46 protein-coding genes are annotated in these 48579 nt (G+C 60.7%); 9 read left to right on the top strand and 37 right to left on the bottom strand.

Annotated features, from left to right (window positions below; genetic code table 11):
• Window positions 1–101 precede the first annotated feature (101 nt).
• The 5 genes from dapB to QMB98_RS09320 all read right to left on the bottom strand — a co-directional run bounded on the left by dapB (window position 102) and on the right by QMB98_RS09320 (window position 6373).
• A complete protein-coding gene (gene dapB, locus QMB98_RS09300) occupies window positions 102–848 on the bottom strand; it encodes a 4-hydroxy-tetrahydrodipicolinate reductase (protein ID WP_371685463.1) in 747 nt (248 codons plus the stop codon).
• Entirely contained in the window at window positions 848–2140 is a 1293-nt protein-coding gene (locus QMB98_RS09305; RefSeq protein WP_371685464.1) for a M16 family metallopeptidase, read from the bottom strand. Before QMB98_RS09305 ends, dapB begins: the two co-directional genes overlap by 1 nt.
• 218 nt (window positions 2141–2358) lie before the next feature.
• Window positions 2359–4677 (bottom strand): polyribonucleotide nucleotidyltransferase, encoded by a 2319-nt coding sequence (locus tag QMB98_RS09310; RefSeq protein ID WP_371685465.1) that lies wholly within the window; start codon window positions 4675–4677, stop codon window positions 2359–2361.
• Window positions 4678–4856: 179 nt separating this feature from the next.
• The gene (gene rpsO / locus QMB98_RS09315; protein ID WP_126702986.1) at window positions 4857–5126 is read right to left on the bottom strand and encodes a 30S ribosomal protein S15; all 270 of its coding nucleotides are present in this window, start codon (window positions 5124–5126) and stop codon (window positions 4857–4859) included.
• Window positions 5127–5350: 224 nt separating this feature from the next.
• On the bottom strand, window positions 5351–6373 hold the full coding sequence (locus tag QMB98_RS09320) for a bifunctional riboflavin kinase/FAD synthetase (RefSeq protein WP_371685466.1): 1023 nt from the start codon (window positions 6371–6373) through the stop codon (window positions 5351–5353).
• A gap of 537 nt (window positions 6374–6910) precedes the next feature.
• Between QMB98_RS09320 and QMB98_RS09325 the strand changes: the two genes are divergently transcribed.
• Window positions 6911–7492: a DUF421 domain-containing protein gene (locus tag QMB98_RS09325; protein ID WP_371685467.1), complete on the top strand. Its 582-nt coding sequence runs from the start codon at window positions 6911–6913 to the stop codon at window positions 7490–7492.
• Window positions 7493–7588: 96 nt separating this feature from the next.
• Here the strand turns inward: QMB98_RS09325 and QMB98_RS09330 are convergent, their stop codons facing one another.
• Window positions 7589–8749: a glycerate kinase gene (locus QMB98_RS09330; RefSeq protein WP_371685468.1), complete on the bottom strand. Its 1161-nt coding sequence runs from the start codon at window positions 8747–8749 to the stop codon at window positions 7589–7591.
• A 109-nt stretch (window positions 8750–8858) separates the two neighbouring features.
• Window positions 8859–10259 carry a GntP family permease gene (locus tag QMB98_RS09335; RefSeq protein WP_371685469.1) on the bottom strand — a complete coding sequence of 467 codons (1401 nt, stop codon included), beginning with the start codon at window positions 10257–10259 and terminating at the stop codon, window positions 8859–8861.
• Window positions 10260–10488: 229 nt separating this feature from the next.
• Here QMB98_RS09335 and QMB98_RS09340 point away from each other — a divergent pair, with 229 nt between their 5' ends.
• Window positions 10489–11715, top strand: a complete 1227-nt coding sequence (locus tag QMB98_RS09340; RefSeq protein WP_371685470.1) for a CdaR family transcriptional regulator — start codon at window positions 10489–10491, stop codon at window positions 11713–11715.
• 107 nt (window positions 11716–11822) lie between these two features.
• Here QMB98_RS09340 and truB read toward each other — a convergent pair whose 3' ends face one another.
• From truB to rimP, 6 genes are all read right to left on the bottom strand, one after another.
• Window positions 11823–12731 (bottom strand): tRNA pseudouridine(55) synthase TruB, encoded by a 909-nt coding sequence (gene truB, locus QMB98_RS09345; protein ID WP_371685471.1) that lies wholly within the window; start codon window positions 12729–12731, stop codon window positions 11823–11825.
• Window positions 12728–13165, bottom strand: coding sequence for a 30S ribosome-binding factor RbfA (gene rbfA / locus QMB98_RS09350; protein WP_371685472.1), 438 nt, complete (start codon window positions 13163–13165; stop codon window positions 12728–12730). The genes truB and rbfA overlap by 4 nt, the downstream gene beginning before the upstream one ends.
• 63 nt (window positions 13166–13228) lie before the next feature.
• Window positions 13229–16093, bottom strand: coding sequence for a translation initiation factor IF-2 (gene infB, locus QMB98_RS09355; RefSeq protein WP_371685473.1), 2865 nt, complete (start codon window positions 16091–16093; stop codon window positions 13229–13231).
• 71 nt (window positions 16094–16164) lie between these two features.
• Entirely contained in the window at window positions 16165–16449 is a 285-nt protein-coding gene (locus QMB98_RS09360; RefSeq protein ID WP_371685474.1) for a YlxR family protein, read from the bottom strand.
• Window positions 16450–16598: 149 nt separating this feature from the next.
• A complete protein-coding gene (gene nusA, locus QMB98_RS09365) occupies window positions 16599–17720 on the bottom strand; it encodes a transcription termination factor NusA (RefSeq protein WP_371685476.1) in 1122 nt (373 codons plus the stop codon).
• Window positions 17721–17728: 8 nt separating this feature from the next.
• Complete coding sequence (rimP, locus tag QMB98_RS09370; RefSeq protein WP_371685477.1) at window positions 17729–18178, bottom strand: ribosome maturation factor RimP; 450 nt, start codon at window positions 18176–18178, stop codon at window positions 17729–17731.
• A 95-nt stretch (window positions 18179–18273) separates the two neighbouring features.
• On the opposite strand from rimP, the gene QMB98_RS09375 reads away from it, so the two are divergent.
• Both QMB98_RS09375 and QMB98_RS09380 read left to right on the top strand, forming a co-directional pair.
• Entirely contained in the window at window positions 18274–19434 is a 1161-nt protein-coding gene (locus QMB98_RS09375) for a hypothetical protein (RefSeq protein ID WP_371685479.1), read from the top strand.
• Window positions 19435–19546: 112 nt separating this feature from the next.
• A complete protein-coding gene (locus tag QMB98_RS09380) occupies window positions 19547–20476 on the top strand; it encodes a nucleoside hydrolase (protein WP_371685480.1) in 930 nt (309 codons plus the stop codon).
• 122 nt (window positions 20477–20598) lie between these two features.
• Here QMB98_RS09380 and QMB98_RS09385 read toward each other — a convergent pair whose 3' ends face one another.
• The 4 genes from QMB98_RS09385 to ispG form a co-directional block, all read right to left on the bottom strand.
• The gene (locus QMB98_RS09385; RefSeq protein ID WP_371685481.1) at window positions 20599–21390 is read right to left on the bottom strand and encodes a carbon-nitrogen hydrolase family protein; all 792 of its coding nucleotides are present in this window, start codon (window positions 21388–21390) and stop codon (window positions 20599–20601) included.
• A 204-nt stretch (window positions 21391–21594) separates the two neighbouring features.
• Window positions 21595–23394, bottom strand: coding sequence for a proline--tRNA ligase (locus QMB98_RS09390; protein WP_371685482.1), 1800 nt, complete (start codon window positions 23392–23394; stop codon window positions 21595–21597).
• Between the two features lie 96 nt (window positions 23395–23490).
• Window positions 23491–24336, bottom strand: a complete 846-nt coding sequence (locus QMB98_RS09395; RefSeq protein WP_371685483.1) for a GNAT family N-acetyltransferase — start codon at window positions 24334–24336, stop codon at window positions 23491–23493.
• Window positions 24336–25472, bottom strand: a complete 1137-nt coding sequence (gene ispG / locus QMB98_RS09400; protein ID WP_371685516.1) for a flavodoxin-dependent (E)-4-hydroxy-3-methylbut-2-enyl-diphosphate synthase — start codon at window positions 25470–25472, stop codon at window positions 24336–24338. Before ispG ends, QMB98_RS09395 begins: the two co-directional genes overlap by 1 nt.
• 288 nt (window positions 25473–25760) lie before the next feature.
• Here ispG and QMB98_RS09405 point away from each other — a divergent pair, with 288 nt between their 5' ends.
• Window positions 25761–26288: an SIS domain-containing protein gene (locus QMB98_RS09405; RefSeq protein WP_371685485.1), complete on the top strand. Its 528-nt coding sequence runs from the start codon at window positions 25761–25763 to the stop codon at window positions 26286–26288.
• A 41-nt stretch (window positions 26289–26329) separates the two neighbouring features.
• Here QMB98_RS09405 and QMB98_RS09410 read toward each other — a convergent pair whose 3' ends face one another.
• From QMB98_RS09410 to pyrH, 14 genes are all read right to left on the bottom strand, one after another.
• Window positions 26330–26497 carry a hypothetical protein gene (locus QMB98_RS09410; protein ID WP_371685486.1) on the bottom strand — a complete coding sequence of 56 codons (168 nt, stop codon included), beginning with the start codon at window positions 26495–26497 and terminating at the stop codon, window positions 26330–26332.
• Window positions 26498–26570: 73 nt separating this feature from the next.
• The gene (locus QMB98_RS09415) at window positions 26571–26846 is read right to left on the bottom strand and encodes a metal-sensitive transcriptional regulator (protein ID WP_371685487.1); all 276 of its coding nucleotides are present in this window, start codon (window positions 26844–26846) and stop codon (window positions 26571–26573) included.
• Between the two features lie 36 nt (window positions 26847–26882).
• Entirely contained in the window at window positions 26883–27098 is a 216-nt protein-coding gene (locus tag QMB98_RS09420) for a hypothetical protein (RefSeq protein ID WP_371685488.1), read from the bottom strand.
• A 160-nt stretch (window positions 27099–27258) separates the two neighbouring features.
• Window positions 27259–28950 (bottom strand): FAD-dependent oxidoreductase, encoded by a 1692-nt coding sequence (locus QMB98_RS09425; protein WP_371685489.1) that lies wholly within the window; start codon window positions 28948–28950, stop codon window positions 27259–27261.
• Between the two features lie 223 nt (window positions 28951–29173).
• The gene (locus QMB98_RS09430) at window positions 29174–30085 is read right to left on the bottom strand and encodes a molybdopterin dinucleotide binding domain-containing protein (RefSeq protein WP_371685490.1); all 912 of its coding nucleotides are present in this window, start codon (window positions 30083–30085) and stop codon (window positions 29174–29176) included.
• A gap of 60 nt (window positions 30086–30145) precedes the next feature.
• Window positions 30146–31276, bottom strand: a complete 1131-nt coding sequence (locus QMB98_RS09435) for a molybdopterin-dependent oxidoreductase (protein ID WP_371685491.1) — start codon at window positions 31274–31276, stop codon at window positions 30146–30148.
• Window positions 31255–31491: a hypothetical protein gene (locus QMB98_RS09440; RefSeq protein ID WP_371685492.1), complete on the bottom strand. Its 237-nt coding sequence runs from the start codon at window positions 31489–31491 to the stop codon at window positions 31255–31257. Before QMB98_RS09440 ends, QMB98_RS09435 begins: the two co-directional genes overlap by 22 nt.
• Before the next feature lie 404 nt (window positions 31492–31895).
• Window positions 31896–33224: an RIP metalloprotease gene (locus tag QMB98_RS09445; RefSeq protein WP_371685493.1), complete on the bottom strand. Its 1329-nt coding sequence runs from the start codon at window positions 33222–33224 to the stop codon at window positions 31896–31898.
• Window positions 33188–34375 carry a 1-deoxy-D-xylulose-5-phosphate reductoisomerase gene (dxr, locus tag QMB98_RS09450; RefSeq protein WP_371685494.1) on the bottom strand — a complete coding sequence of 396 codons (1188 nt, stop codon included), beginning with the start codon at window positions 34373–34375 and terminating at the stop codon, window positions 33188–33190. The genes QMB98_RS09445 and dxr overlap by 37 nt, the downstream gene beginning before the upstream one ends.
• On the bottom strand, window positions 34372–34920 hold the full coding sequence (locus tag QMB98_RS09455; RefSeq protein WP_371685495.1) for a DivIVA domain-containing protein: 549 nt from the start codon (window positions 34918–34920) through the stop codon (window positions 34372–34374). Before QMB98_RS09455 ends, dxr begins: the two co-directional genes overlap by 4 nt.
• Window positions 34921–36090, bottom strand: coding sequence for a 23S rRNA (adenine(2503)-C(2))-methyltransferase RlmN (rlmN, locus tag QMB98_RS09460; protein WP_371685497.1), 1170 nt, complete (start codon window positions 36088–36090; stop codon window positions 34921–34923).
• 97 nt (window positions 36091–36187) lie between these two features.
• Complete coding sequence (locus tag QMB98_RS09465; protein ID WP_371685498.1) at window positions 36188–36970, bottom strand: phosphatidate cytidylyltransferase; 783 nt, start codon at window positions 36968–36970, stop codon at window positions 36188–36190.
• Window positions 36971–37079: 109 nt separating this feature from the next.
• Window positions 37080–37637 (bottom strand): ribosome recycling factor, encoded by a 558-nt coding sequence (gene frr / locus QMB98_RS09470; RefSeq protein WP_371685499.1) that lies wholly within the window; start codon window positions 37635–37637, stop codon window positions 37080–37082.
• Between the two features lie 10 nt (window positions 37638–37647).
• Window positions 37648–38415, bottom strand: coding sequence for a UMP kinase (gene pyrH / locus QMB98_RS09475; RefSeq protein WP_371685501.1), 768 nt, complete (start codon window positions 38413–38415; stop codon window positions 37648–37650).
• A 350-nt stretch (window positions 38416–38765) separates the two neighbouring features.
• On the opposite strand from pyrH, the gene QMB98_RS09480 reads away from it, so the two are divergent.
• The gene (locus QMB98_RS09480) at window positions 38766–39197 is read left to right on the top strand and encodes a GNAT family N-acetyltransferase (protein WP_371685502.1); all 432 of its coding nucleotides are present in this window, start codon (window positions 38766–38768) and stop codon (window positions 39195–39197) included.
• 216 nt (window positions 39198–39413) lie between these two features.
• On the opposite strand, the gene QMB98_RS09485 is transcribed toward QMB98_RS09480, so the two are convergent.
• From QMB98_RS09485 to QMB98_RS09495, 3 genes are all read right to left on the bottom strand, one after another.
• Entirely contained in the window at window positions 39414–39896 is a 483-nt protein-coding gene (locus QMB98_RS09485; protein WP_371685503.1) for a DUF456 domain-containing protein, read from the bottom strand.
• A 426-nt stretch (window positions 39897–40322) separates the two neighbouring features.
• Window positions 40323–41720 (bottom strand): class II fumarate hydratase, encoded by a 1398-nt coding sequence (locus QMB98_RS09490; RefSeq protein WP_371685506.1) that lies wholly within the window; start codon window positions 41718–41720, stop codon window positions 40323–40325.
• A gap of 76 nt (window positions 41721–41796) precedes the next feature.
• Window positions 41797–42912, bottom strand: a complete 1116-nt coding sequence (locus tag QMB98_RS09495) for a GuaB3 family IMP dehydrogenase-related protein (RefSeq protein WP_371685507.1) — start codon at window positions 42910–42912, stop codon at window positions 41797–41799.
• Window positions 42913–42970: 58 nt separating this feature from the next.
• Between QMB98_RS09495 and QMB98_RS09500 the strand changes: the two genes are divergently transcribed.
• The gene (locus QMB98_RS09500) at window positions 42971–43690 is read left to right on the top strand and encodes an exonuclease domain-containing protein (protein ID WP_371685508.1); all 720 of its coding nucleotides are present in this window, start codon (window positions 42971–42973) and stop codon (window positions 43688–43690) included.
• Window positions 43691–43905: 215 nt separating this feature from the next.
• Here QMB98_RS09500 and guaB read toward each other — a convergent pair whose 3' ends face one another.
• Window positions 43906–45414, bottom strand: a complete 1509-nt coding sequence (gene guaB / locus QMB98_RS09505; RefSeq protein WP_371685509.1) for an IMP dehydrogenase — start codon at window positions 45412–45414, stop codon at window positions 43906–43908.
• A gap of 255 nt (window positions 45415–45669) precedes the next feature.
• Here guaB and QMB98_RS09510 point away from each other — a divergent pair, with 255 nt between their 5' ends.
• Window positions 45670–45963 carry a WhiB family transcriptional regulator gene (locus QMB98_RS09510; protein WP_371685510.1) on the top strand — a complete coding sequence of 98 codons (294 nt, stop codon included), beginning with the start codon at window positions 45670–45672 and terminating at the stop codon, window positions 45961–45963.
• Window positions 45964–46251: 288 nt separating this feature from the next.
• Here QMB98_RS09510 and groES read toward each other — a convergent pair whose 3' ends face one another.
• Both groES and QMB98_RS09520 read right to left on the bottom strand, forming a co-directional pair.
• On the bottom strand, window positions 46252–46548 hold the full coding sequence (groES, locus tag QMB98_RS09515; RefSeq protein ID WP_371685511.1) for a co-chaperone GroES: 297 nt from the start codon (window positions 46546–46548) through the stop codon (window positions 46252–46254).
• 216 nt (window positions 46549–46764) lie between these two features.
• Complete coding sequence (locus QMB98_RS09520; RefSeq protein ID WP_371685513.1) at window positions 46765–47307, bottom strand: DinB family protein; 543 nt, start codon at window positions 47305–47307, stop codon at window positions 46765–46767.
• A 151-nt stretch (window positions 47308–47458) separates the two neighbouring features.
• Here QMB98_RS09520 and QMB98_RS09525 point away from each other — a divergent pair.
• A partial coding sequence (locus QMB98_RS09525; protein ID WP_371685514.1) for a class I SAM-dependent methyltransferase occupies window positions 47459–48579 on the top strand: 1121 nt, incomplete at its 3' end.

The following is a 48579-nucleotide window of genomic DNA, read 5'->3' on the forward strand; positions in this document are numbered from 1 at the left end:
GTTTCATGCCACGACGCGCAAAACGCCCGCTACACACTCAATTATGAAGAGCCATCAATCTCGTTATGGCCTCGGAGCCTGTGACGTCAGCACTGGTGAATCTAGAGATCCATGAGCTTGTCGAGTCCGAAGGTGAGTCCGGGGTGGTTCTTGACCTCGCGGACTGCGAGGAGAACACCGGGCCAGAATGACTCACGGTCGAAGGAGTCGGTGCGGATGGTGAGCTGCTCACCAGCATTACCGAACACGATCTCTTCGTGCGCGGTCAAGCCCTTGAGTCGTACCGCGTGCACGTGGACACCATCGATGTTGGCTCCGCGAGCGCCATCGGGATCCGTTTCGGTTGCGTCCGGCATGGCGCCCAGGCCTGCCTCGCGGCGTGCTTCGGCAATGTGCTTGGCGGTGGTGAGTGCCGTGCCCGAGGGAGCATCCACCTTGTTCGGGTGGTGGAGTTCGATAACCTCTGCGGAGTCGAAGTAGCGTGCCGCCTTCTGCGCGAAGGTCATGGCGAGTACTGCGGAGAGCGCATAGTTCGGGGCGATGACTGCTCCGAGCTCTGGCTTGGTCGCAAGCTCTTCCTCGACCTGGGCGAGTGCCTCGTCCGTCCATCCCGTCGTGCCCACGACCGGGTTCACTCCAGCATCGATGATCGCGAGAACGTTCGCAAGGCTCGCGTATGGCTTCGTGAACTCGATGGCAACCTCAGCCCCGTTTAAGGTCTCGGCCGTGATGTCGTCACCAACATCCAGCTGGGCGACGAGCTCAAGGTCGTCGGTTGCCGTCACTCCAGCCGCCATGGCTTGTCCCATGCGGCCCTTTGCTCCAATGATTGCTACCTTCATACCCATCACTGTACCGGTCCAACCGTGACCCGGGCTCTGTCGTTTCGCGTCAGGCGTTCGAGTACCTCTTCGATGTCGGATCTGGAGACCGCCCGCTGCTTGCGGAGTGCCTCATCGAGGGAGACGAGCTTGCCGGTCGAGAGCTCGGCCAGTCCGAGGCGTAGCATGCGCTGCTGAGCGGCTTCAGCATCGAACACGGCACCCGCACGTAGTCTCCGGTAGGCGGATTCAACCTCCGCTTCCTTCACGGTCCCCACCATCCCATCGAGAGTCTCATTCATGAGTGCCGCAACCGTGTCGGTGTTCTTCGGTGCCGTCGGTGCCGCCATGGCAACCAGCCCACCGGTCTCGTAGGAGGAGGCGAACGAGTAGGCGGAATATGCGAGGCCGCGCTTCTCGCGGACCTCCTGGAAAAGCCTGGAAGAAGACCCGGTGCCGAGGATCGTCAGTGCCGCAAGGAGGGCTGGTCTCGCGGGATCGGAGTTGACCATGCCCGGCATGCCGATCACGACAACGGACTGCTCGGAGCGTTGCGCAATGACCTGATCGCTCAGGTTGTACGTCAGGGGTGTCTCGATCCTGCGGGGAACGAACTCACCATCTCCTAGGTCCCAGCCGTACTTCCGTAGTGCCGCAAGAACTGTCTCAACGAATTCGTAGTGATCGACGGCTCCGGCCGCGGTCACAACGAGCTCACCGGGACGGTAGTGGTCACGGTAGTGTTCCAGCAGTGCCCCGTGCTCGAGAGCGTTGACGGACAGTGGTGTGCCACCGACCGGACGGGACAGCGGGTGCTGACCGAACACCGATGCCGGAAGGGCTTCGTGGGCGACCTCGCTCGGATCGTCCGCATACATGGCGAGTTCATCGAGAATGACGTCTCGCTCCGTCACCATGTCCTTTTCGTCGAGGCGTGCAGATGTGACCATGTCTGCGAGCAGGTCGACCGCACGCGACAGATCATCCTGGAACACGCGTCCGTGGTAGCAGGTGAACTGCTTCGCCGTCATGCCATTGAAGTCGCCACCGAGGTAGTCCTGTTCCTCCGCGATGTCGATGGCGGAACGCGTGCGGGTGCCCTTGAACAGAAGGTGCTCAAGGAAGTGGGTCGATCCCTCGTGCCCGGGTGCCTCGTCCCGCGATCCCGCACCGATCCACATGCCAAGAGCAACCGATCGCTGGGTCGGGATGTTCTCCGTCATGAAGCGGATGCCATGACGGATGGTCCGCCGGAGCTTTGCTCCGTGATCCTCAACGTCCAGTTCCTGGGAGTTGAGTTGAATTTCTGTGTATGTCATCTTCGCTAACGTGTTGAAGCTTGTATGGGTGTTTGAAGCTTGTATGGGTGTCGACGTCCATGGGTCAACAGCGCCACCCTTGACTGCCTGTCCGGGGCCGTAACCGTACTGCATCCGGGTAGCAGTGTGGGCCGGCCACGAATGGCCGGCCCAGTACTACTCGTTAAGAGTTCCCAGCGTGAACCGAATCAGCGTGAGAATTCTTGAGATGTCGAGAATTAGTCCTCGTCGTTCTTGCGAGTGCGGCGACGCTGACGGTTGCGGGGCTTGCGCTCCGCCTGCTCCTCAGAGCCCTCGTTCGCATCGTTCTCGCTGCCGTTCGACTCAGCATCGTCGACGTTCTCGTCCTGGTTTTCTTCGCCCTCGACGACAGCGTGGAGCGACAGCTTGCCGCGCTGATCGATCTCTGCGAGCTCAACCTGAACCTTGTCACCCACGTTGAGGACGTCTTCGACGTTCTCAACGCGCTTGCCGCCAACCATGCGACGGATCTGGGTGATGTGGAGGAGGCCGTCCTTGCCGGGGGTGAGGGAAACGAAGGCGCCGAAGGAGGTGGTCTTGACGACCGTACCTACGAAGCGTTCGCCCACCTCGGGCATGGTCGGGTTGGCGATCGCGTTGATGGCCTGGCGGGCCGCCTCAGCGGCTGAGCCGGTGGTTGCACCAACGAAGACCGAACCGTCGTCCTCGATCGAGATGTCAGCGCCAGTATCCTCCTGGATCTGGTTGATCATCTTGCCCTTGGGACCGATGACCTCGCCGATCTTGTCAACGGGGATCTTGATGGTGATGATGCGGGGAGCGGTCTCGTTCATCTCGTCCGGAACCGAAATGGCATCGTCCAGGATGTCGAGGATGGCGAGGCGAGCATCGCGTGCCTGACCGAGGGCCGCTGCGAGCACCTGAGCCGGGATGCCGTCAAGCTTCGTGTCGAGCTGGATGGCGGTCACGAACTCGCGGGTACCTGCGACCTTGAAGTCCATGTCGCCCAGGGCGTCCTCAGCACCGAGGATGTCGGTGAGAGCAACGTAGCGCTGCTGACCGTCGATCTCTTCGGACATGAGGCCCATGGCGATGCCGGCAACGGATGCACGCAGGGGCACACCGGCGTTCAGCAGGGACAGGGTCGATGCGCAGACGGAGCCCATCGAGGTGGAACCGTTGGAGCCGAGAGCCTCGGACACCTGACGGATCGCGTACGGGAACTCCTCGCGCGAGGGCAGAACCGGAACGAGGGCGCGCTCGGCGAGCATGCCGTGGCCGATCTCGCGACGCTTCGGGGAGCCAACGCGGCCGGTCTCACCGGTCGAGTAGGGCGGGAAGTTGTAGTGGTGCATGTAGCGCTTGGCATTCTCCGGGGAGAGGTTGTCGAGCTGCTGCTCCATCTTCAGCATGTTGAGGGTCGTGACACCAAGGATCTGGGTCTCGCCACGCTGGAACAGTGCGGAGCCGTGCACGCGGGGCAGAACGTTCGTCTCCGCGGTGATCGAACGGATCTCGGCGGGCTGACGGCCGTCCATGCGTACGCCGTCGGTGAGGACGCGGTGACGCATCTGCTTCTTGAAGACCGAGTTCACGGCGGCAGCAAGCTCACCCTCGCCCTCCGGGTAGTCCTTCGACAGCTCAGCAACCACGTGGGTGGTGAGCTCGTTCAGAGCATCGTCGCGCTCTGCCTTGCCAACGATCTCGAGGATCGGGCTCAGGCGATCACCGATCTGCTTCTCAACACGCTCGAACTGCTCGTCCGAGTAGGGCAGGAACAGCGGGTAGTCCTGGGTTTCCTTACCGGCCTCGTCAACGAGCTCCTGCTGCGCCTCGCAGAGAACGCGGATGAAGGTCTTGGCGGCCTCGAGGCCCTCGGCAACGGTTTCCTCGCTCGGAGCCTGAGCACCATCGGCAATCAGATCCCATGCGTACTCGCCGGCCTCGGCCTCAACCATCATGACGGCAACATCGTCACCGACGATGCGACCGGCAACCACCATGGTGAAGGTGGCGCGGGGCAGGTCGGAGAAGCGCGGGAATGCAACCCACTGGCCGTCGATCAGGGCGATGCGCACTCCTCCGATCGGGCCCGAAAAGGGCAGACCGGACAGGGTGGTGGACATGGAGGCTGCGTTGATGGCGAGAACGTCGTACGCATCGTCGGGGTGCACGGCCATGACAGTCGCAACAACCTGGACCTCGTTACGCAGGCCCTTGACGAATGCGGGGCGGAGCGGGCGGTCAATCAGGCGGCATGCCAAGATGGCGTCGGTGCCGGGGCGTCCTTCGCGGCGGAAGAACGATCCGGGGATGCGGCCAGCGGCGTAGGAGCGCTCCTCAACGTCAACGGTCAGCGGGAAGAAATCGAAGTGATCCTTCGGTGCCTTCGAGACGGCGGTGGCGGACAGGATGGCGGTCTCACCATCGAGGTAGGCCATGGCAGAGCCTGCGGCCTGGCGGGCAAGAAGCCCGGTTTCGAAACGAATCGTGCGGGTGCCGAACGCACCATTGTCAATAATTGCTTCTGAGTATTTAACGTCGGGACCTTCCATGGTTCCTCTTTCTTCATGGGGCCGGTAACGGTCATCGATTGTCAGCCACGGACCTGAGTTCCGTAGTCCACAACCGAAGACCAGTCGCCTGATTCCCCGGTATTTCTTCTTTTTTCTTCTTTGAGTGTGCTGTGCCTAGACAGCGGTTGGCCCGGACCAGTTGGTCCGGGCCGGTAAACTTATCGACGCAAGCCGAGACGAGCGATCAGAGCGCGGTAGCGCTCAATATCTTCGTCAGCCAGGTACTTGAGGAGGCGCTTGCGCTGACCGATCAGCAGCATGAGACCACGACGTGAGTGGTGATCGTGCTTGTGCGAACGGAAGTGCTCCGTCAGGTCGTTGATGCGTTGCGAGAGAAGCGCAACCTGCACCTCGGGCGAACCAGTGTCACCCTCGTGGGTGGCATATTCCTTGATGATCTGCTGCTTCTTTTCAGCTGAGAGAGCCATTGATTCTCCATCTTTCTTATCCGTTGCACAGAGCTCCGGGGCCTATTCTCCCGGGCATGACGCGTCCGTGGCCGATCTAACGGCTTAGCTAGCTTAGCACGTTGCCACATCGGGCTCCCTGCGGGATTCGGTGACCTTCACTACGAAGCCACTCCCCCACGACCCCGCCAATCAGGACAAATGCCGTCTGGGATTGTGTCCTGGCGGACTTCGGCATGTCCGCTCTAGTCGATATCAGCGGATTCGAGTTCGTCGGAGCCCGCCGTGACCTCGCTGGGATCGACGCGGCCGCTGACGGGCACTCCGAGAGCGAGAGCGGTCTGACGCAAATCCTCGTCCATGCGTTCCAACAGTTCCTCAACGGAATTGAACGAGACCATGGGACGCAGGTACGAGACAAGATCGATCGCAACCTTCTCACCGTACAGGTCCAGATCCGCCCTCCCCAGGACGTGTGCTTCCACGGTACGCCCCTCGCCGTTGAACTGTGGATTCGTGCCAATCGAAATCGCGGCGGGCAGGTTCTCGACCGCCTTCGTTCCCGGGACGGTACGTACCAGCCACCCGGCATACACCCCATCCTTCGGCACAACACCGGCGGAGGATGCTTGGAGGTTAGCTGTTGGGAAGCCGAGTTCGCGGCCGCGCTTGTGCCCGTGTACCACTTCCCCACGCAATCGGTGCAGGCGTCCCAAAACCTTCGTTGCGGCCCTAACGTCTCCGCGGTCGAGAATTTCCCTGAGCCAGGTTGACGACCAGCGGCGTCCCGAATCATCCCTCAGATCCCGCACCACGGTCGCGACGAAGCCCAGTTCGTCAGCCAGATCGGAGAGCGTTTCGACATCACCCTCGTTACCCCAGCCGAAGCGAGCATCCTCCCCCACAACCACTGCGCGGGCCTTCAATTGCCCAAGGAGCTGGTCGACCACAAACTCCCGTGCCGTCGCGGTGGAGTAGTCCAGGGTGTAGTGCTGAAGGTAGGTGACATCCACATCGAGGGCCTCGAGTCTTCTCAACCTGTCATCGACAGAAATAACAAGTGGGACCGTCAACCCCGGATTGTGAACGGTGGCCGGGTGGGGATTGAAGGTGAGAACAATGCAGGGCAGTTCCCTCTCGCGGGCTTGCCGGACCGCTTCGGTGATGACGGCACGATGTCCCTTGTGGACTCCATCAAACACGCCAATAGTGACAACGGAACCCGAAAGGTCAGCGGGAATATCGCTGGGCTGTCGCCAAATCTGCATTATCGGCCAGACCGTAGGCCAAGCTGCTGGCGGCCCTCGGACCGGTCCACAATGTTCGGGTCAACGGTTCGTCTGTGATCGCCGCATCCGCAACCGCCACCCTGGTGGGAATGACCGTGGCCGCCACCGTGGGCGTGACCGTGACCTCCACAGCCACATCCGCTGGATGCTACCGATACTTCGCGCTTTCCACATGCACAGGTTTGACTCATGGCCACAGTCTACGTCGATCCACCCACCGAGGCGGAACCGTATGCGCTTGGAGAAACAGGGACGTAGGTGACGCACGGCAAAATTCTGCAACACTGTCAACATCGGCCCGCAGTACTAGCATTCCACTGGCCGTTCGACTGGCCATCCGGTAATCCGGTCCCTCGTACGTCATCCGGTCCGTGCTTCCGCAGGACTTGCGGGCCCTTGTTTTGCTTCTTCCAACGACCGCCATCTCTCCCTATACGATATCCAACGAAAACACCTGCCTGTGTCTGTTTTCTCCTTTTCTCGGTTGATCAGCTTGGGATTTGGCAAGCTTGTTCTATGGATACCGAGATTCTGTTGGAATGGCTGTTTATTACCCCGGAAGGTGCGCTGGCGACAATTATCGCCACGACCGTCATGTACCTTCTTGTCATTCTCATGTCACGAATACTTGGTGCTCGAGTGCTCACGGGCTTAACGAGCTTCGACATGCTGGCGGGAATCATCTTCGGCGCCATTATCGGACGTGCCACCCTGGGTCCGGGCCCCACCCTCACAACCGGCATCATCGCTTTCCTGACACTTGTTGCTCTACAGGGAACGATCGGACAGATCGCCCACACGAAGCGTGGCGAGTACTGGGTAAACAACCAGCCGATTTTGCTGTATGCCGGATCGAAGCCCCTCGAGGATGTGCTTCGGAAGACCCGAATCAGTCGTGACGAACTCCAGTCAAAGCTCCGCCTGGCGGGCATCCAATCCAACGATCAGATCTCGGCGATCATCCTCGAACCGACCGGCGCAATCTCAATCCTGACCTCGGACCGGCTCATCGATCACGGCCTTGTCGACGACGTGATCGGCAAGGAAAAGATCCCGCGCGACCTGATCCGCTGGACCAAAGAAGCTAACGCCATCTAGTGACAGACGTTAGTTGGGCGCTAGAGGTCACGACCAAATACTTCGCCGGAATAACCGCTCCACCGAGAACTCACTTGTCGCCGAAGATAACCGATCCTACGTGAGGAAAGCCGTTAGCCGGGCAACATCCTTCGCGGTGGCGGTGAGGTTTTCGGCAGTGTGCGCTATCGCTTCCGAAAGGGAACCGGGGCGCCGAGCTATGGGGAACACGGCGGTAACACCCTCGGCGTAGACGTCGTCGATCCCCTCGCCAATGGATCCTGCAAGGACCACGACGGGGAGGACGGGTCCGCGATGCTTGACTGCCCAGCGGGATACTCCTACCGGCACCTTTCCCGACAGGGACTGGCCGTCGATCTGGCCTTCGCCCGTGATGATGAGGTCCGCGTCCTTGATGATGTCGGTAAAGCATACGGCTTCGAGGAGGGTATCAATTCCGGGCCGGAGCTCGGCGCCGGTGAAAGCAAGAAGGCCTCCACCAAGTCCCCCGGCGGCACCCGCTCCGGGGACCTGGGCGATATCGATATCGAGATCGCGTTTGATGATATCGGCCACGTGGATAAGCCCGGAATCCAGCTCTTTCACCGTGTCGGGATCGGCTCCCTTTTGGGGACCGAAGACATAGGCGGCACCGTTGGGGCCGGCAAGAGGATTGTCGATGTCGCACATGACGGTGACGGAGATACCGGAGAGAATCTCTTCCGCGCCGGTGGCATCGATACGGGCCACGTCTGTGAGCGTGGCGCCGACGGGAACAAACTCCTCATCCGACCCGTTATAGAACCGGACGCCGAGAGCGGCAGCCGCCCCGCATCCCAAATCTGTGGTGGCGCTCCCACCGGCTCCGACAATGACGTTCTTGGAGCCACCTTTGATTGCGTGAGCAATGAGTTCACCCACTCCGTAGGTCGTTGTCGTGCCAGCGCTCTTTCTACCTTCGGCAAGCGGAAGGCCGGCGCACGCCGCCATCTCCACCACCGCGGTTGCAGTATCATCAGCCGAATCGAGGATTCCGTAGGTGGCATTGATCGATTCCCCGGGAAAGACACCGCACACTTGCGCGGTGATGCTGCGGCCGGTGCCGGCTGCCAGCATGGCATCAACGGTGCCCTCTCCCCCATCGGCTACCGGGATTTGCGTGATAACAGCATCGGGGAGGACCTGGCGGAGGCCTTCGGTGATCGCCGCACAGGCTTCCGAGGAGGTCACGGCTCCTTTGAACGAGTCGGGAATGACGACGATGTTCTTCACGAGCATGTTCTTTCTCGATGTGCAGGTAGGCGGGGCCGGGTGTCAGCTTGTGGCTGTCGATGGCCCCGCCCACCCGCAGTAACTCTTTTTTGGGCTACTAGTTTGGCATCGGTCACTAGATGATGAACAGTCCCAGGATCCAGATGAAGATAATCGACGTCACACCCATGAGACCCGTCACCATAGTCTGGGTGCGGTAACCCTGCTGGGGCGTCATACCACCGAACTGGATGACCACCCAGAAGTAGGAGTCGTTCGCATGCGACACCGTCATCGCACCCGCCGCGATCGCCATAACCGCCAGCGTGATCTGGAGCGGAGTTTCCAATCCCAGGGTGGGCAGGAGCGGAGCAACAATACCCGCGGTGGTCACGAGTGCAACCGTGGAGGAACCTTGCGCGGTCTTGAGAATAGCGGAGATGAGGAACGGGAAGAAAAGGCCAACCGAGGCAAAGCTCGTCGCATTGTCCTCGATGTAGACAACGACGTCGGTGGAGGAAATGACCTTGCCGAGCACACCACCGGCGGCGGTGATGAAGAGAATCGGGCCGACCGTGCGGAGCGTTTCATCCGTGATGACGTACATCTGGTTGCCCTTACCGACAGTCGCGATAGTGATGGCAGCGAAGATCACGCCGACCGCGAGTGCGATGACGGGGGTGCCGAAGAATCCGACAATGTCACCTAGGAATCCGTCCCACTTGAGAACCGAGCCGATCGAGCCGAGTGCGAGGAGAAGAATTGGGACAACGATTGGGGCAAAGGATGCACCGATTGAGGGGAGTTTGCCGTAGGTGGTTCGGAGCTCCTCGTACGCGACCTCGAGAATGGCCTCGTCCTCGATGATCTCGTCTTCCGTCGACCTGATGTGCTTACCGATGTAGAGGGCGAAGAAGTAGGACACGATGAGAGCCGGGATCGAGACAAGAAGGCCGATACCCATGACCAGCAGCAGGTTGTTGCCAACGCCCAAGTTGTTCGCGGCAGCGATCGGGCCCGGGGTGGGAGGAATGAACACATGAGCCGTGTACAGACCCGCCGAGAGTGCCACGGTCATGGCCACCGATGAAGTTGCGGTCCTGCGTGCGAGTGCCCGCCTTATCGGGTTGAGGATCACGAATCCGGAATCACAGAAGACGGGAATGGAGACGACCCAGCCCATGAGCTGCGTGGCAAGGACGGGGCGTTTCTTTCCGATCACGCGCACGATCGCGTCAGCGATCTGGAAGGCGGCACCGGTCTTCTCCAGAACGAGGCCGATAAGGGCACCGAGGATGATGACGATGCCGATCGAGGTAAACGTTCCCGAGAAGCCTTGCCCGATGACGGTGGCGATGCCCTGCTCCACCACTTCCCCATCGACCTTCCGGTCAACGAGGGGAATGCCGCCGATGAGCCCGAATGTGAGGGCGACAAGCATGATGGAAATGAAGGGGTGAACCTTCCAGATGGAGATCATGGCGATCATGATGATGATCTCCGCAACAAGAACGAGGATCAAAGGTATTCCGGTCATGTCAGCTCCTTTGCTTGAGACCTTCAGGGAATATACAGACAAACCATAGGAGCATCCCGTTCATATTGTCGACGTTCCCCAGACCTGAATTTCTTAATTACTATGTGCTCCAGACCATAAGCGGCTATGGTTATTGGTCAGTGGGCTTGAGTATCTTCCACAACGGGGCGTAGAACGGGTTGTGCAGGGCCGAATAGTCATAACAGGGCGCTACTGGGGATGGGACATTATGCAGATTTCATTGGAGAACGCGCAGCGGATCGTCACCGAGATCAGCGACGTGTTGGGTGAGGACGTCAACCTCATGGATCAGTCCGCGATCATCATTGCGAGCACCGACCCCAATCGCGTTGGCAATCATCACCTCGGCGCAGAGCGCATTGTTGTCGAGGAGCTCGACCGGCTCATTATCCGCCCCACTGACAAGATCCCAGGCGTGCGTCCGGGACTGAACTTACCGATCTGGGTGGAGGGAAGAATCGCGGGAGTACTCGGAATTACGGGAAACCCAGCAACATTCACGACTCCCGCCCATGTGTTGCAGAAGATGACGGAGATTCTTCTACGCGAGACGCTGTCAAGAGAAAGGGCGCAGCGCCACGGCCGTTCCTATACGCGGTTCCTCCAAGCGTGGCTCCGAGACGCACGGGAGGTGACAAGGGAGCTGGTCACCGAAGGCGGTGACTTCGATATTGACGTCCGATCGCACTACATCGTTGCCACCGCTCAGGTTCTCCACCGCTCCCCCATGGGTGCCCACACGATGATCGCCACCCGGCAGGCGGAGGTTGATCGGATCAGCGAACTGGCCACGGAGAGGGCACGCCGCCTTGGTGCCACCACCGCCCTCCTCGATTCCCGCATCGTCATGCTCTTCCCCTGCACAGATGACACTACGAATCAACAATCCGGCTCGACGCACGAGCACGAAACCAATGAAAGTTTTGATTCCGACGGGTTCCTCACTGCGATCGTTGAGGGTCTCGAGAACACGGCGGAACATGTGCGGAGCACATCACCGATGCGCCTTGTTGTCGGTATCTCGAGCGGCGACGCTCCGGCTCCCGAAGCCATGTCCCAGGCCGAGCGAGCATTAAGTTACGGCACAAGGTCCGCTGTGGATGTGCACCGTTACGATCAGCTCACCCTCGAGATTCTCCTTGCTTCAATCCCAGAACGCGAACGCCTGTCTTTTATTTCCCGTGTCTTTGGCGGAATTCCAGCGGAGTCACGCGACGATACTCTCCGTTCCTTGCAAGCCTATTTCGATACGAACGGCGCTCTCTCTCACGCGGCACAACTCCTATTCATTCACAAGAACACGCTCACCGGCAGGCTCAACAAGCTAACCGAGCTGACGGGCCTTGATCCGCGCCGGACCTCCGATGCATCGATTCTGTGGCTCGCCCTCCACTTGACTCAGGATTCCACCGGTGAGCCACAACCGCTGGCCTAGTGCAGTGGATTCGCGACTGGGCTCAGCTTTCCTCCAAGAACGAGACAGTCCACCGAGTATTCCAGTCACCATCAAACTCAGACGGACCTCAGTAGGTTCGGTTTGGTTCAGACTTGAAAAACGGTTGCGGGACCGACCTGGTCGCCGCGCCGGGTTCCGATGGCAACGAGACGATCATCGCGGATCAACGCAAGCGGGAACGAGTCGGCTTCGACCGTGATGAACTGCCCGTATCTCGCCGCTTGCTCCTGTTCCGCGGAGATTTCGACATGGGGCATGGAGCGCTTCGCGGCCTCCGCCATCCCCACCACCTCAATCGCGCCCTGTTCGGCTTGAGCACTGAGTTCTTTGATCGTGGATGCTTCCTGGAGGGTGAAGCCACCAACTCTCGTACGACGAAGTTGAGTGATGTGGCCTTCGCTGCCGAGTAGCTGGCCAGTTTGCCGGGCGAGGGCACGGACGTAAGTACCGGTCGAGCAGGTGACTTCGATATCGAAGTCAGCGAGGTTATCGTGTCGGCTAACCGGGCCCGTCCGCTCGAGCCGGTCGATGGTGACGGGGACCGCCTTGAGCTCAACCATTTCTCCCGCCCGAGCGAGGTTGTAGGCGCGCTTCCCGTCGATTTTCTTGGCGGAGTACGCGGACGGCACCTGGTGGATTGTGCCGTTGAGAGCCCGCAGTGCGGCATCGATTTCTTCATCGGTCGCGGCAATACCGGGCGTGGAGAGAATTTGGCCGTCAGCATCCTCCGTGTCAGTTTCCTGACCGAGACGGAATCTGGACTCGTAGTCCTTATCGGCTCCCGACAGGTATGTGAGGAGCTTCGTGCCGGCACCAATGCCAAGAACAAGAACACCCGTTGCGGCAGGGTCGAGGGTGCCGGCGTGGCCGACCTTGCGGGTGGCAGCGAGACGGCGAACCGCCGCCACCACATCGTGAGAGGTGGCAGCGGCGGGCTTATTGACGACGAGGATGCCGGACGGGGCCGGCTGAGCTCCCCGAGGAACGTCAATCATTCGCTGTCTTCAGCGTCGTTCGGCTTCTTGTACGGGTCGGCGTCACCGGCGGGGGCGGCGCCTTCGCGCTGCCGTGCCAGCTCAGCATCCCGCACACGAGCGGCAATGAGAGCATCCTCGATGCTTTGTGCCGTCACGGGAAGTGCGTCAGCAACGAATTCGATTGTTGGGGTGAGACGCAGGCTCAGCTGCTTGCCCACCTCGGAACGGATCATGCCCTTGGCGGACTCAAGAGCCGAACCTGACGAACGCAGGTCCGCCTCGTTACCGAGGACGGTGTAGAAGATAGTCGCGTTCTGCAGATCTCCGGTTACGCGCACATCAGTCACGGTCACCATGCCCAGGCGCGGGTCCTTGAGCTTGCGATCGATCATGACGGCCACGATCTCGTGGATCCGGTCGGCTACCTTGCGGGCGCGAGGGTTCTCAGCCATGGTTTTCCTGATTCCCAGGGGTGGGCCCCGAGGGGCCCACCTGCCTGTGCAATAGTCGCGAGATTAGTCGCGGGGCTTTTCCTGCATCTCGAACGTCTCGATGATGTCGCCAACCGCGATGTCCTTGTGGCCGAGGGTGATACCACACTCGAAGCCTTCACGGACCTCGGTGACGTCATCCTTCTCGCGACGGAGAGAGACGATCTCGAGATTCGGGGTGATGACAACACCATCGCGGACCAGGCGGGCGTTGGTGCCGCGCTTGATCGTGCCGGAGGTAACCATGGAGCCGGCGATGTTGCCAAACTTGCCGGAACGGAAGATCTGACGGATCTCCGCGGTACCGAGCTGGACCTCTTCGTAGATGGGCTTGAGCATACCCTTGAGGGCAGATTCGACATCGTCGATGGCGTCGTAGATGACGGAGTAGAACTTCATCTCCACACCCTCGGAATCCGCGTAGTCTGCCACGCGTTCCGCGGGGCGCACGTTGAATCCGATGATGACGGCCGAGTCGACCGTTGCGAGGTTGACGTCGTTCTGGGTGATCGCACCAACACCACGGTGAATGATGTTGAGCGCCACTTCATCCGACACTTCCAGTTCGAGCAGCGAGGACTCGAGAGCCTCGACAGTACCGGAGGAGTCACCCTTGATGATGAGGTTGAGGGTCTCGACCTGGCCGGCCTTGAGTGCCTCGTTGAAGTCCTCAAGCGAGATGCGCTTGCGGCGCTTCGCGAGAGTTGCTGCACGCTTGGCTGCCTCACGCTTGTCGGCGATCTGGCGAGCCTGACGCGAATCGTCAGCAACGAGGAAGCCGTCGCCTGCGCTCGGAACTGACGTAAGGCCAAGAACCTGGACGGGAGCCGACGGGCCTGCCTCATCCACGTTGTTGCCCTTGTCGTCGAACATGGCTCGGACGGTACCGTGTGCGGAACCTGCAACGAGGGCGTCGCCGACGCGCAGGGTACCGGACTGGACGAGGGCCGTGATGACGGAACCGCGACCGGTGTCGAGCTTCGCCTCGATGGCGACGCCGCGAGCGGGCTTATTCGGGTTGGCGGTGAGCTCGAGGGCGGCGTCCGCGGTCAGCAGGACAGCCTCGAGTAGTTCCTCAATGTGCAGCCCCTGCTTAGCAGAGACGTCAACGAACATGGTATCGCCGCCGTACTCTTCGGCAACGAGACCGTACTCGGTGAGCTGTCCACGAACCTTGTCCGGGGAAGCACCCTCGACGTCGATCTTGTTCACGGCGACCACGATCGGCACGCCAGCAGCCTGTGCGTGGTTGAGTGCCTCAATGGTCTGCGGCATGACGCCGTCGTTAGCGGCGACAACGAGGATCGCGATGTCGGTGACCTCGGCACCACGGGCACGCATCTGCGTGAACGCCTCGTGGCCCGGGGTATCGATGAACGTGATAGCGCGCTCTTCACCGTCGTGCTCAACGGACACCTGGTAGGCACCGATGCGCTGGGTGATGCCGCCGGCCTCGCCGGCCGCGACCTCTTCCTGACGGATGGCGTCAAGAAGGCGGGTCTTACCGTGGTCGACGTGACCCATGACGGTGACAACCGGGGGACGCGGGAGCAGATCAGCATCGTCCTCGTCGGCCTCTTCGGCCTCAAGATCAATGTTGAAGGACTCGAGAATCTCACGATCCTCGTCCTCTGCAGACAGGATCTGGATGTCGTAACCCAGTTCGGCACCCAGCAGCTTGAACGTCTCTTCGTCCAGCGACTGGTTGGCCGTGACCATCTCACCCATGGTGATCATGACTGTCACGAGTGCTGCGGGATCGACCTGAATCTTCTCGGCAAAGTCCGCAAGGGACGCGCCGGAACGGACACGGATGACGGTGGAGCCATCGCCGCGGGGGACGCGGACACCACCCACCATCGGCGAATGCTGCTGCTCGTACTCTTGACGCTTCGCACGCTTCGACTTCCGCCCCTTACCGGGACGACCGCCACCGCGACCGAATGCGCCAGCGGTACCGCCGCGCTGAGGACGACCGCCCTTGTTAGGACCGCCTGCACCGGGAGCACCCGCGGGTGCGCCACCGGGGGCTCCGCCACGGTTAGGACCGGGACGACCGCCGCGACCACCGCGACCGCCACCCTTGGTGTTGTTCGCGAGTGCGGACTGGCCGGGCATCATGGCCGGCGAGGGGCGCGGGCCGCCACGGCCAGCGTTGCCACCACCGGGACGGGGTGCGCCGCCCTGAGTCTTGTTGCCAGATCCGCCACCGGGGCGAGGCATGCCCTGGTTGGAAGCAAACGGGTTGTTGCCGGGGCGGGGACCGCCCTTGCCACCACCGGGGCGAGGCATGCCCTGGTTCGATGCAAACGGGTTGTTGCCGGGGCGGGGACCGCCCTTGCCACCACCGGTATTGCCGCCGCGCTGACCGCGCTGAGCGTTCGCCTTCGGTCCCGGCTTCGGGGCCGCGGGGCGGGGTCCGGGCTTGGCCGAAGCGGCCGGTGCCGGGGTAGCAGCAGGAGCCTGCGGAGCGGATGCCTGCTGGGCTGGCTTCGCGGGCCCGGGCTTAGCTGCGCGGGCCTTGGGAGCCTCGGCGGTAGCGGGCTTCGCTACGGGAGCGTCCTGCTGAGACGTTTCTTGCTTGGGTGCAGCCGGCTTCGGCGTTGCCTTCGGGCCGGGCTTGGGTGCCTGCGTGTCGGCAGGCTTCGCGTCGGTTTGTGCCGGCTTGGGACCAGGCTTCGGAGCCTGGGTGGACTGCTTCGGAGCAGCCGGGGCGGAAGTCGTGTCCGACTTCTTGCCATAGTGATTGCGAGCCTTCATCTCAACGGGAGGCTCAAGCGTCGATGACGCAGATTTTACAAACTCACCGGCATCGGCCAGGTACGAGAGCAGTTCCTTGCTCTGGATACCAAGCTCTTTGGCGAGTTGGTAGACGCGGACTTTTGCCACATTTCTCCTTCGTGTGGGGTCCGCGCATGTTGCGACAGACCCGTTATTGCTGGCAGCTCATCGCTGGGTACTCATCGGGCGCCCATCGGCTCTCTACCCGCTTTCTTCGTCGCTTCGTGTTCTTCGGCTCCGGTTGAGCCATGATCAAACCAGTCTGTCACCGCGGTCGTGTCGGTCGCCTGTAGGCGAGCGTACGACCGTGTCTTCAGCATCTTGTTTAGGCAGTCGCGGCGACGATGTAGCCACGCACCTCGTCCCGGGAGATTCTTCTCGACGTCAACAACAAGCTTGTCTTGCTGCGCCACGAGTCGGATGAGGACGGATCGTGGTTCGCGTTGCCGGCATGCAATGCACATGCGTTGAGGAATATGTGTCAACACTCGTCCATCCAGTTAGCGACGCAAACCGTCTAACATTCTATCAATTCCAGCCCACAAACCAACCAGTTTGCGTGCATGGTGTGTGAGATCTCAGTTATCGGAAACGGTTTTCACCGACGTCAGGGTTAGTTTTCACCGTTATCGGAGTCGGTTTCCACCGGAGAATCGTCGATATCCCCGTCGTAATCTTCGTCGTCCTCGGCATCTTCAAGAGCGGCCTCCTCGGCTGCCCTGCGGGCCGCCGCGGCTTCAGCCTCGGCGCGAGCAGCGAGGATCTCGGACTCCTTGCGGATGTCGATGGACCATCCGGTCAGCTTCGCAGCGAGGCGCACGTTCTGTGCTTCCTTGCCGATCGCGAGCGATGCCTGATCGTCGGGAACGACGGCGCGAGCCTGACGGTTGTCCATGGACAGGATGTCGACGTGGCTGACCTTCGCGGGCGACAGGGAGGCCGCAATAAAGCGTGCGGGATCGTCGTCGTAGTCGACGATGTCGATCTTCTCGCCGTTCAGCTCCTCCATGACGGCCCGGACGCGCTGTCCGTTGTGGCCGATGCAGGCGCCCTTCGCGTTGAGGGACTCATCCGCGCTCCACACGGCAAGCTTGGTGCGGTGGCCGGCCTCGCGAGCAAGGGCAACGATCTCAACGTCGCCACCCTCGATCTCGGGAACCTCAGCCTCAAAGAGGCGTCGCACGAGTTCCGGGTGCGAACGGGAAAGGCGCACGGTAGCGCCGCGGTGGCCAACGGACACGTCAACGACGTAGGCGCGGAGGCGGTCGCCGTGACGGAAGCGTTCGGTGTGGACCTGCTCGTCCTTTCGGAGGATGGCCTCGTGCTCACCAACGTTGACGTAGATGTCATCGGGGTTGGAGCGGGGCGGTGCCGCCTGGACAACGCCGGACACGACGGAGCCCTGCTTGCCCTTGAAGGAACCGAGAACGCGATCTGCTTCGGCGTCGCGCAGGCGCTGAGCGATGATCGAACGCGCCGTGGAGGTCGCGATGCGACCAAAGTCGTTGGGGGTGTCGTCGAACTCGCCGACCTGGTTGCCATCGTCGTCCAACTCGACAGCCCACACGGTAGCCTTGCCGGAGTTGCGGTCCAGCTCGACACGAGCCTGATCAATTGCTCCCGGTACACGATGGTAAGCGTGCAGGAGCGCGTCTTCGATTGCACCGACGAGAACGTCAACGCTGATTCCGAGCTCTGCTTCGACGATTCGCAGTTCGCTCATCTGAATATCCACGGATGCTCCTAGAGTTCGACTTCCATGCGGGCATTGGTAACGTCCGAGATTGCAATCTCGGACGTGTGTCCACCACTACTGATGGTCAGTGTATCGCCTTCGACAGATTCCACATGGCCCGTAACTTCGCCTGCGGCCGTGTTCAACACAACTTTTCTGCCCTCAGCGCGGCGGAAGTGGCGCGGGGTGGTCAGCTTCCGGGTAGCACCGGGGGTCGAGACCTCAAGAACGTACTGCCCCTTCGGCGCCTCGGGTGATTCGTCAAGGAAGGCCGAGACTTCCCGGGTGACGTCAACCAACTGATCGGAGTCGACCCCGCCGGGACCGTCTGGGAGATCCACTGTGACCCGTAGGAGCGTGCGCTTACCCGCGGGCTTGAGTTCTACTTCTTCCAGGTACAGGCCAACCTGCTCCACCACGGGAGCAAGCACCTCATGGAGGTCTTTGACGTCATTCATATCTTACAGGTTACCTGGCACACCTCACGAGAGCACACCCTGGCACACACATATTCGACACAATCCGCTTCGGCTCACTGTGGCAAGATTGAGCCATGACCAATCGAGAAGGGCTCAGCAAACCAGCATTCGCGCTAGCCGTAGCCATTGGCATCGCCATCTTTGTTCTCGCCATGGTCGTATTCGGCACGAGACTGGATTCCGGTCCCGAGGAGCCACCGGCCGCGAGCGCGGACGAGGTGGCACGCCAAGACGCTGCGATCGCCTACGAGCACGTGGCGGAGGTGGCAGGCTCTCAGGGTAACGAGGAGCTCGCCACGATGGCGTCCGAGCACCTGGAGGCCGTTGGTGGCATCTGGCTTCCCTGGCCCGACGGCGCCCCCGAGGGAGCAACCAATCCCCCGATCCCTGCGGTCTCGAGCGCGGACCTGACCGACCTTCTCGCCACCTCCATTGAGGCAACGCGCGTTGCTCTCGAGGAGGGCGATCCGGCGGACGCAGCTCTCTACGCCTCCATCCTCATCCGCCAGCAGGTTGCCTACGAGGCCCTCGTTGCGCAGGCAACAGGGACGGACCCGGCAGCGGGAGAGGACCAGAGCACGGAAGGTGACTCGGCCTCGGAGGACGTTGCGAGCAACGAGGACGTGGCCGACCCAGAGGGTGAGGCTGAAACGACCGAGGAACAGGCCGCGGATGGTGATGCGGACACGGCAGCGCCGAACGAGGGACTGACCGTTGAGCCCCTGACCTCCAAGCAGGTCGCCGATCTCGCGTCCAGTTCGACTCTCGTGGAGCTGGATCGCGCCCGCCAGTGGCTGGAGACCGCCGCCCCTCATCTCGACTCCCCCGAGCGTATCACGACCCGCATCGCCCTACTCAACGACTACACGAGCGAGATCCTGGATTCCGGTATGGCCGACACGAGGGAGCCCTTCGCTGCGCTTCCCGAGTGGTTCCTTGCAGATCCCAGCCCGGAGACTGCGACGAGGCTCGAGTCCGAGGCGTACAACCTCGTGGCGTTGGAACTCTTTACCTACATTCCCACCTCGACCATGGCGGTGAACCCCCAGGTGGTTGCCACCATCCTCGAGTTCCTCACCGAGGGCCAGCGGGCCGAGATCGAGGATTTCCCCTACCTCACGGTGACGCCTCCGGTCTCTGATTCCGACTCCACGGAGTCCGGATCACCCGAACCCACCACGCCCTCATCTGGCGCTCCGGAGTCGGAGCCGAACGACGGCTCTAGTGGCGGCTAAACTCCACTCATTTTCTTACCCTGGCCCCACCAGGAACGCGATTGCAACCGATAGGGTTGAGATGGGTCCGAGTTTGCTGAGTATCGGATGTCGTCGACGAGGGAGCAGTGACGTGGTCAAGAGTGTCATTTTGGATTGCGATCCGGGACATGACGATGCGATGGCGATTCTGCTCGCCGCCGGGCATCCGGACGTTCACGTCAGGGCCATCACCACAGTTGGCGGGAATCAGACCCTCGAGAAGGTCACTCGCAACGCCCTGGGTCTAGCCACTCTCGCTGGCCTCAATGTTCCCATTGCTGCCGGTCACGAAGCACCACTTGATCGTCCCCTCGTGACCTCTCCCGAGATCCACGGCGAATCCGGTCTTGATGGTGTCACTCTTCCGAAACCCACCATGGATCTTGACCCGAGACACGGCGTCAATCTCATCATCGACACGATCATGGAGTCCGAGCCGGGCACTATCTCGCTCGTGCCGCTGGGGCCACTGACGAACATTGGGGCCGCCGTACAGAAGGAACCCGAGATCGTGTCCCGGGTAGCGGAAGTGAGTCTCATGGGTGGCGGCATGAGTGTCGGAAATGCGACCGCGGCCGCAGAGTTCAACATCCTGACCGATCCCGAGGCCACCAGCATCGTGTTCTCGGCCCCGTGGAAGGTCACGATGGTGGGGCTCGATGTCACCCACTATGCTCAGGCGACACCGGAGGTCCTCGATCGCATCCGAGCCATCAACTCCCCCATCTCCCACTTCGTTAATGACCTCATGGCGTTCTTCATTCAGTCGAATTTGGCAGAGCAGAACTTTGCCGCTCCCCCGATCCACGACCCCGTGGCCCTCGCCAACATCATCGATCCCACGATCTTGAAAACAGAACGTCTCCCCATCGTGGTCGAGACGCAGGGCGAGTACACCACCGGCATGACTCTCGTTGATCGCAGGCCTTGGATCACCTCCCTCACAACCACCCACGTTGCCACCGAGATCGATGTCGAAAGGTTCTGGGATCTCGTCATTGGTGCGATTGCGAATCTCTAGAAGCGGCAAGCAAGCCACCCCAAGGCACATCGAGACGCTCGAGGCTGAGTTTTCTCTGCGCGTAACTCTCTACGCACTGTGCATGCCCATGCATCAGTCGCCCACAGCAACACCACGTTGCTCTAGGACTTGGCCCTAACGGCATATCGACGGTGGCTGAGCGACGGGTTTGTCTTGCGGACCTCGTCGAGCCTTTCTCGACTGATGGTCGCGAAACCGGTTCCGGAGGCATCACCAAGCTGGGCCAGTGCAATACCCATAGGATCAATGATCGCGCTATGATCAGCGCCGTTTGGTCCAGCCTGATCGGCGGCAAGCACGTAACAGGTATTTTCAATCGCTCGCGCTCTGATCAGGGTATCCCAGTGGAGTTCCTTGAGAGGGCCCGGAACCCACTGGGCCGGCATGGCAATCACATCCGCACCACCATCCATCAGCACCCGCGAAGCTTCTGGGAACCGTAGGTCGTAACAGGTTTGCAGTCCGACTCTGAAACCATCAACATTGAAGACCCTCCCACTATTGGGTTCCCCGGGAATGATCCAATCAGATTCCTTGTGGCCGAAGGCATCGTAAAGATGTACTTTTCGATAGGTTTCCTTCACGACTCCCCCATCGATCCCCACGAGCGTGTTGTAGATGCGAGTATCGGTTGCGACCTTGTTGATGCCGGCAATCAGCGCGATGCCAAGCTCTCCAGAAAGCCTCATCAAGAGGGATACAGCGGGCCCGTCAATTCTTTCAGCATTCTCAATGGATCGTTCATCCAGACTGGGCAACGTGAAGATTGAGTACTCCGGGAGTACCGCAAGGCGCGCCCCATCAGCAGCTACCGCTCGAACGGCACTCTCGATGAACTCGAGATTCTCAGCCTTGTTGTCCGATGGGCTGTACTGAATGACAGCTACTTTCATTGTCATCTCCCCATCCAATCCACTTTGCCTACGAAACTACTATCCTGCGAGAAGATTCATGTACTGAAAGCCAAGATTGCATTCGCGACAGAAAGCTGTCGGCAGAAGAAACGGGGCCACTCTGGAGACGTGTTCTCCTTCGCGGCCCCGTCTAAATCTGCACCGCCTGCTTCAATCTGAAATCACAGCAGGCGGGATGACAATCTACTCACCGTGCTTGGCGAGATCCTCCTTGAGGATCTCTCTGAGCTGTGCCACTGCCTCATCAACTGAGACCTCGGTGGATTCACCGGTTGCACGGTTGCGGATCTCGACCTTGCCATCGGCTAGTCCGCGACCAATGACCAGGCCGTAGGGAATGCCGAGGAGCTCGTAGTCCTTGAACTTCACGCCTGCGGATACCTTCGGACGATCGTCGTAGACGACCTCGAAGCCAGCATCAGACAGCTGGGAAGCGAGCTCCTCTGCCTTGCCGAAGATGTCTTCGCCCTTGCCGGTGGCGAGCACGTGCACGTGGGCGGGTGCCAGGTTGATCGGCCACACGAGACCGAGATCGTCGTGGTTCTTCTCCGCTATGGATGCGAGAACGCGGGTGACACCGATGCCGTAGGAACCCATGGTGACAACCTGGGCCTTGCCGTTCTCGTCCAACACCTTGAGATCAAGGGCTTCCGCGTACTTACGACCAAGCTGGAAGATGTGGCCGATTTCGATGCCGCGGGCGAGTTCGAGCGGGCCGGAGCCGTCGGGAGCGGGATCTCCTTCGCGGATCTCCACTGCCTCGATCGTTCCGTCCGCTTCAAAGTCACGGCCGTACACGACATTGAACTGGTGCTTATCGACTTCGTTGGCACCCGTGATCCATGCTGAGCCGCGAGCGATCCTCGGGTCGAGCAGGTAACGAACCGAACCGGAGGTGTTGCCGTCCTCGTCCGTGGTGCGGGAGGGAGAGTTCGGGCCAATGACATCGGGGCCGATGTAGCCCGCAACGAGTTCCGGATGCTTCTTCAGATCCTCGGGACCAGCAACCTCAACCTCAGCGGGAGACACGGATGCCTCGATGCGCTTGAGATCAACTTCCCTGTCACCGGGAACACCCACAACGATGATCTCGCGTTCGCCATCGGGATGGCTGAGAGCGAGAACAACGTTCTTCAGCGTATCGGCTGCCTCCCACGGGGTGTCCTTCGGGTAGCTTTCGTTCGCAAGATCCACGAGCGCGGTGATCGTGGTGGCATCGGGAGTATCGTGGACTTCCTTCGCGGGCACGTTCGAAAAGTCGAGATCCTCGGCGGGCGGGGTCGTGACGGCCTCAGCATTGGCCGCGTAGCCACCCGGGGAGCGTACGAACGTGTCCTCACCGATTGCGGTGGGGTGCAGGAACTCTTCGGACTTAGAGCCGCCCATGGCACCGGACATGGCGGAGCAGATGACGTAGTCGAGGCCGAGGCGATCAAAGATCCTCTGGTACGTGTCCCTCATGTTCTGGTACGCAACGTCCAAGCCTGCGTCCGTGACGTCGAAGGAGTACGCGTCCTTCATGATGAACTCGCGGCCACGGATAAGGCCCGCGCGGGGACGTGCCTCGTCACGGTACTTCGTCTGAATCTGGTACAAGAGGGTCGGCAGGTCCTTGTACGAGGAGTACATGTCCTTCACAAGAAGGGTGAACATTTCCTCGTGGGTGGGTGCCAGCAGGTAGTCGTTCTCGCGGCGGTCCTTGAGACGGAACAGGTTGGGTCCGTACTCGGTCCACCTTTTGCTTGCCTCGTAGGGTTCGCGGGGCAGCAGAGCCGGGAAGTGCACTTCCTGAGCGCCCGAGCGGTCCATCTCAGCCCGGACAATGTCCTCAACCTTGCGGAGCACCTTGATGCCCAGCGGGAGCCAGGAGTAAATGCCGGGTGCGGCACGGCGAATGTAGCCGGCGCGTACGAGAAGCTGGTGCGAGGCCACCTCCGCGTCAGCCGGGTTTTCACGCAGGGTTCGGACAAAGAGATTCGACATTTTCAGCACCCGCTCAGCTTACCGAAAGTTTGCCACCCCGGTCATCTCACCCCACTGCGGTGAACTGGTGAGTTAGGGCAATGTCGTACAGGCGAGTCAGAGCAGGACTGTCGCGAACTCCCCCACCTGAGTGAATCCCACGCGATCGTACACTTTGAGTGCCGCATGGTTATAGGAATTGACGTAGAGAGAAACGGTGGGAGCAATGTTCTTTCGCACGTGTTCAACGACTGCCGCCATCGCACCTGTCGCGATCCCGCTCCCCCGCAGATCCGGCGCGGTCCACACGCCCTGAATCTGAGCGACCCCGTTGTAACAGGCACCAACATCGGCCTTGAACTCAACCCGCTCGGTGCCGTCGGGCCCGATTCCGGTGCGGATGAAGCTGTGCCCCAATCGGCACAGCTCGTAGACACGGGAAATATATCCGGGACCGTATGCGGTGGGATCGTAGCCCACCTCTTCCGTGAACATCGCGACCGCGGCCGGAGCCACCATCGGAGCATCGTCGATCGTGGCCGGCCGCACCGTCGGATCCGGATCGACCGCAATGTCGCCCGCTACGAGGGATGGCTGGCTGGCGCGCACCTCAACGGGACCAAACCAGGACATGCGGAGCATCTCCCACAGATCCAACACTTCATCAGAGTTGCCGACGATCGAAGAGCTTTCCCTCGGTCGTCCGAGAACATAGTCCGCGTAGAGCAGGCGGTCGGCATGGTTGGTTCCTACAGGAACCATGTTGGCTCCGTACCAGACGGTGTTCTGAAGTTCGCCGCTCTCGACGACGCCGAGCATGCGAGAAGAACCCAGTCCGAGAGTGTCAATGTGCACGGCCGCAAGGACCGATGCGACCGGATCTTTCGACAGATGCTCAAGAACCGCGTTCTTGTAGCGCCCCGACAGCCGCGTCACCTTGCGGCCGGACGAACCCCAGAACATCAGACGATAACGTCCGGGCTAACACCTTCGGCAGATTCCAGGCCCAATTCCTCCGCGACAGCGCGAGCGCGGGTGACGAGAGCGTCAACAATCTGCTCCTCGGGAACGGTCTCGACGACCTTGCCTTTAACCAAGATCTGACCCTTGCCATTGCCGGAGGCAACACCAAGATCGGCCTCACGTGCCTCACCCGGGCCGTTCACAACGCAACCCATGACGGCAACGCGAAGCGGGAACGTCACGTCCTTGAGTCCCTCCGTCACCTTCTCGGCAAGGGTGTAGACATCAACCTGGGCACGGCCGCACGACGGGCACGACACGATCTCGAGCTGCTTGGGGCGCAGACCGAGGGAACGCAGGATCTGCTCACCCACCTTGATCTCCTCAACGGGAGGAGCGGAGAGCGACACGCGAATGGTGTCACCAATACCCTCAGCGAGGAGAGCACCGAAGGCGACGGCGGACTTGATGGTGCCCTGGAAGGCGGGACCCGCCTCAGTCACTCCTAAGTGGAGGGGCCAGTCCCCCGCCTCGGACAGAAGCTGATAGGCGCGCACCATCGTCACGGGGTCGTGGTGCTTGACTGAGATCGCGAAGTCGTGGAAGCCAGCATCCTCGAAGAGCTTCGCCTCGTTGACTGCGGACTCGACCATGGCCTCGGGCGTTGCCTTGCCGTACTTTTTCAGCAGGCGGGGATCGAGAGAACCAGCGTTGACGCCGATGCGCATGGCGGTGCCGTTGAGGTTAGCGGCCTTTGCAATCTCGGGAATCTGATCATCGAACTTCTTGATGTTGCCCGGGTTGACCCTCACGCCCATGCCAGCATCGATGGCGGCAAAGACGTAGCGGGGCTGGAAGTGAATATCGGCAACGACCGGAATGGTGGACTGCTGCGCAATGATCTTGAGCGCGTCAGCATCCTTGTCGGTCGGGCAGGCGACGCGCACAATGTCGCAACCGGCAGCGGTCAACTCGGCAATCTGCTGCAGGGTCGCACCAATGTCATGCGTCTTGGTGGTCGTCATCGACTGCACCGAAATGGGAGCATCACCCCCTACGTACACATCACCCACCTTGATCTTGCGGGTCTTCTTACGCGGGGCCAGCACGGCCGGCTCCTCATGGATACCGGGCATTCCAAGTGAAATCGGTTCAGTCACCTCACCATTATGGCACTGCAAGGCACACTGTGTACTGCATCTCTCGATCCGCTAACTCCTCAGCCGAACTAGCTGGATGGCATGCGCGAAGGCATCCTTGGAGCAAGAGAACAGAAGAACCAGCGACAACCGCTAACGATTCCAGGGGCGGATACTTGTTGGCGGAGCCATCACTGGAGAAACACTGCGCGAAGTGGCACCTTCTGAAAAGGGCAGCTCCTCATGATTTCAGGTAAAGTGCCTGACACGTCACGGAAGTAGATCATGAGTAAGTCAGTCGAAACGATTCTGCGGGAGCTCAATGCCGCACTTGGCACACTTGATTCTGTTTCCTTCAATACCATTCGCGACGCCCTAGCAACGCCACGTGGACGCTGGTTCTTCACCGGTCAAGGCAGGTCGGGGCTCGTCGCTCAGATGAGTGTCATGAGAACGATGCACCTAGGCATCGAGTCTCACGTGGTCGGTGGAGCAACGACACCGGCAATCAAGGAAGGCGACTCGCTCGTGGTTTTCTCTTCCTCAGGGGAAACCGCAGTCGCGGCTCACTTTGCCAAGACCGCACAGCGCCACGACGCAACCGTCTACGTCATCACCTCGAGCGCAACGTCAAGCCTCGCGAGAATTGCAGATGAGATGATCGTGATCGATCTGCCAGGGTCGGTTCAGTTCGGAGGTTCTCTGTTCGAGCAATCCGCACTCATCCTGTGGGACAGCCTCATTCTCTCCATCATCCAAGGCGATGACAGCAAGTACGAAGACATGGCGAACCGCCACGCCAACCTTCAATAGGAGTTAGTCCCGCATCGACGAACTGCGCAGGTAGCGAACTGTTAGTTCCCGAAGAATCGGGAGAAGATGCCGGGGCGACCAACATCCGGGCCGTCGTGACCTTCGCACCACTGGGTCGCGGGCACCTGAGCCTTGACCTGGTCGATGTGCTCACCGCATCCTGCCCAGGTGGTCTTTCCGCATGTCTTGCACGCAACTGGTCGACACATAATTGTTCTCCTTCAGATTTCTGATTTCTACTTTTTGGAAGTGTTTTCTTTTTGGCGCCCGCGGAGGCACCGATTACGCGAGTGCGAGGAAGAGCTTCTCCAGCTCCTGGGTTGTGACTCCGTCGTTTTCTTCTGCCGCTTCGGGATCTTCGATGCAGTTCTCCATGGCGTTGGAGATGACAAGGAAACCTGCACGGTTGAGCGCGTGGGTGACGGCCGCCAGCTGCGTGATGACGTCACGGCACGACCCTCCCTCGTCGACTGCGTTGATGACGGCATCGAGCTGACCCCGTGCCCTCTTCAACCGATTGAGGATCTTCTTCTGAGCCTCAGCGTCGTTCATGTCCATGACCATTCCTTCCCTGGCTCAGTGATCCGAGCATTGTCATTCATTCTTCTCATCCTTAGCACCGAAGGTGAACGCGGCTCCGGGTGCCACGCACACCCCACAACTTGAGCATCGTCCCGTTGCTGCGAGCCGTACGGCCATGACCGCGCTCATCCCCGCAACCAGAGCCAGGATCACGCTGTCTCCTAGGAACTCGATTGCAGTAACGATGAGGATGATGGCGATGAGGCCGGCCGCCACGCGCTGTCCCACCGAGATCTTTCCAAAGGAACTACGGGATCTCAGGTGCTTCCCAATCCCTATCGAGGTCCCATCCGCCTCGGGCGAAGCGAAGTGACTGATGGTTCGCAGGCTGGAGTCGGGGGGTGACACTGATGCCTTGGGAATTGCTTCGTCGAAAGCCATGGGACTACTAACTACCCGTTGCCGTCGCACCATTCACGAGCAGCGCCTCCGCCCTGTCCCCCAAAACTGCGCGAAGCGTGATCATGCCTCCCGAGAGGGATGCTGAGTCGATGCCGGCCTGATCAAGAATGCGATGGGCGATTGCGGATCGGACGCCAGATGCGCACATAACTCGCACCGGCCGGTCACCCGCCGCCTCCCGCACCTCGTCCATGCGTTCGCGCAGTTGCGTGTGGGGAATGTGGAGCGCTCCGGGAACCATTCCGGTTGCCACTTCCGCATCGCCCCTCGTGTCGAGGATGAGGGAGGAGTCTCGCACGCTGTCGAGATCCTCCGCGTACCAAAGCTTGAGGGTGCCATCGAGAACGTTGCTTCCGACCATCCCCGCAAGGTTGATGGCGTCCTTTGCCTGACCGTAGGGCGGCGAGTAGCTGAGATCCAGGTCGATGAGCTCGTCAATGACCATGCCGGTACGGACTGCGGTCGCAAGAACATCGATCCTCTTGTCAACGCCACTAGCACCGACGGCCTGAGCGCCAAGGATCAAGCCATCGCCTTCTCGCACGTGAACAACGAGGTGGATCTGCGAGGCCCCAGGGAAGTATCCGGCATGATCAAGAGGATGAAGATGGAGCGTGTGGAAGCCAATCCCGGCAGTAGTGAGAGATTCCCGGTTTGCTCCGGTCATGGCCACAGTCAGCTCACCAACACGCACGATCGCAGTACCGAGTGGCTCGGGAATCGGATGCCCCTCACCCCTCATCAGCACATCGGCAACGAGCCTCCCCGCCCTGTTAGCGGGTCCCGCGAGCGCCACTGGTCTGCGCACACCCGTGACTGGGTCGGTGCTGACCGTGGCGTCACCAACCGCGTATATGTTGGGGACCGATGTTCGCCCGTACTCGTCAACAACGATGGCGCCACGTTCGAGCTCCACGCCGCTGCCATCAAGGAACGCCGTATTTGGCCTGACCCCAACAGACAGCACGATGACATCTGCCTCGATCTTGGCGCCGTCGGAGAGGACCACCGTTTCCGCACTGACGCCGGGAAGAATCTCCGTGGCGGCAACTCCCGTTCTCACGTCCAATCCGAGACGCACAAGCTCCTGTTCAACGAAGTGGGCCTGTTCGTAGTCAAGGGTTGGGAGAACGTGGGGTGCCAGCTCAACAATTGTCGTTTCCAGGCCCTCCCGCGCTAACACCTCTGCGGTCTCCAGGCCAATGAAGCCAGCGCCAAGGACAACGGCACGCCTGACACCCGTCTCGACAATGTCTCTGATCGTCAGAGCATCATCGACGCTACGAAGAGTGTGGAGGCGAGTGGATTCCTCAAGACCCGGAATGTCTGGTCGAACGGCTTTGGCTCCGGGGGAAAGAACGAGATAGTCGTACGCGAGCGTCTCCTCTCCCGCTTCCGTCCACAGGGTCACCTCCTTGGCCGATGCATCGACGCTGGTGACCTCGTGCCCGGTCCTCACATCAAGATTCAAGGAAGCGGCAAGGGACTCGGGGGTCTGCACAAGAAGCTTGCTCCTATCGGTGATCTCGCCACCGACATAGTACGGCAGACCGCAGTTCGCGTACGACACATAGGGGCCACGCTCGAGCACGATAATCTCGGCCGATTCATTCAACCTGCGGGCACGGGCCGCAAAGCTCATGCCACCAGCAACTCCACCGACAACGACAACTCTCATGGAACCTCTCCGTTCACGTGACTGGGAACCGTATACCCCACGGGGTATATGTTCACTGAAATGAGAATATACCCTCGGGGGTATACGTGTCAATGGGTGCGATGAAAACGATGGGAGGGGTGACAGAATATCTGTCACCCCTCCCCTGCTGGACTTGCCGCAGCGTGTGTTTCGTCCAGCGCCTAGCCGGTCGCAACCAGTTTCAAACACCGACCATGTGGTCTTACCTCACCTTCTCAACCTGTACGAGGTTGGTGTGCTGAGGATTGCCCTTCGACAGCGGTGAAGCCTTGATGCGCGTGAGAGTGTTGACACAGCCGCCCTTATCGACATCACCATCGGGCTTGTACCAGGCACCCTGGGGCACGGAGAGCACGCCGGGCATGATTCTCGGCGTCACGAAGGCGGGTAGCTCGATGCGACCGCGGTCGTTGAACACGTGAACCATGTCCTCGCTCTTGATGCCGCGTTCCTCCGCATCCTTCTGGCTGATCCACACCTTCTGCGGGTGTGCTTCCACAGTCCAGTCCACAGATGCGTAGCTGGAGTGGGTCCTACCCTTGTAGTGGTGACCAATGAGCTGGAGCGGATACTTCTCGTTGGTGCGTGCCTCCTCGGCGGATTCCCACGTCTTGACGTACTCGGGAAGCGGAATCAGGAGGTCGCCCGGTTCCGCATCGGGGAACTCCCATTCCTTCGCCATGTCCGCCAACTGTTGCGAGTAGATCTCGATCTTGCCCGAGGGCGTCTCGAGAGGGTTGGCTTCGGGATCCTCACGGAACGCCTTCTGTGCGACGTCGGTGCCGTTCGGGTTCGATACACGGAAGACGCCACGTTCGTGGAACTCCTCCTCGGTCCACAGGTCCGGAACCTCCTTGCGTGTTTCGTCGATGAGGAACGAACGCCACTCGCTCTGCGTGCGGCCCTCCGCGAACTCATCCTTGATTCCGTACTTCTCAGCAATCAGAGTGCACATGTCGTAGTGAGACTTTGCCTCGTAGAGAGGATCGATAGCCTGGTCAACCATGATCGCGTAGGTCGTGTCACCCGCGTACTCAGAGGCAATGAAGTCATCCTCTTCGGCGTTGGTCGTGCCGGGCAGGACCAGGTCCGAGTGCAGGGCTGATGCCGTCATGTGGTTGTCGACGGTCACGATGAACTCGCACTTGGATTCATCCCTCAGAATGTCTCGGGTCTAGTTGAGATCCGAGTGCTGATTGAGCGAGATGTTGCCGGCGACATTGACCAACATCTTGAAGTTCGATTCGAGGCTCTCCCTCCCCTGCACACCGTCCTTCACGTCCGTCAGTTCCGTGCCGTGGTCGATGGCCTCGGTCCACTTGAAGGACGGGATCATTGTTGTCACAGGGTTCTCGAACGGGAGCCTCGCAAGCGGGAACCACAGGGTGCCTTCGCGAGAACCATTGGAGCCACCGTGGATGCCGACGTTCCCGGTCATGAGAGGCAGCACCATGACCGCACGGCAGCCGTACTCGCCATTCGCCTGCCGTTGGATGCCCCAGCCCTGGAAGATCGCGCACGGCTTTGCCGTACCGATCTCGCGGGCGAGCTGACGGATCTTCTGAACGGGGATGCCGGTGATGTCGGAGGCCCACTCGGGGGTCTTCGGAGTACCGTCAGGACCATCGCCCTCAACATAGGCTCGGTAGGAGGCGTTCTTTGGCGCCCCCTCCGGCATGTGGTCCTCGTCGAAGCCAATGCAGTACTTGCCGAGGAACTCCTGGTCGTGCAGGTCCTCCTCGATAAGAACGTAGGCGATCGCGGCAACGAGAGCGGCGTCGGTGCCGGGGCGGATCGGGATCCACTCATCGGCCGTGTTGACCGCGGTCTCTGAGTAGCGAGGATCGATGACGATCGTGCGGACACCGTGGTCCTTGCGTGTCTTGAGAGCGCTCCACATGTCGTTGCCGCCCGACATGCGGGTCTCAACCGGGTTGTCACCCCAGTACACGACGAGCTTCGAATGCTCGGTGTCGGCAATGGTGTTCGACTCGAAACGGGCACCGTACATGAACGGCATGGAGCGCGTGATCTGTGAGGTCGAGTACGAGCCGTACCAACCAACGTAACCACCCATCAGGGAAAGGAGCCTGCCCCAGGCGCGGTTCGTGATGTTGCCACCCGTCACGCCGGAGGCGTACTGGTTGTAGATGGCTTCCTGGCCGTAGGTGTCGACGATGCGGCGGTGTTCCGACACGAACAGTTCAGCAGCCTCGTCCCACGAGATCTCTTCCCACTCACCATCGCCGCGGCGGGTCCCTTCCTTGCGCTTGAGTGGCTTCTTCAGGCGGTCCGGGTTGTACACGCGACGCCTGAGCGGCCGCGCACGCACGGGCGCAACTGAGGTTCGGTCAGTTCATTGGAGCCGATGTTGTCGGGGAGCTCGCGGACGATCGTGCCGTCCTTGACCTGGAACCGTAGCGCACATCGCGAACCGCAGTTTACGAGGCACGAGCTCCACACCGTCTTATCTACGCCTTCCATGCCGTCGACATCGACTGCCGATGCAGTCGTTGGCATGCCGAGGTGCTGCGTCGTTGCGAGCAGGCCAACTGCGCCCGCGGAGACACCCGACCACTGAAGGAAGCGCCTGCGCGAGAGGCCGAAGGTCGGCTTCTCCCGGGTCTCCTATTCTCCTGCATCGTCTGAGTCATCTTCGCGCCTTTCGTAACATGCGGGCCGTCTACACCGGACCGGTCTACGAGTGCACCATATGACCGAAAGAAACCAAGTTCCTTAGTACCAAGGTCCCTTTCAGCGGACTATCAATGAATACTCAGGATCCCAGAAAAGCCACACAGTTATAACTCTATAAGCGTTCCTTATGACTCAAAGTACGAATGCCCAATTGCTTGCGTGGCCTGTCGATCGAGTGGCAAATAAGTCGTGAGGCTAGTAGATCAAGTGGCTAATTGATCGAATGGCTAATAGATCGTGACCGGGTTCGCGATGTCGACGACGACGAGGATGACGGTCATGACGACAAACGCGAGGGCAACGCCGTAGCTCAGCGGCATGAGCCGTGCCGTGTCTGCGGGGCCAGGATGCGGCTTGCCGCGGAGCTTTGCCCACTGCCTGCGCACGCCCTCGTAGATCGCGCCAGCGATGTGCCCACCATCCAACGGGAGGAGCGGGAGCATGTTGAAGGCGAAGAGCGAGATGTTGAGGGCAACAAGTAGGTTGAGGAGGTCGGCGGACTTCTCAAGGCCCGAGTAACCGTCGATGTCGGATCCGGTGATCTGGCCCGCCACCTGGGCGACGCCGATGATGCCGACGATGCCGGTTTGGTCGCGCTCCTGACCGGTGACGAAATCTGAGGTCAGGTTCCACAGTTGTTGCGGCAGGCGCACGATGATGCCGGCCGTCTGCCACAGCATGTTGCCGATGTACCCGGGCACCTCGGCAATCGGCTGGCGCTCGAGACCGATCGATGGTGAGATCCCCACGAACGGGACCGTGTGCATGACCGGTTCGCCGTTCTCGAGAACGGCGTTACCGTTCTCATTCACCATCGGCCTCTCCTGCATCACCGGCGTCACGGTCACGGTCTGGGTTTGACCGTCGCATTCGATGACGACCTCGGTGGGGCTGGCCTGCCCGCCGGCGATGGTCTGCTGGACGTCGTTCCAGTCCTCAGTCTCGACCCCACCCCAGGAGATGATCGTGTCGCCCGGTTGTAGCCCTGCCGAGTAGGCGGGTCCTGCCAGGTCCTCGTCCGTGCACTCGGTTGAGCTGACGCACTCCGCGACCGTTCCGACCTGGGCGAGCATGGTAGGTGCGCCGATGCCGACAAGCAGAACAGTGGCAAGAACAAGGGCGATGATGAGGTTGACGAAGGGGCCGCCGAACATGACGATGAGCTTCTTGGGGGCTGAGAGCCGATAGAAGGCGTGCTCCTCCTCCCCCGGCTCGATCTGTTCGGCTGAGACCTGGCGTGCCTCCTCAGCAAGGGTGAGCTGCCCCTTGCGGTTGTAGATCGTGCGGCCTTCCCTGCCCGGGGCGTACATGCCGGACAGGGTGACGAAGCCGCCCAGGGGAATGGCCTTGACCCCGTACTCGGTTCCACGAATCGTCTTGGAGAACAGGGTCGGGCCGAATCCGATGAAGTACTTCGGTACCTTCACCCCGAAGAGTTTGGCCGGTATCAGGTGACCAAGCTCGTGAAGTGCGATGGCAACGATGATTCCAATGAAGAGAACGAGGAACCCGGTGATGCTCAAGCGGCGATCTCCCCTGCCCTGCGGCGTGCCCACTCTTCCGTGTCGGCAACCGTGTCGATGGTGATGGTGGATGGTGAATCAAACTCGTCAAGGACCCGGGACACGAGATCCGTGATCGAGAGGTACTCGATCTGCCCCTTGAGGAAGGCGTCGACTGCGACCTCGTTGGCGGCGTTGAGGACTGCGGGATGGAGCGGGCCCGCCGCGAGCGCACCCTGCGCCATGCGCAGCGCCGGAAAGGTCTCGTGGTCGACCGGCTCAAAGGTCCACTGCACGGGCGAATCCCACGCGCAGGGCGTGGCGATACCATCGAGCCGTTCCGGCCACGTGAGCCCGAGTGCGATCGGGAGCCTCATGTCGGGCGGTGAGGCCTGAGCAAGGGTGGAGCCGTCGATGAACTCGACCATGGAGTGGATGACGGACTGGGGATGCACGACCGGGACGATGTCGCCGGGCGCGATGTCGAAGAGCAGGGAGGCCTCGATGAGCTCGAGTCCCTTGTTCATGAGGGTGGAGGAGTTGATGGTAACGACGGGCCCCATGGCCCACGTCGGGTGCTTGAGAGCGGCCTCCGCGGTCACGTCCTTCAGTTGGTCGCGTGTCTTGCCGCGGAAGGGACCGCCCGAGGCGGTGAGGATCAGTCTCTTGACCTCGCTGTGTCCGGTCAGGACCGGTGAGGTGAGGCCCTTTTCGTGCCGGCCACCAAGAAGCGCCTGAGCGATCGCGGAGTGTTCGGAGTCGACGGGCACGATCTGCCCGGGGCGCACCATTGCGTCCTTGACGAGGCTACCGCCCGCGACCATCGATTCCTTGTTCGCGAGCGCAAGGGTCGCGCCCGACTTCAGTGCCGCGAGAGTGGGTTTGAGGCCAATGGAACCGGTGATCCCGTTGAGCACGGTGCCGTCCGGGACGAGGGAGGCAAGTTCCGTGGACGCGTCCGGGCCGGACACGATCTCGGCACTGGAGCCAGCATCCTTCAGTGCGCGTGCAAGCTCATCGGTTCGTGCGGAGTCGGCGATCGCGACTGTCAGGACATTGAACTGAGCCGCCTGATGTGCGAGCAGGTCGAGGTTGCCGCCACCTGCCGAGAGCCCGCGCACGGTGAACCGCTCGTGCCTGCGGACGACGTCGAGGGCTTGTGTGCCGATGGATCCCGTGGATCCCAGGATGACGACGCTGCTCATTCGACTGCCTGGAGGACTGAGCTGGCGCGATCGAGGTAAACATCGACGACCGACATGTCGTAGCTGCTGCCCTTGCCCTTGAGGGTGAAGGTGGCGGATGCGACATCAGTCGCGGTCAGTTCTGCCTGACCGTCGAAGTACTTGGCGAGCCTATCGAGGAGGTCGTCCACCTCGGATCGCTGGTAGCCCTTGCCCTTCTCGGGGGCGCGGAAGCGTTCGCCCCGGGGCCTGTTCAGTCGCGGGTAGAGGGATGCGGCGGAGTCGTAGGCTTTGGAGAGCCACTCCTTGGTTCCTAACGTTGCGACGACCTGGGCGCGCTGGCGCTGCCAGCACGCCTGCTCGAGTCGTTCCAATGCCTGATCGACATCGTCAGTACGATATCCGGAGAACACTAGGGGGAAGGTGACGGTGCGGATGCGCTCAACCTCAAGTTCCTCCGGAAGCTCGTCCTGCTGATAGAGCTCACGAGCCTCCGAGAAGAATGTGTCGACCGCGTCCTTGTCGTATCCCCTACGTAACGTTCCGGACGTCGTAAAGGTTGCCACTTATGCCTGACCCTTCTGGGCAACCAACTCCGCAGCCAACTGCCCACACGCACCATCGATATCCGAGCCACGAGTGTCTCGAATGGTTGTCTGAATCCCATTATCGCGCAGTGTCTGCACAAAGGTGTCCTGCGAGCGTCGTGTCGAGGAAGTCCAGATCGATCCGGGAGTGGGGTTGAGCGGGATGGGGTTCACGTGAGCCCATCCCTTACCGCGCTTGTTCAGCTCATCGGCAAGGGCCTGTGCGCGCCACTGGTGGTCGTTCATGTCCTTGATGAGGGCGTACTCGATGGAGACTCGCCGACCGGTCTTGACGAAGTACTCACGGGCGGCGTCGAGGAGTTCCTTGACCTTGAAGCGGGAGTTGATCGGGATGAGGTCGTCGCGCAGATCATCGTCCGGTGCGTGCAGGGAGACCGCGAGGGTCACGGGCAGTCCGAGGTCACCGAGCTTGTTGATGCCGGGAACGAGACCCACGGTGGAAACCGTGACGCCACGTGCCGACATGCCGAACCCAGAGGGTGCCGGATCGCAGATGCGGTGAAGGGAGTTGAAGACGGCCTTGAAGTTGACCATCGGTTCGCCCATGCCCATGAACACGATGTTTGTGAGCTTGACCTTCTCGCCAAGGTCGCCGCGCTCGCACGCGATGTGCGCCTGGCGGATCTGCTCCATGATCTCCGCCGTGGAGAGGTTGCGGGTGAAACCCTGTTGGCCCGTGGCGCAGAACGGACACGCCATGCCGCAACCTGCCTGCGAGGACACGCAGAGGGTGGCGCGGTCCGGGTACTTCATGAGCACCGACTCAACCATGGCACCGTCGTACATCTTCCACAGCGACTTGATGGTGGAACCGCCGTCGGCCTCGAGGTCACGTACCTTCTCCAGGAGCGGCGGGAACAGCACCTCGCCGAGGCGCTCACGGTCCGCCGCGGGCAGGTCCGTCATGGTCGACGTGTCGGCGTTGCGATGCACGTAGTACTGGCGGGCAATCTGGTCCATGCGGAAACCGGGGATCTCCAGTTCCTCTGCAAGTTCCTTGCGTTCGTCGACGGAAAGGTCGGCGAAGTGGCGGGGCGGCTTGCCTCGACGCTGCGCGGTAAACGTCAGAACGGGGCGGGGTCCGGACTCGACTGCAGGCCTGACCTGGCGGGGCTTTGAGTTATTCACCGCCCTAGTCTCTCAAATGAGGCTGGAAGTTAACACCCAAAGAAGCGAAAGCTACCTCACGCTCTCAACAGAAAGCAGGGAAAAAGAACCGGGCCGGTTACGCCGCGAAGCCGCCCGTGGCGGCTAGCAGCAGGATGTAGACAACCGGGGCGCACACGAGAATGGAGTCGACGCGGTCGAGAACACCGCCGTGGCCTGGGAAGATCGAACCCATGTCTTTCACGCCAAGGTCACGCTTGAGGAGCGATTCCGAGAGGTCACCGGCCGTGGCCGCAACGGTGCAGGCGACGCCGAGAATGATGCCCCACCACCAGGCAATGCCGAGAGCGAAATGGGCACAGAGGATTCCAATAACGACTGCGAGCAGGATTGATCCCGCGAAACCCTCCCAGGATTTCTTTGGTGAAATGGTGGGTGCCATCGGGTGCTTGCCGAACAGAACGCCCGCGAAGTAGCCACCCGTGTCGTTCGCAACGGGAAGGATGACGAACGTGATGACAGCCCACGCGCCGTTGTCCATGCCGGCCAGTATCACGGCGAAACCACCGAGGAGCCCGATCCAGGAGAGTGCGAACACTCCCGCGGCGCAGTCCCTGGCGGCCCACTTGCCGCCGGCTCTGAACCGCCACGCGACAATAAGGAAGGCGCCGGTCAGAAAGGATATGAGCAGACCAAGGTCGTGAAAGAACCACGTGCTGACGGCTATCCCGACAGCCGATATCCATAGTGGAAGGACCGGGATGTAGAAATTACGCGTGGAGAAGGCTCCCGCTGCCTCCCAGAGGCCCACGGCCATGAAGGCGATGACGAGGACAACGAAGGAGTCGATCCACACGAACAGGGACAGACCCACGATCGCAAGGAGGGACACTGCCGTCACAATGGCGGCCGGCAGGTTCCTCCCTGCTCGTGAATCAGATGGCGGGGGTGGCTTGAGAGGCCGAGGCGCCAGGCGCCCCAGCCACGCATCACCGATTACTCCCTCCATCTCAGACTTCGAGGAGATCCTTTTCCTTGGCTTCAAGGATCTGATCAACAAGGTCGGTGTGGCGCTTGGTCAGCGACTCGAGTTCCTTCTCGGCGCGATCAACCTCATCCTCGCCCGCTTCGCCATCCTTCTTGATACGGTCAAGCTCTTCCTTGGCCTTGCGGCGGATCGAGCGGATGGTGATGCGAGCATCCTCGGCCTTGGTGCGAGCCAGCTTCACGTAGTCGCGGCGACGCTCCTCGGTCAGCGGGGGCAGGTTGATGCGCAGGAACTGACCATCGTCCGTCGGGTTCACGCCAAGATCGGACTCGCGCAGCGCGCGATCGATGGCGGTGATGGCGGAACGATCGTAAGGCGAGATGGTGACGGTACGTGCCTCAGGGATAGCAACGGTTGCGAGCTGCTGCAGGGGCGTTGGTGCGCCGTAGTAGTCGACGAGGATCGAGTTGAACATGCCGGCATTGGCACGTCCGGAACGAATGTTTGAGAAGTCGTTCTGGGCGACCTCGATCGCCTTCTCCATCTTTTCTTCTGCTTCAAGCAGTGCGTCTTCAATCATGAGTTGTCCTTTATTCCACTGGGGTCGATGAGACTACGGTACCGATCTTTTCGCCAAGAAGCGCACGCGTGACCGCACCGTCTTCTCCCATGCCAAAGACCCGCATGTTCATATTGTTATCCATGCACATGGAGAATGCCGCAGCATCCACCACGCGCAAGCCTTGAGCCAGAGCATCCTGGTAGGTGAGGTAATCGAGCTTAGTCGCGGTCGGATCAACCTTCGGATCCGCCGTGTACACGCCATCGACACCGTTCTTGCCCACGAGGATCTCGTCGCAACCGAGCTCGAGTGCGCGCTGGGCGGACACGGTGTCGGTCGAGAAGTAGGGCATGCCGGCACCGGCGCCGAAGATCACGACGCGGCCCTTTTCGAGGTGACGGATCGCGCGAAGCGGGATGTAGGGTTCCGCAACCTGAGTCATGTTGATCGCGGTCTGGACACGGGAGGGAACTCCTGCGTGCTCGAGGAAGTCCTGGAGTGCAACGGCGTTGATGACGGTTCCGAGCATGCCCATGTAGTCGGCGCGTGCCCTGTCCATGCCGGCGTTCTGGAGCTCCACACCGCGGAAGAAGTTACCGCCACCAACAACGATGGCGACCTCGACGCCCTTCTCAACTGCCTGCCTGATTTCTTCGGCAACACGGGTCAGGATCTGAATGTCGAGCCCGACTGAGCCACCACCGAACATTTCGCCCGAAAGCTTCAACAGAACTCGCCGAACATGGTCATTATTGAAGTCGCCGACAATGGGCGACTTTTCAGGTGAATTGGTCATGATGAAGTCGAACCCCTCCCTGGTGGTTTAATCCGCCTTTTAGCCTATCCGACTTGAGCTGGATAAGCGTCCTTTCCGCGCCGTATCCTCGCCCACGATTCGCCACGAGCGCAGGCATGCAACGAAAAATTCCTCAATCAAGCCCACCCCATCGCTTCCAAGGCTTTCGGATCATTACTCCCAGTGTTGGCAGATATTTCGTCAGTTTCCGTGACTCAGGCGTTGCAATGAACGCTGTGGTATCCAGCTACTCTCTTCGATGAAAGATTGGACGCACCGACGTTTAACCGCGCCCTCTCACACGTCACGGTGGCAGACTGGTGCCTGAATACTCTTTGGAAGGACTAGCTATGCCCGTTGAACTCGTCACCTCAGCGACCCCGGAAGTTGCTGAGGCAATCAATGAACTCCTCCCCCAGCTCTCCAAGTCCGCACAACACCTGACGGATGAGCAGATCGACACATTCTTCGATCAAGACCGTGTCCACCTCTTCATCTTCCGTAGCGAGTCCACCGGCAAGATCAATGGCATGCTGACCCTCGCCACCTTCATCATCCCCACCGGTTACCGTGCCTGGATCGAAGATGTCGTCGTGGCTGAGAACGCTCGCGGCGAAGGAGCCGGCCGAGCCCTCGTGGAAGAGGCAGTCGCATACGCAGAGCACATTGGCGCCCGATCCGTCGACCTCACCTCCCGTCCCTCGCGCGAAGCGGCCAACCGCCTCTACGTCCGCACGGGCTTCAAGATCCGCGAAACCAACGTCTACCGCTACAAGAAGTAGCCATAAGCTTCCGCGTCCCTAAGCTTCGCCAGTCCTAGACCTCGCTCATGCCCTGAGCTTCTGAAGGCATTCGGAGATGGGCACGTCGGAGCGAACCTCAGAACCTTTGATGGGTGCCCGATTCGGGCGCCCATCAATCGTTGAAACAAGTGATCGGCAGGCTGTTGAACAAACGATCCCTTATCATTGGTTCAGTTCACACAGATTGTTCGTCGCTCAGGTGATGAAGAGGCCGACGACCCAGAGGCCGGCGCTGAGAGCTCCCGCGATGAGCTCAATAAGGATGGAAAGCAGGACTCCCTTGAGTGCAGACTTCGTCTGCGACCAGGCCTTCCCGTTGTCTTTCAGCCGCAGGTACTCGGCCCCGTAGACACCAATGATAAAGCCGATCGGCATGCCGACCACGGGTATGACGAAGAAGCCGATGAAAGCAAGGATGATGCCCGCGGTCATTGAACTCCACGGGGTACCCTCGTTTCTCATGAGCTTCGCTGGAAGCAGGAAACCGAGCACGTAGGAGAGCACGATGATCGCTGCGACGCCAGCGAAGATCCACCAGGATGTGGCGGTGCCAACGACGGCAGCCCACACACCGATCGCGATCAGGATGATGGGCAGGCCGGGATAGAGCTGAATGATCGTGCCAATGATACCGATGACGATCGCGAGTCCCACAAGGATGAGTCCGGGAAGTTCCATGAGCTAAAGGTACGTTCTCACTAGCAATTTCAAGAATCGAAACGCGCAAAACCTCAGGCCCATGACCTGCGAGAACAGTCACGGAACACTCACGAGAAAAAACGAAGCAGAGTCTTTCAGACGTCTTCCCTTGCAACCAGCGATCTTCCGCCTCCCGACGACTTCCTGTCACCAGTTGAATTCACCTTATGACTTTCTTCCCTCCGGTGGCTTCCGACCACCCGAGGGACTCCTGCAACTCTGCGATTGACTAGGCTTGCAACCCACGGCTCCTTGAATCTGTCCCTCGAAAGCCAATGCTGAGTTAGTGGCTCCGCATGAGTCTTGGACATGAATCGAGGGCCCGTACCTGAGTACGGGCCCTCACCTGTCTAGGTTCCGCTCGTTCTAGGAACTGGGTTCCTACGTTGACGGTCTGCTTGGTTACTACTTGGCAGCAGGACGGGTCATGGAGGCGACATCGAGAGCAACGTCGAGCTGCTCCTCCGTGATCTCGCCACGCTCAACGAAACCGAGATCGATGACGGCTTCGCGGACCGTGATGTTCTGCTTGACCGAGTGCTTCGCGATCTTCGCGGCGTTCTCGTAGCCGATGATGCGGTTAAGAGGCGTCACGATCGAGGGCGAGGACTCCGCGAGTTCCTTGGCACGCTCAACGTTGGCGGTGATGCCATCGATGCAACGCACAGCGAGGGTCTCTGCCACGTTGGCGAGAATGTTCATGGACTCGAGCAGGTTCTGAGCCATGACGGGGAGCATGACGAGCAGGTCGAAGTTGCCCTGCGCGCCAGCGAAGGCGATGGCAGCGTCGTTGCCGATGACCTGTGCGGCCACCTGAACGGTTGCCTCGGGGAGCACGGGGTTGACCTTGCCCGGCATGATCGACGAACCCGGCTGCAGGTCGGGAAGGTTGATCTCACCGATGCCGGCGCGGGGGCCGGAGCCCGCCCAGCGGAGATCGTTGGAGATCTTCACGAGGGAAACAGCCACGACGCGGAGGGCGCCGGATGCCTCAACGAGGGAGTCCTGTGCGGCCTGAGCCTCGAAGTGGTTCGGTGCCTCAACGAACGGGAGGTCCATGTTCTCCGCAATGAGCTCGATGACGCGCTCGGAGAAGCCTGCGGGGGTGTTAATGCCGGTGCCCACGGCGGTGCCGCCGAGGGGAAGCTCAGCGAGGTGCGGGATGGTGGCCTCGACGCGGGCAATGCCGTTGCGGACCTGCTGCGCATATCCGGAGAACTCCTGACCGAGCATGATCGGGGTTGCGTCCATGAGGTGGGTACGACCCGCCTTCACCACATCCTTGAACTCCTCGGCCTTCTTCTCGAGGGACTCGGCGAGAACCGTGAGCTTGGGGATAACAACGCGGACGGCGGCCTCCGTTGCTGCGATGTGGATCGAGGAGGGGAACACGTCATTGGACGACTGGGATGCGTTCACGTGGTCATTCGGGTGGACCTCGAGACCGGAGTCGCGGGTCGCGATCGTCGAAATGACCTCGTTCGTGTTCATGTTCGAGGACGTGCCCGAACCTGTCTGGAACACGTCAATGGGGAACTCTCCGTCGTGCTGGCCGTCGATGACCTGCTCGGCGGCAGCCACGATCGCCTGGGCAAGCTCCTCGCTGATGACACCGAGTTCGGCGTTGGCGAGTGCCGCGGCACGCTTCACCTGACCGAGTGCACTGATGTGGTGAGAGGTGAGCGTCTTACCTGAGATCGGGAAGTTCTCGACTGCTCTCTGTGTCTGAGCTCGGTAGAGGGCGTTAACAGGAACCTTTACTTCGCCCATCGTGTCGTGTTCGATGCGAAACTCTTCACTCACTTGTTTTCTCCTTTGATGTGGTGATGGTTCAATTGTCCCTCACCTCGATCGAGAAAACACGGCGAATGGTCCCGAATCAGTCAGGTTGGACGACGATCTCCACGCGCTGGAACTCCTTGAGATCCGAGTATCCCGACGAAGCGATCGCGTGACGGAGTGCGCCAACGAGATTGAGAACGCCGCGGGCGTTGTGGGAGGGGCCGAACAGAACCTGCTCGAGCGATCCCTCGTCACCGACCCACACGCGTTCACCGCGGGGCAGGTCGGGGTGGCGTGCTTCCGCACCCCAGTGCCAGCCGCGTCCCGGTGCCTCGGAGGCGCGGGCCAGAGCGGTGCCCAGCATGACCCCGTCGGCGCCGCAGGCGAGGGCCTTGACGATGTCACCCGAGGAGGAAACTGAACCATCGGCGATCACGTGCACGTAGCGGCCCGCTGACTCGTCGAGGTAGTCGCGGCGTGCGGCCGCAATGTCGGCCACGATGGTGGCCATGGGGGCGGCAACACCGATGGTGCGGCGGTTCGCGGAGGACGCGCCGCCGCCGTAGCCGGCGAGCACGCCAGCGGCGCCGGTGCGCATGAGGTGAAGGGCGGCGGTGTAGGTGACGGCGCCACCGACGATGACAGGGACGTCGAGTTCGTAGATGAACCGCTTGAGGTTGAGGGGTTCCCGGTTGGAGGAGACGTGCTCAGCGGACACGGTCGTGCCGCGGATGACGAAGAGGTCGACACCGGCTTCGACGACGGTGCGCCAGTGCTCCTGGGTGCGCTGGGGAGAAAGCGCGCCAGCTACGGTCACTCCGGCCTCGCGGATCTGGCTGAGGCGAGCGGTGATGAGTTCGGGCTTGATGGGTTCGCGGTACAGCTCCTGCATGCGGAGCCCCGCCTCCTCGGCAGCCATATTGGCGAGTTCTTCGAGAAGGGAGCTGGGATCCTCGTAGCGAGTCCACAGGCCCTCAAGGTCGAGAACACCCACTCCCCCGAACTTGCCCATGGCGATAGCGGTCTCAGGTGAGGTCACCGAATCCATCGGTGCGGCCATGATCGGAATATCCAGGTAGTACGCGTCGATCTGCCATCCCGTTGAAACATCGGATGCATCTCGCGTGCGCCGTGACGGGACGACCGCTACCTTGTCGAGTGTGTAGGCGACTCGTGCCCTCTTGCCGCGACCAATTTCTACCTCTTGTACCATGCCACCAGTGTAACGAGAGTCGACAGTTTTTCACCTTTGGCCCACGTACAATCGGGGCATGGCGACGCAAGCACACTGGACTGACGGCCCCCTCATCGGTTTCGATACCGAGACGACCGGGGTGAGCCCACGACACTCTCGCCTGGTCACAGCCTCAACTGTCGTGACCGGCCAGGAACCGGAGTCGCACAACTGGCTCGCCAACCCGGGTGTTGAGATTCCCCGAGCCGCCCAGGAAGTTCACGGAATCTCCACCGCCCAGGCACGCGCCGAGGGCCGCGATCCAGAGGAGGTCTTGACCGAGATCCGTGACCTGCTCGTGGATCACATGAGTGCCGGTCACCCCGTTGTCGCCTTCAATGCCGCCTTCGACCTCACCCTCATGGAATCCGAGTTGGAGAGGCACGGCCTGTCCACCATGTCCCAGCTCCTTGGTGGCGAGCCGAAGCCGGTCCTGGATCCCCTCGTTCTCGACCGCATGCTTGACCCGTACCGGAAGGGACCACGCAGGCTCGAGACCCTCATCGGGATCTATCGGATCGACGCTGGCGGGTTCCACGATGCTCACAACGACGTGGTCGCTACCCTCAAGCTCCTACGCGCCATGATCAACCAGCACGCCATGCTCAAGGCCTCCTCCCTGCGCAAGCTCCACGAGCTCCAGAAACAGTCCCACGAGAAGTGGGCAGTCAACTTCAACAAGTGGCTGAAGGAGCAGGGCCGCAAGTCCGACGTCGATCCCGCGTGGCCACTCGGTTCATCAACACCCCAGGACTGATCGCAATTACCTGGGCTGATGAGGAGTACCGGGACCGATCGGAAGTGATTCGAGTAACAGGAAGGGTCGGGAGCACGATGCTCCCGACCCTTCTCTGATTCAGCTATGAGATTGAGGCGAACGATCGAGTTAACGAACTAACGACCGCTCAAACCATCAATCGAGCAAGCGATCGAACTTCTGGACCGCCCCTGATACGCAGAGGACGGAGATGGCTAGTTGGTCGAGTAGTTCGGTGCCTCAGCGATTGCCGTGATGTCGTGGGGATGCGATTCCTTGAGACCGGCGGGGGTGATGCGAATGAACTTGCCCTTGTCCTTCAGCTCGGGGATGGTGCGTGCACCCACGTAGAACATGGACTGGTGCAGGCCACCAATGAGCTGGTGGGTGACGGTGCCAAGGGAACCCTTGTAGGAGACCTTGCCCTCGATGCCCTCGGGAACGATCTTGTCGTCGGAGGAGACATCTGCCTGGAAGTAGCGGTCCTTCGAGAAGGACTTCTTGCCGCGGGAGGCCATCGCACCTAGCGAACCCATGCCACGGTATGCCTTGTACTGCTTGCCGTTGATGAGAACGAGCTGACCCGGGGACTCCTCACAGCCAGCGAGAAGCGAACCAACCATGACGGTGTCTGCACCGGCCACGAGGGCCTTGGCGATGTCACCGGAGTACTGGAGGCCACCATCGCCGATCACGGGAACACCGAGGGGCTTGCACGCCTTCGATGCCTCGTAGATAGCGGTGATCTGGGGAACGCCAACGCCAGCAACGACGCGCGTGGTGCAGATGGAGCCGGGGCCAACACCAACCTTGACTGCGTCCGCGCCGGCTTCAGCGAGGGCGAGAGCACCGTCGTAGGTTGCGACGTTACCGCCAATGATCTGAACGTTGTCGAAGACCGAGCTGCCCTTGAGCGCCCTGATCATGTCGAGAGCGAGACGGGCCTGACCGTTGGCGGTATCAACGACAAGTACATCCACACCAGCATCAGCGAGTGCCTCGGCGCGCTGCATGGCATCACCGAAGTAGCCGACGCCTGCGCCGACGAGGAGTCGACCGTTGGAGTCCTTGGATGCCATCGGGAACTGTTCGGAACGAACGAAGTCCTTGACGGTGATGAGGCCGGTGAGGATGCCGTTCTTGTCGACCAAGGGAAGGCGCTCACGCTTGTACTTGCGCAGGAGCGAGGTTGCTTCCTCGTGGGAGATGTCGGAGGCGCCGGTAACGAGACCCTCGGAGGTCATGACGTCACGAACGAGGGTCGTGCCCCACTCGGCGACCGGGGTGAAGCGGAGGTCGCGGTTCGTGCAGATGCCGAGGAGCTTGCCCCCCTCATCCACGACCGGGAGGCCAGAGACTCGGAACTGGCCGCAGAGGGCATCGAGTTCGTCGAGTGTGGCGTCGGGGCCGATGGTGACAGGGTTGGTGATGCGACCGGTCTGGGTCCTCTTGACGAGGTCCACCTGGTGCGCCTGATCCTCGATCGAAAGGTTGCGGTGCAGGATGCCGATGCCGCCGTTGCGGGCCATGGCGATCGCCATGCGGGCCTCGGTGACGGTATCCATCGCAGCCGAGGCGAGGGGGATCTGAAGATTAATTTCTTTGGTGAGTCGCGCCGAAGTGTTGACTTCAGACGGGATCACGTCGGTCTCTCCCGGAAGCAGGAGGACATCGTCGTAGGTTAGTCCAATAAAGCCAAAGGGATCATTATTCTCGTTGCTCACACCCCAACCTTAGATCCAAAGCTGGCAACTGGCGATGCTCGTCCACTGTGATAATCGTCCGCCCCTGACGACCGGGGAGGACCCTGGGAAGCACTCCCCACGGATTTCGAGTGAATGATGTTGACTTGATTTCGGGGCCGGTCAAAAATGGAACGGTAATAAAAACCGTTGATATACCAACAGTTTCTTTTAGTTGCCGCTCGCAAAAAGTTAGCGGTTGTAAGATCGCTACCCCTAGGAAGAGGTGAAAGGTACGTGGCTGACATCCATCGACTCCCCGGACCAAACTCAGATCATTGGGAGTGGCAGTTGGACGGACTGTGTCGTTCAATGGACCCCAGTTTCTTCTTCCACCCGGAGGGTGAGCGAGGAGGACCTCGCCGCAGGCGCGCAGAGGCAGCCAAGCGAGTGTGCGCACGATGCCCGGTTCTGGAGATGTGCCGCGAGCACGCCCTGTCCACGCACGAGCCCTACGGCGTGTGGGGCGGCATGAGCGAGGAAGAGCGTCACGCAATCATCGCTGCGGAACGCATCAAGAGAGTTTCGTAAGTCCATCTCTGTTCGATCAGTTCCTCGCCTGCTTGATCGTTCGCGTCGAAGAATGCGACGCAGAATCGAGCAACAGGGAAGTTGAGAAAAGGACAGGAAGGAAAGTGTGGGTGCCGACATCAATGCCGGCACCCACACTTTCCTTCCTTTAACCACTTCTTCCTCTGACCCACTGCTCATATCTCGGAGCGTCAGCTGGAGACAGGGCGACTTGAGCTGGCGCAGGGGTTCAGGGTTAAGACATGACTGAAGGGGTGGCCATCGGCCACCCCTTCAGAGCAAGAATTGCTACTTCTCGACGACTGCGAGCACGTCGCGAGTCGAGAGAATGAGGTACTCCTCGCCGGCGTACTTCACTTCGGTGCCACCGTACTTGGAGTAGATGACGACGTCGCCAACGGCAACGTCAACGGGGATGCGGTTACCCTTGTCGTCAACGCGACCGGGGCCAACTGCAACAACCTTGCCCTCCTGGGGCTTTTCGGTTGCGGTATCAGGGAGAACGAGACCCGAGGCGGTGGTCGTCTCAGCTTCCAGCTGGGTGATGACGATGCGATCCTCGAGAGGCTTAATGGAGACCGACACGCGGACCCCTCCTTTTCCTATCTAAACGGATTGGACAACGCCTCTATCCGCCGTCGCGGGGGCCGGAAGAAACGTACTGCGTGGCGAACCACGTCTGATAAATAGAATAAAGAGAAGTTAGCACTCGGTCAACTCGAGTGCCAATTGTTCACGGTAAGCGAGATGATCCGATGCGCACCGGGGCGAAGGAGCAATCCGCACTCTCTGATCCGCTTGCTATTCGCAGGTTTGTCCGTCGATGGACTCCCGGATGAGATCGGCGTGGCCGCAGTGCCTACCGTACTCCTCAATCATGTGAACCATGATCCAGCGGAGCCGAAGAACCTTGCCCTCCATAAACTGGTGCTTCGCGAGCGCATCCATTCCTGCCGCCTCATGGGCTTCCGAGGCGTATCGATCGGAGTCTTGAATGGCCTTCCGCCACTCCGACCGCAGGGTATCCCCCGAGTCCTCGCCTGCGCTGTGCCAATCCCAGTCGTAGTCGGCATCCCAGTTGACACTGTCCCACGGCTGCCCGTAACCCTTCCCAGCGAGGCCGTCGGAGAACCACTGTCGCTCCACGAGGGTGAGGTGCTTGAGCATCCCACCCAGGGTCATCTCGCTCGGCTCGAGCCGCTGACTCAACTGATCATCCGAGAGACCATCGGTCTTGATGGCGATGGTGCCACGAAGAAAGCTCAGGAAACCCGTGAGGGTCTCCCACTCCCCCGCACCCAACGGCGGATCCACTCGCCCATGTTCATCAGCTGGCTCAGTCATGGACTGAACCCTACGGCAATGCCGTCCGCCACGCAGGCCGGGGAGGGAACCCGAGAGAGATATGCGCTCGTTACGGTGTTTCCCTGGAAAGAACGAGTTCCTCCTCCCTTGTCCCGCGGGACTATGGATTCCGATCTGGCACTATGGTGTGGTGCCCTCTCCACTACATGCGGATGTTCTTCAACTCCTCGATCAGCTACCTCCCTACCGGGAGGATGAGGTCTTTGCCCTGACGAACTCGCTCCGCAAGGAGGGCTGGCAACCCGACATTATCTCCCAGGCGTTGACGCAAGCCCGCCTGCGAGAGAAGGCTGTGCCGAAGCTTGGTGAGCGCGCCTCCAAAATGCTCTTCACGAGCGACGCTCTCGAGCAGGCGAGCCGACCAGAAGCGGCCGCCCACCACGCGCAGGTGTTTCTCGATGCGGGGGTTCATTCGCTTCGGGAGGTCGGATGCGGCATCGGTGCCGACACCACTGCCTTTGCTATCGCCGGACTGACCGTCACTGCTCGCGAACTGGATGACGACAGAGCACTCCTTGCTCGCCACAACCTGGCCGACTTTGACAACGTTCGCATCGAGGGGGCTGACGGCCTGGCCGATATCAGCGAGGAGGGGATGTGGGCAGATCCTGCGCGCCGTGGCACAAAGGGCCGGATCTCCAATCCTGAGGAGTGGATGCCGGCGCTATCGCAGGTTGTCGAAGCCGCAAGGGGCGTGAGGCTTGCCGGAATCAAGGTCGCCCCCGGCATCGACTACTCCCACCTCCCGCCAGATTCCAGGGTGGAGTGGCTATCGATTGGCAGAGACCTCGTTGAGGCAATCATCTGGCTCGGAACAGATCAACCAGGGCGCGTTGCCACCCTCCTGGGGAAAGATCAACTGACGATTGACACGGCACCGGACAGCGCTGCGGAGATGGTGGATGCTGGTGAGCTTGGCACGTACCTTTACGAGCCGGATCCGGCCGTGATCAGGGCCGGTGGCATCGCAGAGCTGTGTAGGAGATTCGATCTTGCGCCGGTAGCTCCCGGGATCGCATACCTCACCTCGGATGCTCTCGTTGAATTACCCTTCCTTGAGGCATTCACGGTGCAGGAGGTGCTCCCCCTGCAAGAAAAGAAGCTGGCCCGAGAGCTCAAGAATCGCGGCATCGGAACCCTCGAGATCAAGAAGCGTGGCGTTGATGTCGCCCCAGAGGTTCTCCGCAAGAAGCTGAAACTGGCTCTTCATAATTGGGGGTGTAGTTTGTTTTGGAATCCGCCGCTGCCCAG

Origin of the sequence: Flaviflexus sp. (assembly GCF_041440645.1) — a bacterium.
In the GTDB taxonomy this organism is placed as follows: Bacteria; Actinomycetota; Actinomycetes; order Actinomycetales; family Actinomycetaceae; genus Flaviflexus.

What these genes read in the sequence shown, in the direction of transcription:
- QMB98_RS09390 (WP_371685482.1), bottom strand. Translation starts at nt 23,394, where the DNA reads ATGTCGAATCTCTTTGTCCGAACCCTGCGTGAAAACCCGGCTGACGCG.
- pyrH (WP_371685501.1), bottom strand. Translation starts at nt 38,415, where the DNA reads ATGACCAATTCACCTGAAAAGTCGCCCATTGTCGGCGACTTCAATAAT.
- QMB98_RS09440 (WP_371685492.1), bottom strand. Translation starts at nt 31,491, where the DNA reads ATGCCAACGACTGCATCGGCAGTCGATGTCGACGGCATGGAAGGCGTA.
- QMB98_RS09500 (WP_371685508.1), top strand. Translation starts at nt 42,971, where the DNA reads ATGGCGACGCAAGCACACTGGACTGACGGCCCCCTCATCGGTTTCGAT.
- QMB98_RS09360 (WP_371685474.1), bottom strand. Translation starts at nt 16,449, where the DNA reads ATGTGCATTGCATGCCGGCAACGCGAACCACGATCCGTCCTCATCCGA.
- QMB98_RS09330 (WP_371685468.1), bottom strand. Translation starts at nt 8,749, where the DNA reads ATGCTCGTGAAGAACATCGTCGTCATTCCCGACTCGTTCAAAGGAGCC.
- rbfA (WP_371685472.1), bottom strand. Translation starts at nt 13,165, where the DNA reads ATGGCTGAGAACCCTCGCGCCCGCAAGGTAGCCGACCGGATCCACGAG.
- QMB98_RS09520 (WP_371685513.1), bottom strand. Translation starts at nt 47,307, where the DNA reads ATGACTGAGCCAGCTGATGAACATGGGCGAGTGGATCCGCCGTTGGGT.
- QMB98_RS09395 (WP_371685483.1), bottom strand. Translation starts at nt 24,336, where the DNA reads ATGTTCTGGGGTTCGTCCGGCCGCAAGGTGACGCGGCTGTCGGGGCGC.
- QMB98_RS09320 (WP_371685466.1), bottom strand. Translation starts at nt 6,373, where the DNA reads ATGCAGATTTGGCGACAGCCCAGCGATATTCCCGCTGACCTTTCGGGT.
- QMB98_RS09495 (WP_371685507.1), bottom strand. Translation starts at nt 42,912, where the DNA reads ATGGTACAAGAGGTAGAAATTGGTCGCGGCAAGAGGGCACGAGTCGCC.
- QMB98_RS09480 (WP_371685502.1), top strand. Translation starts at nt 38,766, where the DNA reads ATGCCCGTTGAACTCGTCACCTCAGCGACCCCGGAAGTTGCTGAGGCA.
- QMB98_RS09340 (WP_371685470.1), top strand. Translation starts at nt 10,489, where the DNA reads ATGCAGATTTCATTGGAGAACGCGCAGCGGATCGTCACCGAGATCAGC.
- QMB98_RS09305 (WP_371685464.1), bottom strand. Translation starts at nt 2,140, where the DNA reads ATGACATACACAGAAATTCAACTCAACTCCCAGGAACTGGACGTTGAG.
- frr (WP_371685499.1), bottom strand. Translation starts at nt 37,637, where the DNA reads ATGATTGAAGACGCACTGCTTGAAGCAGAAGAAAAGATGGAGAAGGCG.
- QMB98_RS09410 (WP_371685486.1), bottom strand. Translation starts at nt 26,497, where the DNA reads ATGTGTCGACCAGTTGCGTGCAAGACATGCGGAAAGACCACCTGGGCA.
- QMB98_RS09405 (WP_371685485.1), top strand. Translation starts at nt 25,761, where the DNA reads ATGAGTAAGTCAGTCGAAACGATTCTGCGGGAGCTCAATGCCGCACTT.
- QMB98_RS09415 (WP_371685487.1), bottom strand. Translation starts at nt 26,846, where the DNA reads ATGGACATGAACGACGCTGAGGCTCAGAAGAAGATCCTCAATCGGTTG.
- QMB98_RS09325 (WP_371685467.1), top strand. Translation starts at nt 6,911, where the DNA reads ATGGATACCGAGATTCTGTTGGAATGGCTGTTTATTACCCCGGAAGGT.
- dapB (WP_371685463.1), bottom strand. Translation starts at nt 848, where the DNA reads ATGGGTATGAAGGTAGCAATCATTGGAGCAAAGGGCCGCATGGGACAA.
- rpsO (WP_126702986.1), bottom strand. Translation starts at nt 5,126, where the DNA reads ATGGCTCTCTCAGCTGAAAAGAAGCAGCAGATCATCAAGGAATATGCC.
- QMB98_RS09335 (WP_371685469.1), bottom strand. Translation starts at nt 10,259, where the DNA reads ATGACCGGAATACCTTTGATCCTCGTTCTTGTTGCGGAGATCATCATC.
- QMB98_RS09430 (WP_371685490.1), bottom strand. Translation starts at nt 30,085, where the DNA reads ATGACGGCATCAGCCCTGCACTCGGACCTGGTCCTGCCCGGCACGACC.
- QMB98_RS09385 (WP_371685481.1), bottom strand. Translation starts at nt 21,390, where the DNA reads ATGAAAGTAGCTGTCATTCAGTACAGCCCATCGGACAACAAGGCTGAG.
- ispG (WP_371685516.1), bottom strand. Translation starts at nt 25,472, where the DNA reads ATGCCCGGTATCCATGAGGAGCCGGCCGTGCTGGCCCCGCGTAAGAAG.
- QMB98_RS09425 (WP_371685489.1), bottom strand. Translation starts at nt 28,950, where the DNA reads ATGAGAGTTGTCGTTGTCGGTGGAGTTGCTGGTGGCATGAGCTTTGCG.
- QMB98_RS09375 (WP_371685479.1), top strand. Translation starts at nt 18,274, where the DNA reads ATGACCAATCGAGAAGGGCTCAGCAAACCAGCATTCGCGCTAGCCGTA.
- QMB98_RS09310 (WP_371685465.1), bottom strand. Translation starts at nt 4,677, where the DNA reads ATGGAAGGTCCCGACGTTAAATACTCAGAAGCAATTATTGACAATGGT.
- dxr (WP_371685494.1), bottom strand. Translation starts at nt 34,375, where the DNA reads ATGAGCAGCGTCGTCATCCTGGGATCCACGGGATCCATCGGCACACAA.
- rimP (WP_371685477.1), bottom strand. Translation starts at nt 18,178, where the DNA reads ATGAATGACGTCAAAGACCTCCATGAGGTGCTTGCTCCCGTGGTGGAG.
- QMB98_RS09485 (WP_371685503.1), bottom strand. Translation starts at nt 39,896, where the DNA reads ATGGAACTTCCCGGACTCATCCTTGTGGGACTCGCGATCGTCATCGGT.
- truB (WP_371685471.1), bottom strand. Translation starts at nt 12,731, where the DNA reads ATGATTGACGTTCCTCGGGGAGCTCAGCCGGCCCCGTCCGGCATCCTC.